The sequence below is a fragment of the Trueperella bernardiae genome (assembly GCF_030246965.1).
GTDB lineage: Bacteria > Actinomycetota > Actinomycetes > Actinomycetales > Actinomycetaceae > Trueperella > Trueperella bernardiae.
The window spans coordinates 1,085,819-1,141,925 of the sequence record NZ_CP127099.1; the positions used below are offsets into that span (position 1 = coordinate 1,085,819).

Here is a 56,107-nt window from a genome sequence, read left to right on the forward strand (position 1 = left end):
ACCGTGGCGGTGGCGACGTAGGGGATCTCGTGCGCCATCGCAATGCGCGGCAAGTCCTTGCCCTGGCCCCAGGTATTGCCCGGCTCCGGGCCGACGGGCTGGGTGGTGGACGTGCGGGCCGTGGGCGGGGTGGCGCCCGATCGCTGCACGCCCGTGTTCATGTAGGCCTCGTTGTCGTAGCAAATGTAGAGCACGTCGTCGTTACGCTCGAACATGCCCGACAGGGGGCCGAAGCCGATGTCCACCGTGCCGCCGTCGCCGCCCTGGGCCACCACCCGCACGTCCGACTTGCCCATCGCCTTCAGGCCGGCGGCCGCACCGGTGGCAACGGCAGCCGTGTTGCCGAACAGCGAGTGCATCCACGGCAGGTTCCACGAGGTTTCGGGATACGGGGTGGAGAAGACCTCAAGACAGCCCGTGGCGTTGATGGCTACCACGTGGTTGTCGGTGGCCGCCATCGCCGCATCGAGGGCGTAGCGGGCGCCGAGCGCTTCGCCACAGCCCTGGCAGGCGCGGTGGCCCGAGGTCAGGGAGTTGAAGCGGTTCGGTCCGGATTGGACCGACTGGTACTGCCCGTCCACCAACCGGTTGCCCACCGCGAAGGATCCGACCTGGTAGAACTTGACCTCTTCGCGGGAGGGGATCGCCGTCTGGCGGTACTCCGGGCTTGGCAAATCAACGGATGTCATCGTGACCTTCTTCCTGTGCCCGCTCCGCGTAGTGGCGGATCATGTTTTCCGGAATCGCGCCGGATCTGCGCATCTTCGCCTCGCGCTCCAGTTCGTGCTCCACGAGCTCCGTGTCGAGGTCGAGGAACGTCAGGTGCTCCACCTCGTCACGCACCGCCTTGTCCAGGTAGGCGTTGAGCGAAGCGATCGTGATGTCGCGCCCGCCCAGGCCCGCGATCAGTTCGTGGCAGGTGAAGTGCAGCCCGCGCATGGCCGCCCGGCAGTGGGAGGAGACGATGCCGCCGATGCCCACCGAGAACGCCTTCTCCAGCACCACGAAGCGCTTGGCGTTCTTCAACACCTCGCGCACCGCCGCCGACGGGAACGGACGGAAGGACACGAGCGAGAGCACGCCGATCTTCTCCCCCGCCTCGCGCCGCATGTCGACGACGTCGCGCAGCGTGCCCGTGACCGAACCGAGGCAGACGACGATCATTTCCGCGTCCTCGCACTTGTACTCGTGCAGCAACCCGCCCGAATCGCGGCCGAAGATCTCCTTGAACTCGGCCTGGATGCGCGGCATGAGCTCGAGCGCGTCAAGCTGCTTGTGGTGGGCGAGGTAGCGCACCTCGGTGAAGGCCTCCGGGCCCACCATCGCGCCGATCGAGATCGGATCGGCCGGGTCGAGCACCTGGCGCGGCTCGTAGGGCGGCAGGAAGCGATCCACCTGTTCCAGCTCGGGGATGTCCACCTGCTCCACGGCGTGGGTCAGAATGAAGCCGTCCATACACACCATCACCGGCAGCGAGAGCTCCTCGGCGATCCGGAAGGCCTGTACGTGCAGGTCCGCCGCTTCCTGGTTGTCCTTCGCGTACAGCTGCAGCCAGCCAGAATCGCGCTGGGACATCGCGTCCGAGTGGTCGTTCCAGATGTTGATCGGCGAGCCGATTGCGCGGTTGGCCACTGTCATAACGATCGGCAGGCCCAGTCCGGAGGCATTGTAGACCGCCTCGACCATGTAGAGCAGGCCCTGGGAGGCGGTGGCGGTGTAGGCACGGGCGCCCACGGCCGAAGCTCCGATGGAGGCCGACATGGCCGAGAACTCCGACTCGACGTTGATGTACTCACAGTTCTCAAGCTCGCCCTTCTTCACCATCGCCGACAGGCCCTCCACGATGTGGGTCTGGGGTGAGATGGGGTAGGCGGCGACGACGTTGGGCCGGCACGCGGCCACGGTCTGGGCGATCGCCTGCGATCCCTCAATTTGCTTCAGCATTGAGCGCCTCCTTCTTAGCTAGCACCAGGTCATATGCCTCCTGGGCGGCGGCCACGTTCATCTCTCCTACCCGCCCGGGGAAGCGCTCAGAGATCGCCTTGGCCACCGACTCCATCTTGTACAGGCCGGTCAGCGCCGCGGCCGCGCCGAGGAGCACGGCGTTAGGGACGGTGCGCCCGGTGTGTTTGCGCGCGATGTCCGCGGCCGGGATCGTCATGAAGTGGCCCTGCGGCATCTCGGCCTGACGCTCGGTGAGCCCAAGCTCCGCGCTGCGCTTGGAGGAATTGATGAGCACGTAGCCACGCGGGTTCAGCCCCGAAAACACATCGACAATGCCAAGCAGCGTGGGATCTTGCACGATGAGCAGATCCGGATGAAGCACGGGTTCGCGGGTGCGGATCTCTTCCTCACGGACCCGGCAGTAGGCGACGACGGGCGCGCCGGTGCGCTCGGATCCAAACGAAGGGAATGCCTGGGCGTGACGACCCTCGGCGAACGCGGCCATTGCAACGAGGTCAGAGGCGGTCACCACGCCTTGGCCGCCTCGCCCATGGATGCGAATTTCTACCATGACACCGATCATAGTTCTGGCGCGGTAAGGACGAGCCCGGCATTAGGTAAGACTTGAATTAGCTAATTTTTACAGACACTGAAATAGGGACGGCGCACCCGGCCGCAGGGACCTTCGTCCCTTAAAGCGTTCTTTCTCAGCGGGCCTCGGCCGCACGCTGCGCCAGTGCGCTGGCGTACAGGCACAGCGAGCTCGCCACGCCCGCGTTCAGCGATTCCGCCGCGCCCCACATGGGAATTCGCACCCTATGGTCAGCCAGCTCCAGTTGGGCGGGCGTGAACCCGTGGGCCTCGTTACCCACCAGCCACATCGTGGGGGACGCAAGATCTAGGACCTGCGACCCGGCGCCGTCCACCCGTGAAAAATCGCCCGGGCACACCATGGCCTGTGCCAAATCGCGCTCCCCACTCCCGTCCGCGCACAGCACCTGGATGCCGGCCGCGCGCGCCGCTCCGACCGCCTCCTGCACGGCCACCGAGAGGATCGGCAGGTGGAAAACCGACCCTGCTGAGGAGCGGATCACCTTGGGGTTGAACAGCTCCACTGAGCCCGGGCCGAGCAGCACGGCGTCAGCGCCCGCGGCGTCGGCGGTGCGGATGACCGTGCCGAGGTTGCCCGGGTCGGCCGACTCCGCCAGGCACACCAGCAACCGCGGCGCACGCCCAAGCACGTCGGCCAACGACGGCTGGCCGGGCACGTCCGCCACCGCGAGCCAGCCCTGGGCCGACGTCGACAGGCGCGCGAAGTCCGCCTCGGACAGCACGTGCGTGTACGGATCGACCCGTTGGGCGAGCGAGTCGAGGTCAGGGTGACGAGCGAGGCCCTCCTCCGTGACGTACAGGTCGCGAAGCTCCGGGCGCGCAAGCACCTCGCGCACCGCCTGCGGGCCCTCCACGAGGATCTGGCCGTAGCGCTCCCGGTTCCTGCGCGACTGCAGGCCGGCAACCTTCTTCGCCTGGCCCGTTAGGCCCTCGAAGCGGCGCGGCACCTACGCTCCCCTCACCGCGGAATACCGCGGGGCGTTCAAGTCCTTTTCCGAGATCATCGCCCGGTTATCGACGTCGACCGGGATCGGCCACTCGATGCCCAGCTCCGGATCAAGCGGGGCCAGCGCCGAGCCCGGCATCCCCGCCGTCCACTCCCGGTCGAAGAAGTAGAGGTACTCCGACTCCTCCAGCGCCTGGAAGCCGTTGCATACGCCCTGCGGGACCAGCACCATCGTGCCCGGGGTGATCTCCACGGTCACCACCTGGCCCCGCGTGGCCGAGCCCTCGCGGATGTCCACGTAGGCGCCGAAGACCCGCCCGAAGACCACCGTGACCAGCTTCGTCATCGCCTCCGCGTGAAGGCCGCGCACGGCCCCCTTGTGCGTGAGCGTGTTGTTCGCCTGGGCAAACGAGCTCACCAGCCCGCGCTCCTCCAGCCAGGACCTGCGCACTAGCTCACGGATCGTGCCGCGTTCGTCCGTGACCTGCTTCGGCGTGATGACGTAAAGGCCCTCAATGGCCGTGGCCTGCATGGCCGGTTCAATAATTTCCACGGTTCCTCCGTTTTTCCTTCATGGTACCAGCGCAAAATCAGTGAAGCGGGCCCCGAAAACCTCGGGGCCCGCCACAATGAGTGCGTTACTTGTTCGCCGGAGCGTTCACGTCCGCCGGAAGGGCGGCCTTGGCGGCGTCGACAAGCGCCTTGAAGGCGGCCGGGTCATTCACCGCGAGCTCGGCGAGCATGCGGCGATCAACCTCAATGCCGGCCAGCGACAGGCCCTGCATGAAGCGCGAGTAGACCATGCCCTCGGCGCGGCACGCAGCGTTGATGCGCTGGATCCACAGCTTGCGGAACTCATTCTTGCGCACCTTGCGGTCGCGGTAGTTGTAGACGAATGAGTGGGTAACCTGCTCCTTGGCCTTGCGGTACAGGCGCGAGCGCTGGCCGCGGTAGCCCTTGGCGCGCTCAAGCGTGGTACGGCGGGACTTCTTGGAGTTCAGTGCATTCTTTACGCGAGCCATCTCTACTCCTTACATGCCAAGAAGGCGCTTGGTGGGCTTGACGTCGGCCTGGGCCACCGGCTGGTCCGAGGACAGGCGGCGGGTACGACGCGAGGACTTGTGCTCGAGGAGGTGGCGCTTGCCCGCCTGCTCGCGCATGAGCTTGCCGCTACCGGTGACGCGGAAGCGCTTCTTAGCACCCGAGTGGGTCTTCATCTTAGGCATTATTCGTATTCTTTCTTGACTAGTTCGCTGCCGTCTCAGCCTGCTCATCGGAGGCGGCATCCTGCCGGGCGCGGCGCGAATCGGCGCGGTGAGCTGCGCGCTCTGCCTCACGCCTGCGGCGCTGGTCGGACTTGGCCTGCGACTTGCGACGAATAGGAGCAAGCACCATCACCATGTTGCGACCATCGACGCGAGGGGCAGACTCCACGGTGGAGTTTTCCTCAGTGTCGTTCGCAATACGCTCCATGAGGCGCACACCCATCTCCGGACGCAGCTGCTCGCGGCCCTTGAAGCGAAGCTGGATCTTGACCTTGTCTCCCCCATCAAGGAATTTCTTGATGGCCGAGACCTTCGTGTCGTAATCGTGCTTGTCAATCTTCAGGCTCAGGCGAATCTCCTTGAGTTGGGTATTGGCCTGATTGCGGCGAGCTTCGCGCTTCTTCTGCGCGGCTTCGTACTTGAACTTGCCGTAGTCCATCAGCTTGGCCACTGGCGGATTGGCGTTGGGTGCCACCTCAACAAGATCGAGATTAGCTTCCTGGGCGAGGCGCAGGGCATCCTTAACGCGAACGACGCCGACCTGTTCACCGCCCGGCCCGACTAGACGTACCTCGGAAACGGTAATTCGATCGTTGATTCTTGGCTCGTTGATAACGGTTCCTCTTCTTACTTCGACGTGCAATGCGCACGGAGTATCCCGAGGAAAAGGGGCATACGCCCACCTTCACCAAAAACCCGGCCCCCTGTGGGAACTCGAGGTGGGATTTCTCCGCTTGCATCCCGGCATTCGCCGGTGGTGGTCGCCTAGTAGTGTATCAGGGGCCGCCACGCTCCGCTATATCCGCTCACGCTACGCGCCCCGTGAGCTTGCCCACCTAAGCTCCCGCAAAGAACGGCCGGATCTCCACCACGTCCAGGCGCGACTTGACGTACGGGTCGCTTCCCATCGCCGCGGCCACGGTGTGGGCGATGTTGACGACCTTATCCCGGTCCACGGGCGGGATAAGGTAGAGCACGACGACGGCCGAGCCGTTCTGCCCCGGCTGGACCCCGATCTTCTCCAGGCCCGGCAGATAGCCGTCAATCCCAAGCGTGATCCTGCGGGGGATCTCCGGGTCGTCCCAGGGCGCCACCCACGGGGTATTGCTGGCGAGCGCGGCGGTGGCGCTGCGCCCCAGCCAGGTCTGGTCCTTGCCCGGGTCGAGCACAAGCACGCCGTCGGCTCGTTCCAGAGCCGCCGAGGCGACCTTCGCCACTTCAACCGGCACGGGACGGGCCTCATCGTTCCACGCACGCAAGGCTGAGGCCGAAGAGAAGATCGGCAGGGCCTGCCGCCCACCCGGAAACTCCACGCGCACCAGGTCCTCGTCCGGGCACTCGAGCGGATCGGTGGGGGCCGGCGCGTGGGCGGCGATCCCGGCGCCGTCGCGGCCCGGGTGCGCGTGCGGGAGGACGGGCACGATCACCCGGCCGAGCGCGGCCACGATCGCCGCTACGCGGGCGTGCTCGGGTTCGGCGTAGGCCGCGGCGAGCTCGGGGGTGATGGAGCCGTCGTCGTCGGCAAAGGGGTTGGGCGAAAGGATGCGGCGTAGGTCGGCCATCTACCGCTCGCCCGCAATCTCCAGCGCCTGCGGCAGGGTGAACGCCCCGGCGTAGAGCGCCTTGCCCACGATCGCGCCCTCCACGCCGAGCTCCACCAGCTCGCGCAACGCCGCGATGTCATCCAGGTTCGACACGCCGCCGGAGGCGACCACCGGGCGATCCGTGGCCTCACACACCTTGCGCAGCAGCTCGAGGTTCGGGCCCTCGAGCATCCCGTCGCGCGTGACGTCGGTGACGACGTAGCGGGCGCACCCGTCGTCGTTGAGGCGGGCGAGCACCTCCCACAGGTTGCCCCCGTCGCGCGTCCAGCCGCGGGCCGAGAGCACGTCCCCGCGTACGTCCAACCCCACAGCCACGCGCTCACCGTACTCGGCGATCGCGCGCTTGGTCCACTCCGGGTCCTCCAGCGCGGCCGTGCCCAGGTTGACGCGGGTGGCGCCGGCCTCGATGGCACGGGCGAGCGAGGCGTCGTCGCGAATGCCGCCCGACAGCTCAATCTTCACGTCCTTCTGCTCACCCACGATCCGGGACAGCAGCTCGTGGTTGGAGCCGCGCCCGAAGGCCGCGTCGAGGTCCACCAGGTGGATCCACTCCGCGCCCTGATCGACGAAGAGGGCCACGGCGTCGGCCGGATCGCCGTACTCCTGCTCGGTGCCAGCCTTGCCCTGGTTGAGGCGCACGGCCTTGCCGTTGACGACGTCGACGGCGGGGAGAAGTTCGAGTTTAGACATGGCTACCTTTCATATCGAGCCAGTTGCGCAGGAGGCGCAACCCGGCGTCGGCGGACTTTTCGGGATGGAACTGGGTGGCGGTCAGCGGGCCGTTCTCGACCGCGGCGACGAAGCGCGCGCCGTGCTCGGCGAAGGTGACCAGCGGCGGGGCGAAGTGCCCGCCGGCCAGCTCGGCCGCCGGGTCGGGCATGACGGCGTAGGAGTGGACGAAGTAAAAGCGCTCGTTCTCAATCCCGTCAAACAGTGCCGAACCCTCGGGCACCTCCACCTTGGACCAGCCCATGTGCGGCACGATCGGAGCCGGTAGCAAGTCCACGCTCCCCGGCCACTGGGCGAGACCGCGCGCTCCCCCGTGCTCGGCGGAGTGATCGAACATGATCTGAAGGCCCACGCAGATGCCGAGCACGGGCCGCCCACCGGCGAGCCTGCGCTCGATGATCCGGTCAGCTCCCGCCGCGCGAACCTTATCCATGACGGCGGCCATCGCGCCCACGCCCGGCACCACCAGGCCGTCGGCGTCCTCAAGGATGGCCGGCTCGGTGGTGAGCTCCACGCGCGCGCCCACCTTCTCCAGGGCGCGCACCACCGAGCGCACGTTGCCGCCCGTGTCGAGGACCGCGATCATCGCACGCCCTCGCCGTCGGAGTCGTCGGCGGCATCGATCTTAGGCGCCCCACCGAGGATGCGCTCGACGTCGGCCAGGCTCAGGTCCATCGAGGAGATGCCCTCACCCGCCGCGCCGTTGATGACCAGGCTCTCCACCTTCGGGTCGAGCGTGTTGAGCAAGATTCCGGCCTGGACCTCCTCACCGCGTAGGCCGCCCAGGTAGCGCACGCCGGTTACCATGCCGGACAGACCGGCCTCGGAGCCGACGTCGTCGCCCAGCTCGGCCGTCAGCAGCACCACGCCGAACTCGGATAGCGCCGAGAGCGGGCCGGCGAGGTTATCCGGGTCGTCAGCGACGTTGGCGGGCTCGCCCTGCGCGGGCTCGGGCTCCCCGCCGAGGAGCTCGGCGATGTCCCAGTCGGTGAAGGCGGGCACGGCCACGTCATGTACCACGCACACGCCTGAGTTCGTGGCGATCACCCGGGCATCCAGCCCGCGCAGGCGCAGGATGCCGGCCACGATGTCGGGCTGGCCGAAGGGGGTGAGGACGACGAATCGGCGCGAGCTCACAGGGCCCCCTTGGTGGAGGGCACGCCGCTCACGCGCGGATCGGGCTCCACGGCGGCGCGCAGCGCCCGGGCCAGCGCCTTGAACTGGGCCTCGACGATGTGGTGCGGGTCGCGCCCGTAGAGCAGCTCCACGTGCAGGCAGATGCCGGCGTTCATCGCGAAGGACTCGAACACGTGGCGCGTCATCGCGCCCGTGAAGTGCCCTCCAATGAGGTGGTACTCCTGGCCCGCGGGCTCGCCACGGTGCACGACGTACGGCCGGCCCGACACGTCCACCACGGCCCGAGCGAGCGACTCGTCAAGCGGCACCACGGCGTCGCCGAAACGGCCGATCCCGCTCTTATCCCCCAGCGCCTGGCGCAGCGCCTGGCCGAGACAGATCGCGGTGTCCTCCACGGTGTGGTGCACGTCGACCTCCACGTCCCCGCGCGCCTCGACGTCGATGTCGATGAGCGAGTGCTTGGACAGGGCGGTGAGCATGTGGTCGTAGAACGGGACGCCCGTGTCGATGTGGGACGTGCCCGTCCCGTCCAGGTCAATTTTCACCCGGATCGAGGATTCGGACGTGGTACGCTCCACCATTCCTTGGCGAGTCATCGTGCCTCCTTCAGTGCCTCAACAAAAGCAGCGTTCTCCTTCGGCTGCCCCACCGTCACGCGAAGCCAGCCGGCCGGTCCGACCTCGCGGATCAAGACGCCCCGGTCCACAAGGCGCTGCCACACGGCGTGCCGGTCTTCAAAGGTACCAAACATGACGAAGTTTGCATCCGAGTCCGCCACCTGCAAACCCATCTGGCGAAGCTCGGCGGCCAGCGCGTCGCGGTCGGCGCGGATCTGGCCCACCTGCTCCATGAGCAAGGCGCGGTGGGCGAGCGCGGCGCGGGCGGCAGCCTGGCTCACAGCTGACAGGTGGTAGGGCAGGCGCACGATCCGCACCATGTCCACGATCTCGCGGCTGGCGGCCATGTATCCGAGGCGCAGGCCGGCCGCCCCGAAAGCCTTCGACATCGTGCGCGTCACCACCAGGTTCGGGTAGCGCCCCAGCAGCTCGAGGGCGCTCGGCACGCCGTCGCGCCGAAATTCCCCGTAGGCTTCATCCACGACGACGACGCTCGCCGCGCCCTCCGGCCCCGATTGCGCGCTCGCCTCGAGGATGGCACGGAGGTCGGCAGGGTCGAGCGCGGTGCCCGTAGGGTTGTTGGGCGAGGCCAGCAACACGACGGCCGGGCGGTAGACCTGCAGTTGCGCGGGCACGGCGGCCACGTCGATCGCGAAGTCCGCTCCCCGCTCCACAGCGACGAAGCGGCCGTAGACGTTACGGGTGTACTCGGGGTACATGGAATACGACGGGGTGAAGGTCAGCACCGTGCGGCTCGGGCCGGCAAACGCGGTGAGCAACTGAGCCATAACCTCGTTCGAGCCGTTCGCCGCCCACACCTGTTCCGGCGCGAGCCTCACGCCCGATTCGGCAGCCAAGTAGCCGGCGAGATCGGCTCGCAGGGCGAAGGCCTCGCGGTCCGGGTAGCGGTTGAGAGACGCGGTGGCCTCGGCCACGCGCACGGCGATCTCCGCCACCACCTCGGGCGCCGGCGGGTAAGGGTTTTCGTTCGTGTTGAGCACCACCGGCAACTCCATCTGGGGAGCGCCGTAGGGCACCTCGCCCACGAACTCGGGGCGCAGCGGCAGCTTCATGAGAGCCTCACCTTCAGAGCGTCGGCGTGGGCGGGCAGGTCCTCGTCCAGCGCGAGCGCCGTGAGCGGCCCGGCCATGGAGGCCATCGCATCCCGCTCGTACTCGATCTCCTGGACGGGCTTGATGTAGGCGAACACGTTGAGCCCCGCCGCGAAGCGGGCGGTGCCGCCCGTGGGCAGCACGTGGTTGGAGCCGGCCATGTAGTCCCCAAGCGGCACCGGCGAGTACGGGCCCACGAAGATCGCCCCGGCGTTGCGGATGCGGCCGGCCACCTCCCGGGCGTTCGCCGTCTGGATCTCGAGGTGCTCGGCCCCGTAGGCGTCGGCCACCCGCACGGCGGCCGCCATGTCATCCACCAACACGATCCCGGACTGGGGGCCGCGCAGCGCGGTGTCCACCCGCTCGGCGTGCTTCGTCGCAGCCGCCTGGGCCGCGAGCTCGGCCTCGCAGGCGTCGGCGAAGTCCTCGGAGTCCGTGATGAGCACGGAGGCGGCGGCCGGGTCGTGCTCGGCCTGGGACAGGAGGTCTGCGGCCACGTAGCGCGGGTTGGCACCGGCGTCAGCAATGATCGCGATCTCGGTGGTGCCGGCCTCGGCGTCGATGCCCACCACCCCATGGACGGCACGCTTGGCGGCGGCCACGAAGATGTTGCCAGGCCCCGTCACAACGTCGACCGCCTCGCACAGCACCGGCCCGTCGGCCTCCTCGGATCCGGCGGCGCCGTAGGCGAACATGGCGATCGCCTGGGCCCCGCCCACGGCGTAGACCTCGGTGATGCCGAGCAGCTTGCACGCGGCGAGGATCGTAGGGTGGGGCAGGCCACCGTACTCCTTCTGCGGCGGCGAGGCCAGCGCGATCTGCGACACGCCCGCCACTTGCGCGGCCACCGCGTTGTGGATGACAGAGGAGGGGTAGACAGCCAGCCCGCCGGGCACGTACAGGCCCACGCGCTCCACCGGGATCCAGCGCTGGCGGACCACGCCACCCGGCACAATCACCGTCTGCGCCGGGGTGGGTAGCTGAGCGCGGTGGCCGGCCCGGTTATGCTCGATCGACAGCTCGAGAGCGTGGCGCAGTTCGGGCATGAGCCGGGCTTCGGCGTCGTCGATCGTCTCCTGCGGCACGCGCAGGCTCTCGGGGCGCACGCCGTCGAAACGCTCGGCCAGGTCGCGTAACGCGGCCGCGCCCTCGCGCCTCACCCGTTCGATGATCGGGCGCACCGCCTCAAGCGCGGCGTCGATGTCCACGCTCGCCCGCGGAAGGCTCGCGGCCAGCTCCGCCCGCGTGAGGTTGCGCCCACGAAAATCAAGTCGTTGTAGCATGCGGCCAGTGTACGCCGTGAGCACCGCAAACGCCTGGCCCGCCCACCTATCGGGAGCCCGGCCCCGGGGGCGTCACTCCCCCGCCACCGCGTCGACCGCGCCGCCGAAACGCCGCTCGCGCCCGGCGAATCGATCGAGGCAGGCGCGCAACGAATGCTGGTCAAAGTCCGGCCACGGCTCGTCCACGAACATCATCTCCGCGTACGGGGACTCCCAGAGGAGGAAGTTCGACGTGCGTTGCTCACCGCCGGTGCGAATGAAGAGGTCAACGTCGGGAAGGTCGGGCTGGTACATGTAGCGCCCGAGCAGCTCCGGGGTGACCTGGTGGGGCTCGACCACCCCGCGCCGCACGTCGTAGGCCAGCTCCATCGCGGCGTCCGCGATCTCGTTGCGCCCGCCGTAGTTACAGCAGAAGTTGAGGATCATCGTGTCGCAGTCGGCCGTGTAGCGCTCGGCCGACTGAAGTTCGTTGATGACCGAGCGCCACAGCCGTGGCTGGCGCCCCGACCACACCACCTTCACGCCCCACGAGCGCAACTCCTCGCGGCGGCGGCGAATGACGTCGCGCGAATAGTTCATGAGGAAGGCGATCTCGCGAGGGGAGCGCCGCCAATTCTCCGTGGAAAAGGCGTAGACGGACAGCACCTCGACCCCGGCCTCAATCGCGCCGGAGATCACGTCCATGAGCGCGTCCTCGCCCGCCCGGTGGCCCTCCGTGCGCGGCAGACCCCGGGCGTTCGCCCATCGCCCGTTGCCGTCCATGACAATGGCCACGTGCCTCGCCTCAGCCATGGCCTCCCCCTTCCGCGCCCACCAGCGCAAGCGACTTCATCTTCGATTCCAGCTGCCACTGTACGAACGCGCCGATGAGGGCTGCCGCTTGACGACGCGCGGCGCTCCCCGAGGCGTCCGCGATCGACCAGTCCCCCACGCTCAGCGCACCGATGAGCTGCCAGGCCTCCACCGACGGGATCGTGGCGCCCGGCGGCCGGCAGTCGTCGCACACCGCCCCGCCGCTGTGGACGTGGAAGGCCTCGTGCGGGCCGGGCGCGCCGCACTTGGCGCACTCGAAGACCGCCAGCTCCCAGCCCGACAGCGACATCGCGCGCAGCATGTAGGAGTGCAGCACGAGCGTCAGCGCGTGGGCGCCGGTCGCTAGCGCGTGGAGCGCCCCGTGGAGGAGGGAGAACTGTGCGGGTTCGGGGTGGTCGTCGGTCAGGCGGTCGGCAAGTTCAAGCATGGCGGAGGCACACGTGTACGCGTCGTATTCTGCGACGAGGGTGCGCCCGTACTGGTTGCGGGATTCGACCTGGGTGATCGTATCGAGGGTGCGGCCGCGGTAGAGCTGGACGTCGATCATGGAGAAGGGCTCCACGCGCGCCCCGAAGCGGGACTTGGTACGCCGCACGCCCTTGGCCACCGCCCGGATCTTGCCGTTGTGGCGGGAGAGCATCGTGATGATGCGATCGGCTTCGCCCAGGTCATGGCAGCGAAGCACGATCGCATCGTCACGGTAGGTCTTCATGCGCCCCATTATAGGGGCCCGGGCCGCCGCTCTAGCGCAGGGCGCGGTTGACGGCAGACACGATGGCCTTGAAGGCGGCGGTGACGGTGGACGGGTCGAGGCCCACGCCCCACATCACCTGGCCGCCGATCTCGCACTCGACGTACGAGGCGGCCGTGGCGTCCCCGCCCGACGACAGGGCGTGCTCGGCGTAGTCAAGCACCCCGACGTCGATGCCGAGCTTGGCGAGCGCGGCCGTGAAGGCGTCGATCGGGCCGTTACCGGTGGCAGCCACCGTGGACTCGCTCACCTCATCGCCGTCGCGTTCGGACAGCGTGACAGTGAGGACGGTCTGGTGGCCCTCGTCCGCCGTCGTGACCGTAGTGCCGCGCAGGGAGTAGCGGCCCCAGGGGCGCAGGCCCTCGGCCGCGGTGTAGGGCAGGTACTCGTCCACGAAGATCTTCCACAGCTCGTCGGCCGTGACCTCCCCGCCGATCACGTCCGTGCGGTGCTGGACAAGGTTGGACACCTCCACCTGGAGGCGGCGCGGCAGGTCCAGGTCTCGCGTAGAGGACAGGAGGTAAGCCACCCCGCCCTTGCCGGACTGGGAGTTGACGCGGACCACGGCCTCGTAGGACCGGCCCACGTCCTTCGGATCTATCGGCAGGTAGGGTATCTCCCACAGCACCGCGTTCTCGTCCCCGCCGGCGGCGATAACCTTGCGGGCGCGGGAGGCGAAGCCCTTCTTGATGGCGTCCTGGTGGGAGCCGGAGAAGCTGGTGTAAACGAGGTCGCCGCCGTAAGGGGTGCGGGGCGGGACCTCCATCTGGGTGCAGTGTTCAACAGTGCGGCGGATCTCGTCCAGGTTCGACAGGTCGAGCTGGGGGTCGATCCCGTTGGAGAAGAGGTTGAGGGCCACGGTCACCAGGTCCACGTTGCCGGTGCGCTCGCCCTGGCCGAACAGGCATCCCTCCACCCTGTCGACGCCGGCGAGCAGGGCCAACTCGGTGGCGGCCACCCCCGTGCCGCGGTCGTTGTGATTGTGGGCCGACAGGGCGATGTGCTCGCGCCGGGAGAGGTTGCGACTCATCCACTCGATCTGATCGGCGTACACGTTCGGGGTGGAGCGCTCCACGGTGGTAGGCAGGTTGAGGATGATCTCCCGGTCCGGGCCGGGCTGCCACCCGTCCATGACCGCCTCGCACACCTCGAGCGCGAAGTCGAGCTCGGTGTCCACGAAGATCTCTGGCGAATACTCCAAGCCCACAATCGTGTGGTCGTCGAAGCTCTTTTCCATGTAGGACACGAGGTCCTGAGAGCCGGCGACGGCGAGCTGCTTGATCTGCTCGCGGTTCATGTTGAACACGACATCGCGGAACACCGGGGCGGTGGCGTTGTAGAGGTGCACGGTAGCGCGCGCCAGGCCCTGCAGGGCGTCCACCGTGCGGTGGATAATCTCCGGCCGGCTCTGGGTTAGCACTGAGATCGTCACGTCCTCGGGCACCGCGTCATCCTCCACGAGCGAGCGCACGAAATCGAAGTCCGCCTTCGACGCCGCCGGGAAGCCCACCTCGATCTCTTTCAGCCCGATCGCCACCAGCAGGTCAAACATCTTGCGCTTCTTCGCCGGGTCCATCGGGTCGATAAGCGCCTGGTTGCCGTCGCGAAGGTCGGTGGACAGCCAACGCGGGGCCTTCGTGATTCGGTTGTTCGGCCACGTGCGATCCGGAAGGCTCACCGGGTTGGAGTCAAGGAAATGACGGTACTTCGCGATCGGCATCGGGGTGGGTTGCTGCTGCGTTCCAAAGCCTGCTGTTTTCATGGTCTCTCCCAAAGTTGTGTAAACGGTTAGCCAACACGAAAACCCGCGGAGAGGTGTCAGCCAGTGACCTCGCCGCGGCACCTAAGCAGGAGCGTGAACATGGCACTACCCTACCGGCGCCCTACCCGCGCGCAAGCGATATTCCACGTTGTGGGCGGCTAGGCCTCTCCGCGCACCTGCGCGAGCACGATGGTGACGTTGTCGTGCCCGCCCGCGGCCAGCGCCTCATCACGCAACAGGTGGACGGCCTCATCCATGTTGACCGCCTTGGCCAAGATCATCGCGATCTCATAGTCGGTTAGCTCATCGTGTAACCCGTCGGTGCAGCACAGCACGAAGTCGCCGTCGTGCAACGCCACGCGGCGAAACTCCACGTCCGGCGGCCCGTAGGTGCCCACAGCCCGGGTGATGATGTTCTTCTGGGGGTGCACGTGCGCCTCGTCGTCGGTGATCTGACCGGCGTCTACCATCTCCTGGACCATCGAATGGTCGTGCGTGAGACGTTCCAGGTCGCCGGCGCGGTATCGGTACACCCGCGAGTCGCCCACGTGGAACACGAGCGGCACCTCGCCCAGGTACACGCCCGCCACCGTGGTGCCGGCGGTGGGGCCAAGGTTAAGCAGCGAGGTCTGGGTGTCGAAAAACTCGCCCTCCACGTGCACCGTGATCGCCTCCGCAGCCCGGGCCAGCGCCTCCGAGATGACAGCCGCCGCCTCACTTTCGAGGTCTCCCTCCACCTCGGCCAGCATGTCCACGGCGTACTGCGCCGCGACGTCGCCCAGTGCGTGCCCGCCCATGCCGTCGGCCACCGCGAACAGCCGGGGGCGAGCCAGATAACGGTCCTCGTTGCGCGCACGGACGGCGCCGGTGTCGCTCACGCACACCATTCTTGCGGTCAATCTCATGCTCACGCCTGCCCTCCTGCCCTCCTGCCCTCATCCTACGCCGAGCGCGGGCACTCTAGAAGAACGGCGAGGGGTAGATGCCCCAGTAGGCCAGGGCAAACAGGAGGAGGATCTGCCCGGTGAAGATCACGCGCAAGTCCGCCCCCGCCCGCCGGGTCTGCATCGGGTGGGCGTGCCACGTGGCAAGCGCGCGCACGAGGAAGTACACCGCGGCAAGGCCCAAGAGTTCCACCGTGAGGATCCCGCCCTGGACCACCCACCGGTTCGTCTCGTAGCTCAGCGCCAAGGTCGCGATCGCCACGAGATAGGCGAGAAAGGCCACCCACGTGAGCGTCACCAGCACGGCGCTGATGAGGATCGGGCGTCCCACGCGCTGATAGTTCTGCCGCGCCCCGATCCCAAAGTGGCCCGACAGCAGGAGTAGCGATCCGATCACGGTGAGCATGAGGCCCGAGGCGAGGATCGCGAACATCGCGGTCCCCGAACCGAACCAGCGCGGGGTGTCAAGCGTCTGCGCCGTGAAGGCCTGGTGCGGCTGGGCACCCGCCACCTTCGGGCTGAGCCGGGCCGAAGACGGCAGGCCGTTGATGAAGTCCGCGATGTCCTGGAAGGGGCGGGCCTGCAGCTCGCCATCGATCCGCAGCCCGTGGTCGGCACCCTCGTAGTAACGCACCAACAGATCGTTGTTGCCCGCCTCCTGCAGGCTCTCCCCCACCTCGATCGGGCCCTGCACGATCGGCATCGACAGGTCGTGGGTGCCGTAGGCCATCATCACCGGCACCGTGATTTGCTTGTGGTAGGGGCGCGGGTCAAACGTGGCGTACTGGAAGTCGCCCGCTGCGATCGCGCCCGTAATGAGGCGCGGGATGCCCTGGTAGATGACCGGTGGTACGCCCACGTTGCGCAGGTAGGCGTCCGCGGCGAGCGCCCCCTGGTCGCGGATCGGCATGGCCGGGTCGGAGATGAGGATGAGGAAGGCCGCCTCGGCGTCGTCGGCAACCGCCACGGGCGCAACGAGCGCGCCCTCGGACTCTCCGTAGTAGCCCACGTCGCGAGCGTAGACCGAGTCCTGATCGCGCAGCCACTCGGCCACCGTCTCATACCCGCGGGCGAGTCCCAGGTAGTCGCGTTCGAAGGTGGTGTAGTGCTCGAGCAGCTTGTCCGGGACTGCCGTCACGATCCCGGCGGAGGCCAGCCACTGGGCGTGCTCCTCGAAGGCCTCGTGCGAGGATGTGCCCGTGCCGTGCAGGAACACGACGCCAGGGCTCTGTCCCTTCACCCCCACCGGCTCGCGCAGTGTCAACTCGATCGTGGTGCCGTCCTCCATGGCGACATCGTGCACCGACGTCGCCACCTCGTACGTGTCAAGCGGCGCGGTACGCGAGGAGGAGACGATGGCCGTGTCCGCGGTTTCGGGCGCGATGAGGTTCGTCATCGGCTGCGGGTTCCAGTTCGGCCCCGCCCACGCACCCCACGTGCCAAGAACCAGAACGGCGAGCACCCACAGCAGGACGAGTGGGGGCTTGCGCGCACGTAAACTGATCAAAAGCCGAGCCGCCCCAAAAGCTTCGGGTCGCGCTGCCAATCCTTGGCCACCTTGACGAAAAGGTTCAGGTAGACCTGGCGGCCGAGCATCGCCTCAATCGACTCGCGCGAGGAGCGCCCCACCCGCTTCAGGCGCGCCCCGCCCCGGCCGATGATGATGCCCTTCTGAGACTCACGCTCTACGTACAGGCTCGCGTGGATCGCCAGCACGGGCTCCCCCTCGCGCCGCGGCCGCTCCTCCATCTCGTCGACGACGACCGCGATCGAGTGCGGCAGCTCCTCACGCACGCCCACCAGCGCGGCCTCGCGGATGAGCTCGGCGATGCGATCCTCCTCTGTTTCATCCGTCACAGAATCGCGCGGGTACAGGGGTGGGCTGAGCGGCATGCGCTCGAGCAGAAGGCTGGCCAGCAGGCCCACCTGCTCGCCGGCCACGGCAGACACGGGCACGATCTCAGCGAACTCGTGCATCTGGGAGATCTCGATGATGCGCTCGGCCAGCGCGTCCTTCGTCACTTTGTCCATCTTCGTGATGACGGCCAGGATCGGCGCGCCAGTCTTTTTCACCAGGTCAAGCAGGAAGCGGTCGCCCGGGCCGGTCGGCTCGTCGGCCGGCATGCACAGGGCCACGGCGTCCACATCGGATAGCGCCTCCCCCACCATGTCGTTGAGCCTCTCGCCCAGGAGCGTGCGGGGGCGGTGCAGCCCGGGGGTGTCCACCACGATGAGCTGGCCCGCCTCCAGCTGGACGATGCCCCGGATCACCCGGCGTGTGGTCTCGGGCTGATCGGCGGTGATGGCGATCTTCGTGCCCACCATCGCGTTCAGCAACGTCGACTTACCCGCGTTCGGGCGGCCGACCACCGAGACGAATCCGGCCCGGAAATCCTCAAACTCACTCATCTTCATCCTGCGCTCTTTTCACAATGACACTCACCAGCCGCTTGCGGCGACCCTCGAACCGGTCCGCCGCTAGCACCAAGCCGGCGATCGTCGCCTCCGATCCTGAGATGGGTATCTTACCCAAACCCTTCGCAAGAAGACCGCCGATCGACTCCACGTCGTCGTCGTCAACATCGATGCCAAAGAGCTCGGCCACCTCGTCGATCGGCATGCGGGCCGGGACGCGGAAGACGCCGTCGTCGATCTGCTCCACCTCGGGCAGAGCCCGGTCGTGTTCGTCGACCATCTCGCCCACCAGCTCCTCGAGCAGGTCCTCGATCGTGACGAGGCCGGCGATGCCGCCCCACTCGTCCACCGCGAAGGCGATGTGGTTCTGGGTGGCCTGCATGTGGGCCAGCAGGTCGTCGGCCAGCACGAACTCGGGCACGAACTGGGCCTCGCGCATGACGTCGCTCACCAGGAGGCCCTCGGTGTCGGTGCGGCGGTGGATGCGGCGCACCACGTCCTTAAGGTAGGCAACCCCCAGCAGGTCGTCGGAGGACTCGCCAATTACGGGCACGCGGGAAAAGCCCGAGCGGGTGAAGAGCGAGATGGCGTGGTCCAGATCCTCCGTCGCGTCGATCGAGATCATGTCGGTGCGCGGCACCATCACCTCGCGCACGATCGTGTGCGACAGCTCGAAAACCGAGTGCAGCATCGAGCGCTCGTCGTCCTCCAGCACCTCGGACTCCGAAACGCGCTCCACCATCACCTGCAGCTCGTCCTCGTACCTCGTCTCCCGGTCCTCCTCCGCCGTCTCGCGCCGGGTGACGAACACCGAGCCGAGTCGGGCGAGCGGCCACAGCACGGCGTCGCCCACCCGCAGCGCCTGGACGGGGTATTTGGCGCCGAGGTGCGCGGGCAGGAGTAGGCCCGTGCCCATGAGCGCGAGCACGGCGACAACGAGCGTCACGATCCACACGAGCCAAGCGGCATGTACGAAATCCGTGATGAGGGTGAACACGCCCAGCCCGAGCAGCATGAGGAATACGTTGTGGACGGCCGTGACCGCCGCCAATGTGGCCGGGCGCCGCTCGTAGATCCGGGCCAGGTGCTCCCCCGCGTTGCCCTCCTCGATCGCCTGGCGCACGCGCGGGTGCGTGATTGTGTGCAGAGCCTGGAGCGTGATGTTGGTGAGGATCGTGCCGAGCAGGGCAACAATCGCCACCACACTGGCCAGGGTGAGCGAGACTTCGGACTCAATCATCGTCGACCGTCGGAGCGATGTCGTCGATGTTCCCCGAGCCGTAATCGTGCGGCTTGCGCGCCAGGAAGGTGAGCAGCAGGCGGCGCTGGAGGTCGAACATCTCCTCCTTCTCCTCCGGCTCGGCGTGATCGTAGCCGAGCAGGTGCAAGATACCGTGGGTGACTAGGAGCAAGATCTCCTCCATCGTGGCATGCCCCGATTTCAGGGCCTGCCGCTTCGCCACCGCCGGGCACACCACAATGTCGCCCAGCATCCCGGGCTTGGGCTCGGTGCCGAGCGGGGCAGGGCGGATCTCGTCCATCGGGAAGGACAGCACGTCGGTGGGGCCGGGCAGGTCCATCCACTCCAGATGTAGCTGCTCCATCGCTGCCTCGTCTACGAAGATCACCGACAGGTCAGCGCGCGGGTGCACCCGCATCTGCTCGAGCACGTAGGAGGCCAGCTCGCTGACCTCCGTCACGCCCACCGCCGGTTCGAAACCCGATTCGTCGTTTACCTCAATCATTTTCCTCACTCGGCGTCATATCGTGCGTAGGCGTCGATGATGTCGGCCACCAGCCGGTGGCGCACCACGTCGGCCGATCCCAACTCAATGAACTTGATCTTGTCCACGTCGCGCAGGATCCGGCGCACGAGCGCCAAGCCCGAGGTCTTCTTCGACGGCAGGTCCACCTGGGTCAGGTCGCCCGTTACCACCATCTTCGAGTGGAAGCCGAGGCGCGTGAGGAACATCTTCATCTGCTCCGGCGTGGTGTTTTGCGCCTCATCGAGGATGACGAACGCGTTCGACAGGGTGCGCCCGCGCATGTAGGCCAGCGGCGCCACCTCGATCGTGCCGGCCGCCAGCAGCTTGAGGATCGCGTCCGGGTCAATCATGTCGTACAGCGCATCATAGAGCGGGCGCATGTACGGATCGACCTTGTCGTTCAGCGAGCCGGGCAGGAAGCCCAGCGACTCGCCGGCCTCCACCACCGGGCGGGTGAGGATGATGCGCGAGACCTCCTTGCGTTGGAGGGCCACCACGGCCTTCGCCATCGCCAGGTAGGTCTTGCCCGTTCCGGCCGGGCCAATACCGAACGTGATCGTGGCCTCGTCGATCGCGTCCACGTAGGCCTTCTGCCCGAGGGTCTTGGGCCGGATCGTCTTGCCCCGGTTGGTGAGGATGTCGGTGCTCAGCAGGTCAGTGGGCTTGGCCAGCCCCGATCGCATGATAGCGAGCGCGCGTTCCACCGCGTCCACGGTCATGTGTTCGCCGGTGGCGGCCACGGAGATGAGTTCGCTCATGAGCTCGGCCGCGAGCTCGACGTCGGCCTGCTCGCCGTTGATCGTGATGCCCTGCCCGAGGACGTGGAGGGTGGCCGGTGCCAGCCCCTTTTCGAGTGCGCGCAACACCTCGTCCCTGTGGCCGAGGATGTTGATCATCGGCACGCGGTCGGGGACGGTGACAGTTTTGGTAACTTCCATCGTTTTCATTCTAGCGGTATGCCGTGACGACGGCGGCCGCCCACGCCCCCGCCGTCGCCGAGCGCATGACGTGGTTGCCGAGCAGGACGGGGGTGGCACCGGCGCCGGCGAACATCTCGAGTTCGGCGGGCGTGATGCCGCCTTCGGGCCCGACGACGATCATGACGTCGCGCTCGATCGGCAGCAGGTCGGCCAGCGGCGCGGTTGCTTCCTCATGGCAGACAACCGTGAGCCCGTCGAATTCGCGGATCGCGGCGGCGAGCTGGCCGGAGGTGTGGAGGGGGTGAATCTGCGGGAGGAAGGCACGCCGGGATTGCTTCGTGGCCGCCCAGACGGCATCGGCAAGCCGCGCCCGGCCCTTCTCGGCCCTGTCCCCGCTCCAGCGCACGATCGAACGCTCGGCCATCCACGGGATGAAGGCGTCCACGCCGTACTCGGTGCAGGTTTCGAGCGCTTGCTCGTCGTGTCCGCGCTTAGCGAGCGCCTGGACGAGAGTGATGCGCGGGCGCGCCAGCTCCTCTTGAACGGAGGCGAGCCGGCGGCCGCAGACCTCAGCCTTGCCGACGACGTCGACTTCGATCGTCACCCGCAGCCCGTCCCCGTTCACGACGTCGATCCGATCGCCCACGCTCGTGCGCCGTACGACGGCGGCGTGGTGGGCCTCGGGCCCGGTGAGGATGACCTGCTCGGTATCGGCGAGGTCAGGATCGATGTAGACCGGTAAAGTCATCGGCCCGAGAGCCGATCCCAGATGCGCCCGAACACCGACTGGCTGGAGTCGACCAGCTCGCCGGTCTCCTCCCCGCGCTCGTGGGCGAACTGTTCGAGGAGCTCGCGCTGGCGGGCGTCGAGCTTGGTGGGGGTGACCACCTGGACCTGGACCTTGAGGTCGCCGCGCCCGCCACGGTGGAGGCGGCCCACGCCCAGGCCGCGCAGGGTTTCGACGTGGCCGGCCTGCGTGCCCGGGTCGAGGGAGATGGTCTGCTCCCCATCGAAGGTGTCGATCTCGAGCGTGGTGCCGAGCGCGGCCGCCGTCATCGGCACCTGCAACGTACATAGCAGGTCATCCCCGGAACGGGTGAAGACCGGGTCGGGCTCGATCTGGACCTGGGCGAACAAGTCACCCGCCGGGCCGCCCGCCAGGCCGGCGTCGCCGCGGCCCTGGAGGCGGATGCGCATCCCATCGTCTACGCCCGCGGGAACCTTGATGGTGACGGGCTGGCTGGCGCGGATGCGGCCCTCGCCCGAGCACTCCCCGCACGGGGTGACGATGATCGTGCCATATCCCTGGCAGCGCCCGCACACCGTCTGTGACATGACCTGGCCGAACAGCGACTGGGTGACCTGCTGGACGGAGCCGGTGCCGTCGCAGTTCGTGCACGGTACGGGCTCAGTGCCCGGCTCGGCCATCTGCCCGTGACAGTGCGGGCACTCGACCACGGCCTCATGGTTGATGGTCTTCTCCGCGCCGAACACCACCTCGTCGAGGCTGAGGTGGACGGCCACGAGCGTGTCCTGGCCGCGCCGGGCGCGCGAGGCCGGGCCGCGGCGTGTGTTGCCCCCGCCGAAGAAGGTATTGAAGATGTCCTGGAAGCCCTCGAAGCCCGGGCTGTAGGTGGCCCCGCCGCGCAGCGCGTCCTCCCCGCCCATGTCGTACATCTTGCGTTTGTCCGGGTTGGAGAGCACCTCGTAGGCGTTGTTGACCTCCTGATACTTCTCCGTGGACCCGCCGTTGGGGTTGTCGGGGTGCAGTTCGCGGGACTTCTTCCGGTAGGCCTTCTTGATCTCGGCCTGGGTCGCGTTCCGGCCCACCCCGAGGACGTCGTAATAATCTGCCACAGTTTCCCTTTGTTAATTCGCTGCCAAGATGTCGGATAGATACTTCGCCACCGCATAGACCGAGGACATATTCGCCGTGTAGTCCATGCGCGTCGGTCCAATGATGCCAAGCCGGGCCAGTGTTTGCTGGTCCGCGCCCACATAGTTGGTGGACACCACAGAGGTTTCGCTCAGGGCATCACTCGAGTTCTCCCGGCCGATCCCCACGTGCAGCCCGTCCTCCTGGTGGGCGAGGATGCGCAGCAGTACCACCTGCTCCTCGATCGCGTCGAGGATGGGGAAGACCGAGTTGTCGAAGTCAATCGTGTAGCGGGTGAGGTTGGCGGTGCCGGCGACGACGACCCGTTCCTCGGCTTCGTTGCGTAGCGTTTCTTCCACCACCTGCACGACGAGGCGGGCGGCCGGCTTGAGTTCCTCTGGCAGGCCGTCTTCCACCCGGCCGAGCGCGTCGGGCAGGCCGGCCAGCTGGAGCTCCTCGAGTTCGGTGTTGAGCACCCGCCGCAGCGCCACCAGGTCCTCCTCCGTGAGCGCCGAGGGGAAGGAGACCATGCGCTGCTCCACGCGGCCAGCGTTGGTGATGATGACGACCAGCGCGCGGGTGTCGGTGAGCGGCACCAGCTCGATGTGGCGCAGGGCCGTGCGGCGAAGCGAGGGGTATTGCACCATCGCCACCTGGTTCGTGAGGGAGGACAGGAGGGCCGCGGCGCGTGTGATGACCTCGTCTAGGTCCACCGCCTCGAACAGCATGCGCTTGATCGCGGTGCGCTCGGCGCGCGAGAGCGGCTTGAGCGAGGCGATCTGGTCCACGAACTGGCGGTAGCCGGCGTCAGTGGGCACGCGCCCTGCGGAGGTGTGGGGTTGGTGGATGAGGCCAGCCTCCTCAAGCGACACCATGTCGCTACGGACGGTTGCCGGCGAGACGCCGAGGTGGTGGCGCTCGACCACGGCGCGCGAGCCCACTGGCTCGCCCGTACGCACGTAATCTTGCACGATGGCGTTGAGCACCTTGGCCTGCCGATCCGTTGCCATCACGCCTCCCCACATAGCACTCGCATAACTCGAGTGCCAATTCTACGCCCTGGCCTCCAAATATCCCAGTTGCCTCCCACGCGCTACCCTAGCCCCATGAGCTATATCGACCGCTACGGCCCTGACGCCCTCAACGCCCCCGCCTCCACCATCCGCGACGTCACTGTGGAGGTGGGCATGGTCCTCGAGGACGTCACCTCCGGGTACGTGGGCGAAGTGATGAAGGTGGGCAAGGTGGCCGGCCAGTGGCAGATGGAACTGGAGGATGCCCAGATGCGCCGGCGCGGCTTCCCGATCGGGCGCGGGTTCTGGCTCGAGGGCGAGGCGGTGAACCTCATCCCGCCCCTGCCGAAGAAACTGGTAGCCAGCCGAGGCCCGAAGATCACTGCCTCGGGCTCCTTCCACGTGGAGCACGAGGCGCGCGTGGCCAAGGCCTCCCGCATCTGGGTGGAGGGCAAGCACGACGCCGAGCTCATCTCCAAGATCTGGGGCTCCGACTTGGCCTATGAGGGCATCATGATCGAAGAGCTCTTCGGCGCCGACCACCTGGCCGATGTCCTCGCCGTCTTCGGCCCGTCCGATTCCCGGCGCGCCGGCATCATGCTCGACCACCTCGTGGCCGGCTCCAAGGAGGCCCGTATCGCCGCCGAGGTGGCGACCATGGAGGGCGTGCTCGTGCTCGGCCATCCCTACGTCGACATCTGGCAGGCGATCAAGCCCGGCGTCGTTGGTCTGAAAGAATGGCCGCACGTGCCGCGCGGGGAGGACATCAAGAAGGGCACGCTCGCCCGCATGGGCTGGCCGCACGCCACGGCCGAGGATATCGGCCTGGGCTGGGCCAGGATTCTGAGGGCCGTGCGCGACTACCGGGACCTCGAGCCGGCGTTCCTTGGCCGAATGGAGGAGCTCATCGACTTCGTCACGGCCGCTAGCCCCACACCTCACCGGGCAGGGTAGGGATGATCCCCTCCGCATAGGAGGCGATCTCCTTCAGCCGCTCGACCTTCTCCCCGCCCTCGTTGACCATGAAGGTCACTTTGTTGGCCGTCAAGTGCGCCGCTCGCAGGCCGGGCCAGGAGGTGAGGAAGGCGGCGACATCGTCGTTCACCCAACCCGACTCGCCCTCCCAGGACAACCCGCCGTCCAGGCGCGCGAGGGTCTCGGGGATCTCGGGCTCGGTGCCGTCGCTGCGCAGTGGGACCTCAAGCGTGAACAGCAGGTAGCCGCCAACCGACGGCGCCACGAAGCTGCCCGCCCGCCAGGTGGTCCCGCGCCGGCCGGAGCTGACGGCCTCCACGCCCGGCGCCCCCACCGCGAGCGGCCAATGGCTCGGCAGCACCGTGGTATCGAGCAAGAAGAGGGCGAGGTTGTCCACGGTGTCCTTCACCCGCCACCCCTGGGCGCGCATGGCGCCCTTGAGACGCGAGGCCTCGTCCCACGTGCCACCCGACTTCTTGGAGAACAGGGTGATCCCCGTGTAGATCAGCGGGATGCCGATCACGAGGGCAAGGATGGTGTAGACGACATAGTCGCGGTTCATGATGCCTCCTCGGCGTCCCACAGGGTTCGGGTCACGACGTCGGCCAACAGGCGCCCCTTGCGGGTCAGCCGCAAGCGGCCGGCGAACGCGGCGGCTGGGTCGATCAGTTCGTCGGCGATAAGCGAGGCGACGACGCCAGGCGGGGTAGCACCCACGTCGATGCCCTCGCTCAGACGGATGCCCAGCATGATATCCTCCTCGCGCCGCTCGGCGGGGGTGAGGACCTCGCCACCCGCGATCGGCAGCTCCCCGGCCTCAAGTTTGCCAGCGTACGCGATCGGGTGCTTGATGTTCCAAAAGCGACGCCCGTCCAGGTGGGAGTGGGCGCCGGGGCCGAATCCCCACCAGTTCGCGTTCGTCCAGTAGGCCCGGTTGTGTTCCGAGCGCTTGCCGGGCTTGGCCCAGTTCGACACCTCGTACCACTCGTAGCCGGCGGCAGACAGCGCCTCGTCTGCCATCTCGTACTTGGCGGCCAGCACGTCCGGGTCCGGCTCGGGGATCTCCCCGCGCCGCAACTGGGCCCCCATCTTCGTGCCCTCCTCGATCGTCAGGCCGTAAGCGGAGATGTGGCCGGGCTCGAGCGCGATCGCGGCGTCGAGGGAGGCACGCCAGTCATCGAGGGACTCCCCCGGCGCGCCGTAAATCAGGTCAAGGGAAAACTCCAGGCCGAGCTCCCGCGCCCAGCGGGCCACCTGGGCCACTTGGCCGGGCGTGTGCTGGCGGTCGAGGGTGGCCAGCACGTGCTCGACCGCCGACTGCATGCCGAAAGAGAAGCGGGTAAAGCCCGCATCTGCCAGGGTCTCGAGTGCCTCCAAGGTCACCGTCTCCGGGTTCGCCTCGGTGGTCACCTCGCCCTCAGGGGAGCCGAAGGCCTCCGTCAGCGCGGCCAGCACCGCCGCCAGGTCGGACGCCGGCAGCATCGTGGGAGTGCCGCCCCCAAAGAAAACCGTGCGCAGGGGCCCTGCCGGGGCGACGGCGTCGTGAGCAAGGGCGATCTCAGAGATGAGGGTGTCCGCGAAACGCGAGGCGCTCGCGCCCTTGCCGAAATCGAGGTTCGTGTAGGTGTTGAAGTCGCAATACCCGCAGCGCACCGAGCAAAACGGCACGTGGACGTAGGCGGACAGACCCTCCACCCGCGCGGTGTCGATGCCGAGTTCAGTCACGCTCGCGGATCGCCTCGACGTCGAAAATCTTGCGCCCGGCCTCAATCCCGCGCGACTCGAAACGGGTCATTACGCGGCCCGGCCAGCGCTTGGCGAAGCCGCCCCGGTACTGGCCCTGGTCGGCCGCATCGGGGTTCTTCTCCGAGTAAGGATTGGAAAAGTGCGGGCTGTTGGCCACCACATCGCGCATATGCCAGGCGTAGTCGGCCCAGTCGGTGGCCATACGCCACACGCCGCCCTGCTCGAGCACGAGCGCCACGCTCTTCGCGAAGTTGTCGCTCACCAGGCGGCGCTTGTGGTGACGCTTCTTGCGCCACGGGTCCGGGAAGAACGTCCACACCTCCCGCGCCCGCGGGTTTTCCACCTCGCCACGCCGGAAAAGGATGGGCAGGGCCTGGGCGGCGTCAACCTCCATGATCCGCACGTTCTGCACGCCCTCGCGCACGGCCGCATTCACGCAGCGCGCCACGCCGGGCGACCACGCCTCGATCGCCAAGAAGTTCCACTCGGGGCGGGCGAGGGCCGCGGACATCGTCTGCTCCCCGCTGCCCGGGCCGATCTCGACCACGAGCGGGGCCGAACGCCCAAATGCCGCGCGCAGGTCCACGAACGCATCCTTAGCCAGGGTGGTCTGGGCCGGCCCCTGCGGGTAGTCGATGACGTATGCCGGGCCGTATTCCTCCATCACCTTTTCGTACTTGTCCCCCAGGCGCGAACCGCGCCGGGTGAAGGACATAATCCGGCCGTAGTTGGGGTTCTGCTCGGGCAGGGTGCCGTGCTCGGACATTACTTCTTCTTTGACTCGGGCATCTCGGAGGACAGGGCTGCGACGAAGGCCTCCTGCGGCACGTCCACGCGCCCAATCGACTTCATGCGCTTCTTACCTTCCTTCTGCTTCTCCAGCAGTTTGCGTTTACGGGAGATATCGCCACCGTAACACTTGGCCAGCATATCCTTGCGCAGGGCCCGGATCGTTTCGCGGGCAATAATGCGCGAACCGATCGCGGCCTGGACGGGGATCTCGAACTGCTGGCGCGGAATGAGGCCCTTGAGCTTGCCGGTCATCTCCACACCGTAGTGGTAGGCGTTGTCGCGGTGGACGATCGCGGAGAAGGCATCCACCTTCTCGCCGTTGAGCAGGATGTCAACCTTGACCAGGTCCGCCTGCTGCTCGCCCTCCTCCTTGTAATCGAGGGAGGCGTAGCCCTTCGTGCGGGACTTGAGCTGGTCGAAGAAGTCGGTGACGATCTCGGCCAGCGGCAACTTGTAGCGCAACTCCACCCGGTCCTCGGACAGGTAGTCCATCCCCTCCAGGTTCCCGCGGCGCTGCTGGCACAGCTCCATCGTGGTGCCCACGAAGTCGGAAGGGGTGAGGATCGTGGCGTTGACCAGCGGCTCGTAAATCGCCCGAATCTTCCCGTCCGGGAACTCGGACGGGTTTTGCACCACATGCTCGGCCCCGCCTTCGGCAACCACCCGGTAGATAACCGAGGGGGCGGTGGCGATGAGGTCCAAGTCAAACTCGCGCTCGAGGCGCTCCGTGACGATCTCAAGGTGGAGCAGGCCGAGGAACCCGCACCTAAAGCCGAAGCCGAGTGCCACAGAGTTTTCGGGCTCGTAGACAAGGGCGGCGTCGTTGAGCTTGAGCTTGTCCAGCGCATCACGCAGGGCCGGGTAATCCGAGCCGTCGATCGGGTAGATGCCCGAATAGACCATGGGCTTGGGGTCGCGGTAGCCCGAGAGAGGCGCGGCGGCCGGCTTGCGGGCGTCCGTGACCGTGTCGCCCACGCGCGACTGGCGCACCTCCTTCACACCCGTGATGAGGTAGCCCACCTCCCCCACGCCCAGTCCGGCGGCCGGCTTCGGTTCGGGCGAGATGACGCCGATCTCGAGTAGCTCATGGTTGGTGTGGGTGGACATCATCTGTACACGCTGGCGCGGGGTGAGGTTGCCATCCACCACACGCACGTACGTCACCACGCCGCGGTAGGAATCGTAGACCGAGTCAAAGATCATGGCGCGGGCCTCGGCGTCGGCGTCGCCCGTGGGGGCCGGGATCTCGGCCACGATCCGGTCAAGCAACTCGTCCACGCCCTGGCCCGTCTTGCCCGACACCCGCACCACGTCGTCGGGATCGCACCCGATGAGGGAGGCGAGCTCGGCGGCGTACTTGTCCGGGTTCGCGGCCGGCAGGTCGATCTTGTTGAGGACGGGGATGATCGTCAGGTCATTCTCGATCGCCATGTACAGGTTCGCCAGCGTCTGCGCCTCGATGCCCTGCGCCGAATCGACCAGGAGGATCGCGCCCTCGCACGCGGCGAGCGAACGGGAGACCTCGTAAGCGAAGTCCACGTGGCCGGGGGTGTCGATCATGTTGAGCGCGTAGGCCTGCCCGTCCACCGACCACGGCATGCGCACCGCCTGGGACTTAATCGTGATCCCGCGCTCGCGCTCGATATCCATGCGGTCAAGGTACTGGGCGCGCATCTCACGCTCCGTGACGATGTCCGTCAATTGCAGCATCCGATCGGCAAGCGTGGACTTGCCGTGATCGATGTGGGCGATGATGCAGAAATTCCGAATCTGCGCGGCCGGAGTGGACGCGGGCTGGATCTTGGCCAGCTCGGCAGAGGTAGAAACGGGCACGAGTCTCCTTCGAATAACAGTCTTTGACAACGATACCAGCGCGCCCGCACGGAACCGGGAATGTGCCGTGTGAAATTAGGCGGCCTGTGCCAGACTTGAGGCGTGTACACCTCCATTTTGTGGGACATGGGCGGCACGCTCATCGACACCTACCCGGCCGTCGACCACCTGCTCGCGCGGATTGGATATCGCACGGACGCGCCCAGCAACGCCCAGCTGTCCGAGGTGGCCCGCCTGCGCTCGATCTCCATCGACCACGCAATGAACAAGCTCCACCAGCTCTACGACGCCGACCTCGAGGCCCTGCATGCCGGCTACTCCGAACTCAAGGAATCGTGGAAGACCCGCCCGGCCCCGCTCATGAGTGGCGCGCGCCGCGTGCTCGAGGCTGTTCGCGACGCCGGTGGGCTCAACCTCATCGCCACCCACCGTGACCGCTGCTCGGCCGAGGACCTGCTGGCCGCCCACGGCATCGAGGTGGACGACATGGTGTGTGCTCCCGACGGCTACGAGCGCAAGCCCTCCCCTGACATGTACCTGGTGCTGATCGAACGCCACCGCCTCCACCCGGCCCGCGTGCTCGCCGTGGGCGACCGCCCGATCGACGTGGAGGCCGCCACCGCCGCCGGGGTGGACGGCTACCTGCTCGACCACCGGGGCAAGCAACCGGGCACCCTTGCCTCCCTCAGCGAACTTATTGGGATGATCGGGCCGCGGCAGTGAGACAATACCTACCATGAGCCTTGGTCCTGGATCCCTCAACGTCTTTCTGCCCCTCATCGAGCGCCTGACCCGCCTGCCGGGGCGCGCGCTCGTAACCTTCGCCGCCGCAAGCAACGCGCTTCTCGCCTTCGTCGGCTGGCAAGCCGGCACGCACGGAGGTGGCGCAGGCGCGTGGATCCCGTTTGGCGCATGCGTAGTCTTCAGCATCGTGCTGGTGTTCTTCGCGATCCGGCGCTCCCGGCTCGAGCGCCTGCTGAACGAGTACACCGAGAAGGCGCGGGCGCGCTACGCCAAGCAGACTCAACGATCCGAGAGCGCGGGCCAAATCTCGCAAAGCTCCGGGGACGGGATCATCATCGACGAATATGGCAACGTCCTCACCCGCGAGGCGGGCATGGAGGCCGAGGTCGAGCGCCTGCGGGCCCGGGAACGCCAGGCCGACGCCGAACGGGAGGCCGCCCAGCGGCGTAAGACCTTCCTCTCCCGGCTCGAGGCCGCCCAGCGCGCCGCCATCGCCCAGGCGGGCGGGGTGGGCAACGTCCCCCACCTCCAAGACGACCTGCGCTGGACCGTGCTCGCGGCCGGCATCACCCTCGCCTCCCTGCCGTTCATCGCCCTCCTTGCCATCATCAGCCTCTTCATCTGGCTCTAATGCCGGGTGGCCGGCACCCGGAGTGCCGGGGCGGCCGCTCAGGCGAGCCGCTCCAGCGGGCGCGAGGTGGGCGACGGCGTCGTGAACGGCCAGCCTTGTGGCAAAATGGGGGCATGGGTTTTAACAAGAAGCTCCTAGCCGCCGACGAGCACGTTATTCGCCACATGCGCGAGCACGTGAAGGCGATTTTTGGCAATATCCTCGCGCTGGTGGTCGTGGTGGTGGCATTGGTCCTCGCACTCTACTTCCTGCCCGACTCAGTGCGCCCGTGGGCGCACTGGGCCGCCGGCGCCACGGCTGGGCTACTGGCGATCTTCCTGTTCGTCATCCCGTGGCTGCAGTGGATGACCAGCACGTACACGGTCACCGACCGGCGGATCATCACCCGCACGGGCATCTTCAACAAGACCGGGCACGACATCCCGCTCTCCCGGATTTCGAGCGCCTCCTACGAGCGCGACATCATTGACCGCATGTTCGGCTGCGGCACCCTCATCCTTGAAACCTCGGCCGGCAACCCGGTCACGCTCCACGACGTGCCCGAGGTCGAGCGCTTGCACGTGACCCTGATCGAGCTGCTTGACGAGAGCGAGGACGAGTAGCCGTGTCTTTCATGGAGTCCCTCCGGCGCGCGGCCAAGTCGGCCGGCCGGAGTCTTGGCCGGGACCTGGCCCGCAAGGCGGGTGACGAGATCTCCCGCGCGATCACCGGCAGCCGTGGCACGTCGGGACGCGGCGGGCGTTCAGCATCGCGCGGAACGGCGCAAGGCGGGGGTAGTGCGCGAGGTGCGAGGACGGCGTCGTCGAAGAAGAACGCGACTCAACCGGCGCCAGGACCCAAGTTGCGGCCCAGGGGCGCCACCTTGCCCGGGCCTGACGAGCCCGCCATCGAGTGGCCGGTTGCGCGCATCGGCCTTCCCACCTTCGACTACTCCCCGCTCCCCGACGCCTCCCCCGACCCGGGCGAGGTGGTGTGGGCGTGGGTACCGTTCGACGAGAACGACGGGCGCGGCAAGGACCGGCCCGTGCTCGTGCTCGCCGGATACGAGGAGCACGTGGTGTTCGTGCAGATGTCGAGCAAGGATCACGACGACTACACCCGCTACGAGGCCAGCCAAGGCCGCACGTGGCTGGACATCGGGACGGGCGCGTGGGACTCGCGCGGGCGCTCGTCGGAGGTGCGGCTCGACAGGCTGCTGGTCGCGCACGTGGCCCAAGTCCGCCGCGAAGGCGCCACGCTCGATCGGGCCAGGTACGACGCCGTAGTCAAGGCGCTCATGGAACTCCACGGCTAATGCCAGACTTTTCCAAGGTTCGCCCGCTAATATGGAAAGAGTAAGGAAGCTAGACGCTTCGGACCCACGTTAAAGGAGCAATCATGAGCTTTGATGACATCAAGAACAAGGCCAAGGACCTGGGCGGCAAGGCCAAGGAAACCGCCGGCAAGGCCAGTGACAACGAGGACCTCGAGTTCGAGGGCAAGAAGGACCAGCTGGTTGCCGACGTGAAGAAGGCCGCCACCGAAGCCGGCGAGAAGGCCAAGGGCTTCGTCAACGACACGATCGACAAGATCAAGGGCGACAAGGACGAGCAGTAGTCAACGCCCCGGGGCTCACGCCCCTGTAGCCACCACGGCGCCGCAAACGTGAGCAGATGCACCACAAACCGCATCTGGCCTCGCTTTTGCGGCGCCGGTCGCTTTGCTAAAGTAGTCAATTGGACTTTGAACCTGGTCGGGTGAAAGGTCCGGCCAATCTTCTTTCCACGGGCACCCCACGCCTCAGTCCGAAGATGGCATGCCCTCACCGACCCGCGGCCCTCGGGGCCATCATTCACAACGAAAGAGTTCATCAGTGGCAAACATCAAGTCCCAGATCAAGCGAAACAAGACCAACGAGAAGCGCCGCCTTCGCAACAAGGCCGTCAAGACCGAGGTTCGTACCCTCGTACGTAAGACGCGCGAGGCCGCTGCAGCCGGCAACGCCGAGGAGGCGCAGGAAGCGCTCCGCGTTGCTTCCCGCAAGCTCGATAAGGCTGTTTCCAAGGGTGTTATCCATCGCAACCAGGCGGCCAACCGCAAGTCGAAGCTCGCCAAGCTCGTTGCGAAGATCAACGGCTAAGTAGCTCGAAGAAAGGGCGGCGGACTGGGGTCCGCCGCCCTTTTGCGTGCCCGCCGGGCCTGAACTACGGGCGCGGCCCCGCCGGGCCACGCCCGCCAGCTGGAATTAAAGAGCTTTGGACGATTTCGGGGCGATCTTCGTATATGAGGAGATCGCCCCGGAATCGTCCAGGAATTTCAAACGGGTCCCGGGTAACAGCTTGCCCAGTGACCGGAGGCAGTCACGCCGGCGGAGAGGGATGAAGCCTCACCGCCCGAAACGACGGCGTGACTGCCGGAGGCTTAACAACCGCTTTCGCTAGGCGTTCACCTTGAGCGCGGCGTTGATCTGGTCCACCGAGTCCTTCGCGTCGCCCAGCAGCATCTGGGTATTCTCGTTGAAGAACAGCGGGTTTTGCACGCCGGCATACCCTGCGTTCCCCATGGAGCGTTTAAAGACAATGACGTTCTTCGCCTCCCAGACCTTGATGACGGGCATACCCGCGATCGGCGAGCCGGGCTCTTCGGCTGACGGGTTGACCGTGTCGTTTGCGCCGATGACGAGCACCACGTCAGCCTCGGAGAGCGTGTCGTTGACTTCGTCCATTTCGTAGACGATGTCGTAGGGCACGTTAGCCTCGGCAAGCAGGACGTTCATGTGCCCAGGCAGTCGGCCCGCCACGGGGTGGATCGCGAACGACACGTCCACGCCCGCCTCGCGCAGGCGCCGGGTGAGGTCCGCCACCGGGTATTGAGCCTGGGCCACTGCCATACCGTAGCCGGGGGTGATGACCACCTTGGAGGCCGAAGCCAGCATGTCGGCCACCTCGGGGGCGGTGATTTCGTGGTGCGTGCCGTAGTCGCGTTCTTCGGCCACCGCGCCGTCGGAGCCGAAGCCGCCGAGGATCACGGAGATGAAGGAGCGGTTCATCGCCTGGCACATGATGTAGGACAGGTAGGCGCCCGAGGAGCCTACGAGTGCGCCCACGATGATGAGCAGGTCATTGCCGAGGGTGAAGCCGGCCATCGCGGCGGCCCAGCCCGAGTAGGAATTGAGCATCGACACGACCACCGGCATATCGCCGCCGCCGATTGCGGCCACGAGGTGCAGGCCGAGCAGGAGCGCGATCACCGTGAGCAATGCCAGCGGGATCATGCCCATCCCCACGGTGCGCGTGTGGGCGAACCAGATGATGAGCGCCAGCGAGGCGACGATCGCCCCCAGATTGAGCCAGTTACGCCCCGGCAGGGTGAGCGGCTTGCCAGACATTCGGCCCGAGAGCTTGAGGAAGGCGATGATCGAGCCGGTGAACGTGACCGCGCCGATGAACACCGCCAGGCCCACCTCGCCCATGTGGAAGGCGTTGTCGGGCGAGTCCGAACCGGGGGTCAGGATGAAGGAGTTGTAGCCGACGAGCACGGCTGCCAGGCCCACGAAGGAATGGAGCATAGCGATCAGCTCGGGCATGCCGGTCATTTCCACCTTGCGCGCGAGCGGGATACCCACGGCCGCGCCGATGCCGAGCGCGACCACGATGAGGGCGGCCACCACGGCCTGCTTCTGCGCGAACGAGATGAGGAGGATGACGGTGGCAAGAAGCACGAGGCCCATGCCTACCATCCCGAGCCGGTTACCGCGCTGGGCCGTGGCCTGCTTCGACAGCCCCGCGAGCGCGAGGATAAACAGCAGAGCGGCGGCGATGTACGCCAGTGACTCGAAGCTGAGCTGCCATGACGTGTAGTAAGCAACGATGTCGTTCATGATCAACTCCTATGGAACATCTTGAGCATGCGCTCGGTGACGAGGAATCCACCAAAGATGTTGATGGATGCCACGGCGATGGCGATGAAGGACAGGATCTGGACGGCGACGTTGTCGGATCCGACCTGGAGGAGCGCTCCGACCACGATGATGCCCGAGATCGCGTTCGTGACGGACATGAGTGGTGTGTGGAGGGCGTGGGTGACCGCGGTGATGACGTAGAAGCCGATCACGACGGCGAGAGCGAACACCATGAAGTGGGTGGTTGAGCCCGGCGGCGCGGAAAGGATGAGCCAGATGAACAGGGCGCCGGCGGCAAGTTTCCACCAGTGCTTGGCGATCCAGGATTTCTCCTTCGGCGCCTCGGGGGCGACCTCCGCCTGCGCGGGCGCGGGTGCCGGCGCCGGGGCGGCCGAGACCTTCACGGGCGGCGGCGGGAACATGACCTGGTCATCGAGCGTGACGAGCATCTGGCGCACGATCTCATCATCGAGGTCCAGGTGGAGCAGGCCGTCCTTGTCCGGGGTGGTGAGCTTGAAGAAGTTGAAGATGTTCTGCCCGTACAGCTGTGAGGACTGGCCCGGCAGGCGGGCGGCGAGCTCTGCGTAGCCGATGATGATCACGCCGTTGGCGGTCACGACCACCTCGTCCGGCCGCGATCCGACCACGTTGCCGCCATTGGCGGCGCCCATGTCGACGACGACGGAGCCCGGCTTCATCCCCGCCACGGTTTCCTCCGTGAGCAGCACGGGTGAGCGGCGTCCAGGGATGGCGGCGGTGGTGATGACGATGTCGGCGACTGCGGCCTGTTCGGCGTACAGCTTTTCGGCAGCGGCCGCCTGCTCCTGGCCCATCTCCTTCGCATACCCGTCGGTGGATTCCTGGGAGGCGACCGGGATGGCCACGAAGTCGGCGCCCATGGATTCGACCTGCTCGGCCGTCTCGGGCCGCACGTCGGTGGCCCTGACGATCGCGCCCATCGAGTTCGCCGTGCCGATCGCGGCCAGGCCCGCAACGCCCGCACCGATCACGTAGACGTTGGCGGGGGCGACCTTGCCGGCCGCCGTCACCTGGCCGGAGAACAGCCGGCCGAAGTGGTGGGCGGCCTCGATCACGGCCCGGTATCCGGCCACGTTGGCCAGGGAGGACAGCACGTCCATGGACTGGGCGCGCGAGATGCGCGGGACCATGTCCATCGCCAACCCGGTGATCCCACGGCTGGAGAGGGCCTCCAGGATGTCGGGGTTGCGGCCGGGGGCCATGCGCGCGATCAAGGTCGCGCCGTGCTTCATGAGGTCGAGTCGGTCAAGGCCGGGGGCGTCGAGCGCCGTGACGATGTCCGCTGCCCACGCCTCCTCCGTGCTGACAATCCGCGCCCCCGCACTCTCGTACAGCGAGTCGGGGAAGCTGGCCCGGGCACCGGCGTCGTGTTCAACGACAACCTCGTAGCCCAGCTTGATCAGCTTTCCCGCTGTGTCCGGAGTAGCGGCGACCAGAGTCTGATCGCCAGACTCCCGTGGTACACCAATGCGCAACTTCACTCCTTTTGTCGTTACGTGCTAAAGACTCTTTCAGCATATCCCGCGCTCGGCGGGCGTGCGTCGCTTTCTTGCCGATGGGCTCGCGCACTATTGCCGTAGCGCGCAGATGGTGACGATGGCCCGCTCGAGCGCGTACTCCGGGTCCCGCGAGAGGCCCTTGACCTCCGCGTCCGCTGTGGCGATCGCCTGGATCGCCTCCGCCAGGCTCGCCCCCGACCACCCGCGCAGGTCCTGCTTGGCGCGGCTGGCCTGCCAGTTGTTGAGCTTCGGAGTGGGCCGGCCCTTGGCCGAGCGCACACCCAACACCTGCGCCATCGTGCGTAGCTTCATAGCGATCGCGCCCACGATCGCGACGGGCGAGTTGCCGGTGGCGACCGCGTGCCGGGCGAGCTCCACGGCCTTTCCGGCGCGACCTGCCACGACGGCATCGGCGACATTGAATGCGGTGGCCTCCACGCGGCCGGCGAAGTAGGTGCGCACGTCCTCCTCGGTGATCGTACCCTTCACGTCACTCAGGAGCTGGCTGACGGCCGAGAGCAGTTCGCGCAAGTCGGAGCCGAGTGCGGCAACGATCGCGTCCACCGCGTCCGACGTCATTTTCCGGCCCGCATCGCGCACGTCCTGCACCACGATCTTCGCCTTGTCGTTGGGGTACTTGACCTTCTCAAAGGCGTAGGTGGGCACCTTGCCCTTGAGCGCGTCGAGCACCTTTTTCCCGCGTTGGCCCCCGTTGTGGCGCAGCACGAGCACCGAGTCCTGCTCCGGGGCCTGGATGTAGGCAAGCAGGTCATCTTGGAAGGGCGCGTTGACTTGCTCGAGGTTGGGCACGACGATCGCGCGCGGCTCCCCGAACAGCGACGGCGTGAGCAGGGCCTCGAGCTGGCCGCTCACGTACTGCGAGGAGTCAATCTCCACGATGTTCGTGTTCGGATCCGCCGCGCGCAGCTGGCGGCGCAGGGAGGCCACCGCCCGATCCCCCAACACGGGTTCGCCGGAGGTGATGAGCACGATGGGTGCGAGTGTGACTGCCATGCGTGCCATTATTCCACGTCCATCCGACAACCCGAGACCATCTCGGCTGCCCCGAGCACGGCGGGCCCGCACAGGTCCGTGCGCACCTGGATTGGCGCGTGCCAGATCTCCAGCGCCTCGCGCGTGGGGTGGCCGTACGTGTTGTCCTTACCCACGGAGAAGATCGTCACCCTCGCCTCGAGCCTCTCGGCAAGCTCCCGGCTCTGGTCGCGCGCCCCGTGATGGCCGACGACGACGACGTCAATCTCCCCCACGTCCCCGAGCAGGGATCGCTGACGGTCTTCGGGTGCATCACCGAGGATGAGGATCCGGTGCGAGGCGGTGACCATCTGCACCACCAGCGAGTCGGCGTTCGTGGAGTCGTCGGTGCCGATCACCGAGCGCGGGCCGATGATCTCGATCCCGCCCGTGCGCTGGCCAAACTCCACCGGTCGGTGCTCGACGCCGCGCCGGTCCATGAGCTCAAGGGCCCAGGAAGAGTTGTAGACGTGGTTGAGGTTGGGCGAGTACCACACTTCGCCGACGTCGGCCACATCCAGCACGTCCTCCAGTCCGCGCACGTGGTCGGCGTCGAAGTGGCTGATGATGACGAGGTCAATGCGGGCAACGCCAGCGAGCTCCAGGCAGGCCGCCATGTTGCCGCCCTCGGGCCCGACGTCGACGAGGACAATGCCTTCTTCGGTCCGTCCGAGGAAGGCCGAGCCCTGCCCCACGTCACACTGGATCGCCTCCCAGTCCCCCGCCCCGCGCTGCGGGATGAAGGCGGAGACGAGCGCGGCGCAGACGAGCGTGCCCACCGCGCCGAGGATGACGCGCACGCCCCCAAACGCCAGGGCGGCGAGCAGCACGCCGAGGAAGGCGACATTGGCGATGAGCACGGCGATCGTGGGCAAGCCCGAGCCGGGCAGACCGATGAGCAGGGTGGTCACCTTCGCCATCCACCACGTGCATGCTTCGCACGCGCGCAGGATCGGGGTGGCCAGCCAGGGCGCCACGGGTAGCAGGAGCGTGCCGGCCATGCCCCCAATTGTCAGTGGTGCCACGACGGGCGCAACCAGCGCGTTGGCCAGGATCCCCCATAGGGAGGCCCGTTCCTGGATGGCGAGGAGCGGCGGGCCGGTGGCGATGGCGGCGATGAGGGAGATGGAGACGACGTCGGCGATCGCCCCGGGCACATGCTCGGCCAGCCGACGCTGGAGCGGGTAGGAAAAGACGATGATGGCAGCCGTGGCGAGCGCCGAGAGCTGGAAGCCGAGGCTGCGGGCGAGCTCGAGGTCGAGCAGGCTGACCCCGATGATCGTGGCAGCGAGGAGCGGCAACGCGTTCGTCCGCCGGCGCAGGGCGATCGCCAGGCACATGAGCACGCCCATGTAGCCGGCCCGAAGCACGGAGGCCTCGGGGCCGACCAGCGCCACGAGCCCGCCCAAGCTCGCCAGCGCGAATGCACCGGCAACGAGCGGTCGGCGTCGGCCCACCGCGCCGAGCACCACCGCGATCACGAGGGAAACGTGGGCGCCAGAGACCGCCGTGAGGTGGGACAGGCTGAGCATGCGCATCTGTTCGGTGGCAAGCTCGGACAGGCCCGTGTCGTCGCCCACCACCACGCCGGGGATGAGTTGGGCGTGCCAGGGGCGGTCGGCAACGTACTCGCGCAGGGCCGAGCGCAGGCGCCCTGTCAGGGGCGCGGAGAGGGGCTCGATAGTGGAAGCGTTGAGGCGGAGCATGGCATCGCCGGCCGACAGCCTGCCGCGTGCCACGAATCGCGTGCCTCGCTCGAGGCGTTCGCCTTCCCAACGCATGTAGGCGCTCGCGCGCGAGCTCATCGCCGGCCCAGAGTTAGCCGCAGCGCTCACCCGTGCGACCGCCTCGATCCGCACCATCGCGCCGAACTGCCCGCCCGTCGTCTTCGGGTGGCGTTCGATTGCGCCGGTGACCTCCACCTCGCGGCCGACCTCGTGATAGATGGCATCCGACTCCCCCACCAGGGCATCCGTCCCGCCCGCGATCGTCCCGGAGAGCAACGCCACCCCGACGATCGTGGCGAACCAGTTGCTTCTCAGCGCCCCGAGCAGGGTGACAAGGAGCGCCACGAGCCCGAGCGCGAGGTAGTCGGGGGCGAGGAGCGCCACCGCCCACACCACCCCCGCAGGCACGAGCAACCGGAAGTCCTGCATCAGATGCGCACGTGGTCGCGCAGCTGCTCGAGCGTCTTGGGACCGATCCCTCGCACGTCGATGAGCTGGTCGATCGAAGTAAAGGTACCGTTGGCGTTGCGCCAATCGATGATGGCTTTGGCTGTCACCGGCCCGACCCCCGGAATCGCCTCCAGCCCCGCCTGGTCCGCCGTGTTGAGGTTGACCTTCCCGTCCGCAGCGCCGGTATCTCCCGCCCCGCCGCTCGCTGCTCCTTCCCCGCCGACGACGCCCGAGCCGGTCGCGTCCCCTCCCTCTCCGACAGCGGGGACGTGGATGTGAACGCCGTCACTGATGGGCCCGGCCAGATTGATGCGGGCGAGGTCGGCCTCCCCGGTTGGCCCGCCGGCCGCCTGCACGGCGTCCGCAACCCGCGCGGGCGCCGGCAACGTGACGACACCCGGCACCGCCACCTGCCCCGACACGTGCACGACGATCGTCTCCGCCCTCGCGCTCGCCTCCTCCGAGCCCGCAGAATCTGGCGCTGCCTTGCCACTGGCGGTACCGTCCACTGCGTGCCCACCCTCGGTACTCTCGCCGGAGCCTGCTCCCCCGTCCCCCGCGCCGGCCTTAGACTGCGCTGACTCTTCTCCCTGCGGGATCGCGGCCACCTCGGTGGAGCGCCCGGACAGCGCTCCGATCACCCCCGACAGCGCAAGGACGAGCAGGAGGACCGCGGCGATGCGCAATGAGTTACCGTCAAGCACGAAGCGGCGCTTCATAGCGGGCGTGGTGAGCGCCCCGACGTCGTCGCCGGCACCGAGGCGCATGGCCGTGCGGGTGAAGCCCTCGACCTTCTCCCAGTCGGCGGTCGACTGGCGGGAGGCGGGGCGGCGGGTAGGCATTGTGGTCATGAAGCCATTATGTGCGCTCGTCCCCACGTGCCTTCGCGCCCGAGCCCCAAAAATGGGGTTGCCCTCCCGCGAGCGAGATTGTGGAAAATGACTCGCACCTCGGCCCCGGCCTGCCCGTAGACTGGTCCCATGAACGATGAGATCCTCCGTTTGCAAGCTGAAGCGCTCGAGGCCGAAGCTCAGGCCGCCGCGGCAAAGGCGGCCGCCGCCAAGGCCCGCCTCGAAGCCGCCCTCGCGGCCCAGGAGTCTGGCTCCCCGGAGCCGCAGCCCAACGAGGACACATCTCCCGAACCCGCGCCAGCAGCAGCGCCAGCGAAGTCGGCCGTGCCCGCAACAGAGCAGCACGCCGAACCGGCCGCCTCCCCCGCACCAGACCCCGCACCCGTGCCCTCACCCGCAGCCTCGGACTACGAGCAAACCGTCCGCGCCGGCTACACCTTTGACGGCCCGACACTCACGGTCGGCACCTACATGGAAGACGGCGTTCCCCGCCCGGCCACACAGGTGCGCCTGCCGCTTGGCATGCTCAACCGCCACGGGCTCATCGCGGGCGCCACCGGCACCGGCAAGACCCGCACGCTCCAGCTTTTCGCCGAGGGCCTGTCGGCCAGCGGCGTGCCGTGTTTCGTCACGGACATCAAGGGCGACCTCACGGGCTTGCTCGAGCCCGGCCCGGCATCGGACAAACTCGCCGCTCGCGCGGCTGAGCAGGGGCAGGATTGGGCGGCGTCGTCGTTTCCCACGGAACTGTATGCGCTGGGAGGCGAGGGCAACGGCACCCCGATTCGCACCACGATCTCCGACTTCGGCCCGATCCTGCTCGCCAAGGTGCTCGGCCTCAACGAGACGCAGGAATCGGCGCTGTCCCTCATCTTCCATTGGGCCGACACGAATCAGCTGGCCCTCATCGACATCACCGACCTACGGGCCGTCTTCTCCTACCTCACATCCGATTCGGGCAAGGACGAGCTGAAGGCGATCGGCGGGGTCGCGCCGGCCACCGCGGGCGTCATCTTGCGCAACGTCGCCGAGCTCGAGGCCCAGGGCGGCGCGCTGTTCTTCGGCGAGCCCGCGTTCAGCGTGGCTGAGTTCATCCGGACCGACGACGGCCGAGGCGTCATTTCCGCCCTCGAGCTCCCGGACATCCAGTCCCGGCCCGCGCTGTTTTCCACCTTCCTCATGTGGCTGCTGGCCGAGCTCTTCCAAGAACTGCCCGAGGTAGGCGATCCGGACAAGCCCAAGCTCGTGTTCTTCTTCGACGAGGCCCACCTCCTGTTCGACGGCGCCTCGAAGGAGTTCCTGCGCCAGGTGGTGCAGACCGTGCGGCTCATTCGCTCGAAGGGCGTGGGCATCGTCTTCATTACCCAGACCCCGACGGACATCCCGGCCGACGTGCTCGCCCAGCTCGGCTCCAAGGTCCAGCACGCCCTTCGCGCCCACACCCCCGCCGAGGCGAAGAAGCTCCGCGAGACGGTGGCGACCTTCCCCACCTCACCCCTCGACCTCGAGCAGATCCTGCCCAGCCTGGGCACGGGCGAGGCGATCGTGACGATCCTCGACAAGAAGGGCCGCCCCAGCCCCGTGGCCCCAGTGCGGATCTGGGCGCCGGCCGCCGTCATGGGCCCGGCCAGCGCGCAGGCGATCGACGCCGCCCTGCGCAACTCCCCCACCCTCGCCCGGTACAAGGACCCCATCGACCCCGAGTCAGCCTTCGAGCTGCTCGAGCAGCGGATGGCCGCGGAGGCGGCGGCCCGCGAGGAGGCCCAGCGCCTGGCCGAGGCAGCCAAGGAGGCCGCCAAACTCGAGGCGGAGCGCAAGAAGGAACTCGACCGCCAGGCCCGCGAGCTGGAGAAACAGATCGAGCGCGAGCGCCGCGAGGCGGAGAAGGAAGCCGAGCGTCGGCGTCGTGCCGCCGAGGCCGAGGCGGAGCGCCAACGCAAACGCCGCGAGGCCACGGTCGATCAGATGGTGCGCACGGCTGGCCGCACGCTCACGCGCGAGATCACGCGAGCAATCTTCGGAACCCGCCGCCGCTAGGCCGGGCCACGCGAAACGGGTGGGACCTGATGAGAGTCGAGGGTGCCAGAGCAAGCCAAAGTCAATGGCCATTGACTTGTTATAGTCTACCGGTCTAGACTAATGTGACGAAGCGAAGAATCCTCATCAAAACGCTAGAAAGGATCGCACGCGAAAGAGGCGAAATACTCATTCTGACTGAAGGTGGTAATCACACGAAAGCCACCATTGGCCAATGGAGCGAGCCGATCCCCAGACACCGAGAAGTCAGCAAACGCCTCGCCAAAGCAATCATTAGGAGGGCAAGTCAATGATCGATATCCTCATCTCCGCCGTCCGCGACGGTAAGTGGTGGGTGGCAGAATTCGAGGTTGAAGGTCACCCGTACGGGACACAGGCGCGCCGCCTCGATCAGCTCGAGGGCATGGTCAGGGACGCCGCGAGCCTCATGACCGGCAAGCCGGCCGCCGAGTTCTACGTCGACATCAACGCTCAGGGCATTCCCGGAGAGGTCGTTGAAAACTACCGCAAGGCCGCCCAGGAAGCGAGTGCCGCCGAAGCCCGCCTGTCTGCGGCATCGCGCCAGGCTGTTAGCACACTGACGGGCGCTGGCCTGTCCATGCGCGATGTCGGCGCGCTGATGGGCCTGTCCACGCAGCGCGTCTCACAGCTGGCCAAGGCCTAGAAACCCGGTCCCTACCCTTCGCCAACAGTAAGTGCCATAGCGCAACCCGGGCGCGACGCCGGCTCTAGCGGCGGAAGGTCAGCGTGGCTGTCATCTGGCGCGACTGGCCGGGCTCCACGCGAACCGAGCCGACGGCGTCGGGACGATTGAACGAGTCGGCAACGGCGGACATGGGCGCGAGTGCGATGGCTGTGCGGGGGTCGCGCTCGAGGCGGTCGCCGGTGTCGATGTGGACGACCGCGGCCTCGCCGGGCTCCTGCGTGAGAACTACGGAGGCGTTGGTGGACGGGGTGACGACGCGTGTGGCGACCACCCCGTAGTTGTCGGGCACGAGCCCGCGGTAGTAGTCGTTGAGGGACGCCGACCCCAAATAGTCGATGACCACGGGCGTGTTGACACCGCCGTAGGCGGACTCCCCCGGCAACGGGACGCCACGGCGGTCGGTGAGGATCTTCGTGCGCGCAGGGATGGACAGGCCGAGGTTCGACACGGTCTCCATGCCCGGCAGCATGAAGTAGGGGTGCCAGCCCACGGCGATCGGCGCGGGCTCATCAGAGAGATTTTTCGCCTCGAGGGTGATGGAGAGGTGCTCCTCGCCGTCGGCGCCCGAATCGAGGGAGAAGTGCACGGACACCTGGCACGTCCACGGGTAGGAATCGCAGGGCTTGATCACGGTCTCCATCGACAGGGTGGTGCCGGCGGAGACCACGTGGAAATCCTGTAGGTAGGCGAGTGAGTAGGCGCGCACGGCGTCGTCCACCTGGATGTCACGCCCGTCGAAGGTGTAGGTGGCGTCCGCGATCGTGCCGGACCACGGGGCAAGGATCATCGAGCGCGCACCCGCGCCGGCCTCGAGTTCCTCTTTCGATTGATGGCCTGCCAACACCTCCACGCCGGGCTCCGGCTGCCAGGACAGCAGGGTGGCGCCGCGTTCGGACACGATGGCACGCGCGCCCGTCGGCGAGGCGATCTCCCAGGCGGCATGCCCAAACTTGTCGACCTTTGAGATGTCAGTAGATGCCATCACACACCCTTTCCTTCGTCGTTCACTGTATCGGTTCTTGAGCTGGCGCGCCGAGCCGATATCACTGGCTGGAATTGTTACGAAAAACTACGGAACAATGTTGACCAGGTTCGGCTCGCGCACGATCACCTTGCGCGGCTCACCCTCCAGGAACTTGGCCACCTTCTCCGAGGCCAGCGCCATCGCCTGCAGGTCAGCCGCCGAGATGTCGGCCGGGACCTCCAGGCGGTCGCGGACCTTCCCGCGCACCTGCACAACCGCCGTGACCGTGTCCTCGGCCAGCAGCGATTCGTCCGCCACCTGCGGGAACGGCGCGAAGGCAAGCGACTGATCGTGCCCCAGCCGGCTCCACAGCTCCTCGGCCACGTGCGGCGCCACGGGCGCGACCATGAGCACGATCGCCTCCGCCACCGAGCGCGGCACCTCACGGCCGGTCAGGTGGTTGTTGAGCATGATGAGCTTGGCGATCGCGGTGTTGATCCGCATACCCTCGTAGTCCTCGCGCACGCCCACGATCGTCCGCGCCAGCAGCTTCGCCGTCTCCAGGTCCGCTTCCCCATCGACGACGACGAGCTCGCCCGTCTCCTCGTCCACAATGTTGCGCCACAGGCGCTGGAGGAATCGCTGGGAGCCGACAACCGCGCGGGTCTCCCACGGGCGGTCCACGTCGAGCGGGCCCATCGACATCTCGTACAGGCGGAACGTGTCCGCGCCGTACTGCTCAGCCATCTCGTCAGGGGTGACGATGTTCTTGAGCGACTTGCCCATCTTGCCGTACTCGCGGTTGACCTTCTCGCCCTGGTAGACATAGGTCACCTCGCCCGAGGCGTCGGCGGCGGCCACTTCCTCCACCTCGTCGGCCGGCACGTACTGCCCGCGCGAGTCGGTGTAGGCGTAGGCCTGCACGTAGCCCTGGTTGAACAGCTTGTAGAATGGCTCAAAGGAGGACAGGTGTCCGAGGTCGAACAGGACCTTGTGCCAGAAGCGGGCGTAGAGCAGGTGGAGTACCGCGTGCTCCACGCCGCCCACGTACAGGTCCGCGCCGCCCGCGACCTTGCCCTCGCGTGGGCCCATCCAGTACTCCTCCACCGCCGGGGCCACGAAACGTTCGGCGTTGTGCGGGTCAAGGTAGCGTAGCTCGTACCAGCACGAACCTGCCCAGTTCGGCATCGTGTTCGTGTCGCGCGTGTACATCTGCGGGCCATCCCCCAGGTCGAGCTCCACGTTCACCCAGTCCTGCAGGCGCCCGAGCGGCGGCTCAGGGTTAGACGAGGCGTCGTCGGGATCGAAGGAGCGCGGCGAGTAGTCCGGGGTGTCCGGCAGGTCCACCGGCAGCATCGACTCAGGCAGGGCGTGAGCGTTGCCATCGGCGTCGTAGACCACCGGGAAGGGCTCGCCCCAGTAGCGCTGGCGGGAGAAAAGCCAGTCGCGCAGGCGATAGGTCACCGTGGCCTTGCCCAGGCCCTTGGCGGCCAGCCAGTCGCTCATCGCGGCCACCGCTTCGGCCTTGTACATGCCGTTGAGCGAGATCTCTTCATTCGCCGAGTCAATGATCTCGCCGTCTTCCTCCCACGCGCTCTCCCACTCGAAGCCGTCGGCGGGCTTCATCGTGGGTACGATGTCGAGGTCGTAGGCCTTCGCGAAGTCGAAGTCGCGCTGGTCGTGGGCCGGCACGGCCATGATCGCGCCGGTGCCGTACCCCATCATGACGTAGTCCGCAGTGAACACCGGGATTTGCTTGCCGTTGACCGGGTTCGTCGCGTAAATGCCGGTGAAGACGCCGGTCTTTTCCCGCGCGTCGTCGGCCCGGTCCATGTCGGACTTCATCGACGCCTGGCGCTGGTAGTCCATGACCGCGCCCATCGGCGTGCCAGCCCCGCCGGTCCACGCCTCCTTCGTGCCCTCCGGCCATTCGGTGGGCACGCCCGAGCCGCCCAGCATCGGGTGCTCCGGGGAGACCACCATGAACGTGGCGCCGAACAGCGTGTCGGGGCGCGTGGTGAAGACTTCGAGCGTGACGTCGCCCTCGGCCGTATGCGCCGCGAACGTCACCTTCGCGCCGTGCGACTTGCCGATCCAGTTGCGCTGCATGAGGCGCACCTTCTCCGGCCAGTCCACGTAGTCGAGGTCCTGGGCGAGGCGGTCGGCGTAGTCGGTGATGCGCATCATCCACTGGCGCAGCTCGCGCTTGAACACGGGGAAGTTGCCGCGCTCGGAGCGGCCCTCGGCCGTGACCTCCTCATTCGCCAGCACGGTGCCCAAGCCCGGGCACCAGTTGACGGGCGCGTAGTCGATGTAGGCAAGGCGCCGGGCATCCACTGCACGACGCCGTTCGGCCGCGTCCAGCTCGGCCCACGGGCGTCCGTCCGGGGTTGCGACCTTGCCCCGCTCGTATTCTTCGACGAGCTCTGAGATAGGGCGGGCGCGGCCCACCGTGCCCGCGACGCGGCCGGGGGCTTCGGTGTCGTACCAGGAGTTGTAAATCTGGAGGAAGATCCACTGGGTCCAGCCCACGAAATCCGTGTCGGTGGTAGCGACCGAGCGGCGCGCCTCGTGCGACATGCCAAGGCGGCGCAGCTGGCGGCGCATGTTGGCGATGTTTTGCTCGGTGGTCACGCGCGGGTGCTGGCCGGTCTGCACGGCGTACTGTTCGGCGGGCAGGCCGAAGGCGTCATATCCCATCGTGTACAGCACGTTCTTGCCCTGCATGCGGGCGAAGCGCGCGAGCGTGTCGGTGGCGATGTAGCCCAGCGGGTGGCCCACGTGCAGGCCCTTGCCCGACGGGTAGGGGAACATGTCGAGCAGGTAGAAGGGCTCCTTGAGCTCCGCGCGACCGTCCGCGAGCGCGCCAGCCGGGTTGGGGGCGTTGAACGTCTCCTCGCGCTCCCAGCGATCCTGCCACTTCTTCTCGATCTCGCCGGCAAGCTCGGCGGTGTACCGATACGGGGTGCTCATGAGTCTCCTTTACTTAAGATCGCGGCTATTCTAGCTCAGGTGCCTGGCCCGGCCCGCCGGCGGCCACTGTGAGAGACATGACGCACGCCGTAGAATATAGCCATGAGCACCATCTTTTCCAAGATCATCGCCGGGGAGATCCCCGGCCAGTTCGTCTGGGCCGACGACGTGTGCGTCGTCATGGCCACCATTGAGCCGGTTCGCCCCGGCCACGTCATGGTCGTCCCCCGCGCCGAGGTGGCGAAGTTTAATGAGGTGGACGCCGGCGACTTCGGCCACATGATGCGCGTGGCGCAGATCGTGGCGAGCGCCCAGGAGAAGGCGTTTGGCGTGCCGCGGGCCGTGGTGGCGATCCTCGGTTTCGAGGTGCCGCACACGCACGTGCACGTGATCCCCGCCGAGTCGGAGGAGGCGGCGCGCTTTTCCGACGCCGTGGCCGCACCTGCCGAGGAGATCGCCGCAGCAATGGACAAGCTGCGCGCCGCGCTGATCGAGACCGGGTACGCCGATCAGGTGGCAGCCGCCCGGTAGTGCCTGTGCCGCCGTCACTTTGGGGTTGTTAAGGGAATAGACTCTCCTTGCACTCACACCCTAGGAGAGTATTATGCGATCACTATTTTCGCGTCTTGCGACCGTCGCATTGACGGCGGTTCTCATGGTGGTTGCCGTGGCACCCACCGAGGCGAGCACGATCCGTTCCGGCTACCGGGACACGCTTCTTGCCCGCCATACGAACAATGATCTTTATGCCTACGGGGGGGAGCGCTAGCTATCTCTCTCCGGGCATGAAGATTGGCCACGGCTGGGGCGGTTTTGATTACGGCATCCAAATTGCCTCGCTCGACGGCGCCGATTATGGCGACGTCATCGTCCGCTCCCCCGACGGCCTGCTGCGCATCTACCACTCGGATGGCACCTCGCTGACCGGCGGGTACCAGATCGGGTACGGGTGGCACGTCATGGCCGATATCGTCCCGGCCGATGACTGGGACGGGGACGGCCACCCGGATCTCCTCGCCCGCCACAGGGACGGCCGCCTGCTCCTCTACCCCACGCTGAGCGCGGGCGAGTGGGACCGGGTTCGCGAGATCGGATGGGGCTGGGACGACATCGACATGATGGTGGTGCCCGGCGACATCGATGGTGACGGGGTGGCCGACCTCGTCGCCCGCCACAAGCCCACGGGCCGCCTGCTCCTCTACCCGGGCGACGGCAGCGGTGAATTTGGCGCGATGCGCCAAATCGGCCACGGCTGGGAGTCCTTTACCAACATCACCTCGATTGGCGACATCGATGGCGACGGCCGCCCCGACATCATCGGCCAGCGCGCGGACGGCAAGCTCTTCCGCTACACGAGCCTGGGCAACGGCTGGTGGTCCAAGGCCGTGCAGATCGGCCACGGCTGGCAGGACATGACCCTGCCGGGCAAGTGGAAAGCCACCACGGTTGCGGGCCCACCGGCGCCGAAGCCGCAGCTGCTGCGCCAGCCCTTCGTCTACGGCACGCTCCGCACGGGCGACATCGGCTACCACATGGTTCAGGGCCGCGTGATCTCGGAGCGCAAGGATACCGTGCCGCGTTACGCCCTGTGGGTCACCCACAAGGGCACGTGGCCGTGGGCGATCCCCAGCGCCACGAGCCGCCCGATCGTTGGCCAGATCATGGAGTTCCCGGCCTCGACACTGGCCGCGAACCTCACGCGCCTGGACGTCTACGAGGGCTACTACCCGAACCGTAACATCAACACCTTGCGCTACTTCCGCAACGCGGCCACGACGACGTCGGGCAAGCCGGTCTGGATCTACGAGACCTCCCCGCGCCAGGCGCAGTGGGTGGTGCGAAATGGCTACCGGGTGTCGAATGGTGACTGGTTCAACCAGATCCGCGCGACCTCGCTACGTAGTGCGTCGGGCGGACTGTGGGTCTCGCCTGATGCCGAGGCGTACGTGCAGGTTGACAAGGCCACCGAGATCACGACCTGCACCTCCGAGCTCGGGAGCCTGGATGGCCAGTTCCTCCACCTCGATCTGACGGCTACCGCCCCGGCCTCGACCGAGCAGGGCTACATCTCCGTCCCGGCGGAGTCCTTCGTAGCCGTGGATTCGGACGGCAACCCGTTTGCACCGTTCGACGAGTCGGCGCGGTACTGCTCCGCCATGAATGACCAGCTCATCGCGTTCGTCGACGACGGCGTCACGGCTTCCGGCACGCTCACTCTTTCCGGTGACATTGCCGAGCTGTACTGGGTCAACGACGACGGCGAGGCGGTCCTCATCTGGTCGAAGAACCCGGCGCAGCTCAGCCAGCCAAGCACGGAGCCGACAAAGGATCCTACCGCTGAGGTGACCGAGCCGGCCGAGGGGGCGGACCAGTCCGCGACAGAACCGGCCGCCGAGCAGACCGGTGAGCAGACCGGAGCGGCGGAGTCGGACAACAACGACTAGTCGGAACGCCGCCTGCCTAACAGTGAGGGCCTCCGGGGATTCCCGGAGGCCCTCACCATTGGCGGAGGTTGATTAGAAGACGAGCGCCCAGGAGTCCCAGAACCAGATGACGGTGAACAGGACGAGGACGAGGTAGACCACTGCCACGGTGATCCAGCGGTTGCGCACTAGGGCCGAGCCGAAGCCCTCGGCACCCTCCCCAAGGTGTCCGGCTTGGGCCACGCGGGCCAGCAGCACGATGAAGAGCGGGATGGTCACGATCCACACGACCAGGCAGAACGGGCACAGTGACCTGTTGACCACGTAGGATTCGTAGGCGAACCAGACCACCCACACGATGCCCATGCCGGCGCCGGCGAGCGCGGCGTTCCACAGCCAACGGTGGAGGGTGCCGCCGAAGGCGAGCACGAGCCCGAGGGCCACGATTCCGGCGAAGAACATCATGCCGAACAGGGCGTTGGGCACACCGAACAGGAGGTGACCCTGCCAGGCGGTGAAGTACTTCGAGCAGCCGATCAGCGGGTTGACGTCACAGATGAGGCTGGCGTTCGGGTTTTTGTAGTAGGTGAACTCGGACAGGACGAGCATGAGTGAGGCGAACAGGCCGATCGCCCCAGTGATGATCATGGTCAGCGAGGTTTCGAGCGAGGCGCCGCCGGCGCGCTCGTGCTCGCTGGCCTTGGCCTCAAACTTGGCGATTCGACGATCCATTTCCTCGATGTCGAGTTCACTCATGATGTTCCTTCGCGTTTGCGACGTACGATTCAACAAAGTGGGCCGTGTCGGACCAGTCGGAAACGGCGTGGGTGTCGATCCCGAGTCGGGTGACGGGGTAGTCGTTGCCGCCCTCGTCGAGGCGGTCGCCCACAAACAGCATGTTCGCGATCGGTATGCCCGTGACCTTCTCCAGTTCGGCGATTCCGTAGGCCTTGTCCACGCCCTTGCGGGTGATGTCCACCGACGTCGATCCGCCCGATCGCACTTCGAGGTGCGGTAGGCGCGGGGCGACGGCGGCGCGCAGGGCCTCCTTCTTCTTCCCCGTGGGGTCCCAGGCCTTCTTCGCCTCGAGGGGCGCCTGCTGGCCGAGCGCGGAGAACGTGATTTGCGATCCGCGGTCTTCGAGGATATCTCCCCACACCTCGGTCTCCCACAGCCCGAGACGCTTGGCCTCTTCCTCCACGACTGCCATCGCCTCGGTCCTCTCCTCGGCGCTCAGGTCACGCACGTAGACGGGCCGCCAGTCGGCGTCGTCGTAACGCATGTAGCGCGTGCCGCACGTGGGCATGAGGTGGAGGCGGGCGAGCTGGGCGTCGGTGGCGTCGAGGTTGGCAAGCAGCTGGCCGCGGAACTGGTCAAACGTGCCGCCGGAGATGACACACACGTCGTGAAGATCGAGCAGGTCGCGAAGCGCGGCGGCCATCCGAGGTGACAGGGGTGATTTCGACGGTGCGAGCGTGTCATCGAGATCGAAGGCGAGCAGTGCGTACAAGGTTCCTCCTGAGCAGTTCGGCGTCCATTCTCTCACGCCACACGGAATAAAACACATTTCAACTATTTCACGTTGGAAGAAATGCAGCCTCACCCGATAATGTGGCACCTATGGAAGATTTTCAGCCACAACACGCACCGGACTTCGAACCTGACGAGGTGACGGTCAAGGCACACGAATACCGCTCCCCCGTCCCATCCGCCCTTGAAACCGCCGCCGGATGGGCGTGGCGCATCATCGTTCTCGCCATCCTGCTGATCGGCGTGGGCTGGGTCACCTTCAAGCTCTCCCTCCTCTTCATCGCGCTCATGGTGGCGCTCCTCATCGCCGTCGTGCTCGAACCTGCCAGCGCTTACCTACGCAAGCGCTGGAACTGGCCGCCGGCCGCCGCGGCCGCAGCCGGAGTGCTCGGGTTGGTCGTCATCATCCTCGGTCTGCTTGTGGGGGCGGGCACCGGAATCGTGGCGGGCATGTCCGACCTGGCCGACCAGGTTATCGCCGGCGTGTCCACGATCGTCGACCTTCTGACTGACAAGTTCCCCACCCTCCAGCAAACACTGAACGAGAGCTGGTCGAAGGCGCAAAGCGCCCTACAGAACAACGCCGCCACCCTGCTGGGCGGCGTGGCCTCCATCGGATCGAGCGTCACGGGCTTCCTCACCGGCATGATCCTGTCCCTGTTCTCCCTATTCTTCTTCCTCAAGGACGGCCGGCGCCTGTGGCACTGGATCGTGCGCGCCACACCGCGCTCGCAGCACGACCGGGTCAACGAGGCCGGCATCCGCGCCTGGGTGACGATCGGGAACTACACCCGCACGCAGGCGATCGTCGCCGCTGTCGACGCCGTCGGCATCGGTATCGTCGCGATGCTCCTGAAGACCCCGATCTCGCTCGCCTTCCCCATCGCGGTGGTCGTCTTCCTCTTCTCCTTCATCCCGATCGTCGGCGCCTTCCTCTCCGGCTTCCTTGCCGTGGTGATCGTGCTGGTCAACACCCAGTCGGTGGGCTTCGCGCTGCTCATGCTGGCCGGTGTCATCCTCGTCCAGCAGATTGAAGGCAACGTCCTCCAGCCCGTCCTCCAGGGCAACGCGCTCAACATGCACGCCCTGGCTGTGGTGCTCATCGTGGCAGGCGGATCGGCGCTCGCGGGCATCATCGGAGCTCTGTTCGCCGTGCCGCTTGCCGCCGCGATCAACACCGCGATCCTCTACCTGCGCGGGCATGACACCTACCCCTACCTCAACCGGATGCAGGACCGCCCGGGCGGCCCGCCGCGCGCGTTCGAGGAGGTCTCGGCCGAGCACTGGGAGCGCTTTGACGAGAAGGTGGCCCAGCACCTCACGCCGAAGGAGCGCAAGGCGAACGCCAAGCAGGCCCGCGCGGAGCGGCGAGCCGCCCGGCGCTCGCGTTAGACTAGATCAGTAAACTTTCCGCCTTACGTTAAGGAAGAACATGGCAACGCCACACATCAACGCAGAAAAGGGAGACATCGCTCCCGCCGTCCTCATGCCGGGTGACCCGAAGCGCGCCGAGCGCATGGCCCAGATGCTCATGCCGGACGCCAAGGTCGTGTCGGACGTGCGCGGCATTAAGGCCTTCACGGGCACGGTGGATGGCAAGCCACTGTCGATCATGGCATCGGGCATGGGCCAGCCGTCGCTGGGCATTTACGCCTCGGAGCTTTTCTCCATTTTTGACGTGCAGCGCATCATCCGCGTGGGCACGGCCGGCGGCCTGTCGAAGGACGTGAAGGTGGGTGACGTAGTGATTGCCAGCGGCGCGCACTACGAAGGCGTGATCAACACCTACCTCATTCCGCAGACCCACTTCTCGGCTATCGCCTCCTTCAACCTGGTCAGGGCCGCGGCGGACGCGGCTGGGGATGACCCGGACGTCGTCGTGGCACCCGTGATCTCGCGTGACCGTTTCTACAACGTGCCCGAAGAGGTCAACGAGGCCGCCGCGAAGGTGGGCACCGCCGGAGCCGAGATGGAGGCAGGCGCACTCTACGGCCTGGCGTCCCTGTACGGCAAGGAGGCCCTTGCCGTGCTGACCATCTCGGATCACATGACCGTACCGAGCGAGGACATGACGCCGGAGGAGCGCGAGACTAAGTTCGTCAAGGCGCTCGAGCTCGCGGTGGCGGCAGCCCTTTCCTAATGAACACGCTCTCCCCCTCGACCGAGGATTACCTCAAGACGATCTGGTCCATCTGCGAATGGTCCGGCGATGAGGTAGTCCCGATCGAGCTTGCGCGCCGCATGGGGCTGAGCCCCTCCACTGTGACCGAAGCCGTGAAGAAGCTCAGCTCCCAAAACCTGGTCAGCCATCGGCGCTACGGCCCGATCCGCCTCACCGAGGAGGGCTTGCGCGAGGCACTGCGGGTAGTGCGCAAGCACCGGCTCATCGAAACCTACTTGCACACCCACCTGGGTTATGCCTGGCAGGAGCTGCATGACGAGGCCGAGGCGCTCGAGCACGCCGTGTCCGCGCGTTTCATCGACGCGATTGACGACCTGCTCGGCCACCCGCTGCGCGACCCGCACGGCGACCCGATCCCCCAGCCCGACGGCTCGATGCCAGCCATGGACGTCGTCCACTTGCACGAGGCAGCAGAGGGCGCGCCCGTGGTGATCGAGCAGGTGGACGACGACGACGCCGACGTGCTCATTTACCTGGGCGACCTGGGGGTGCGGCCCGGCAAGAACGCCACGGTGACCTCACAGAGCGCGGTGCTGGGCCTGACCACGATCGAGATCGACGGCCAGTCCATTGCACTGCCCAACCCCGCCGCCCGGCGGGTGCGCGTGACAATCCCAGAGCGCTAACTCATCGGGCGGGCGCGCACTGCGCGCCCGCCACGTGAGCGCCGCCCACGCAGGGTACACATCCACGTCAAAGGGCATATCCTGCCCGCGGGTGAGGATCCATGTGAGCCGCAGCCGGCCCGTGTATTGGCGTTCTTCCATCTCCATATCTCCACTCTCCCATGCCCCTCCGACAATTCTTTCCCGCCGATGCCCTATGCTGGTACAGCTGGACACTTTCGAAGGGATGAGCAGTGGCAAAACTGTATTTTCGTTACGGCACGATGAACTCGGGTAAGACCGCCGGCCTGCTCATGGCGGCCCACAACTTCGAAGAATCCCACCAGCAGATCCTCATCCTTAAGCCCGCCCTGGATTCGAAGGCCGGCGCCGCGCTCTACACGCGCATGGGGATCGAGCGGCTCGTGGATCACCTCGTGGCCGAGGACGACGACCTGTTCGAGCTTGCGAGTAACTGGCTCGCCTCCATCGAAGGCAAGACGGTGGGCGGGATCCTCGTGGACGAGGCGCAGTTCCTCACCACCGCACAGGTGGACCAGCTGCTCATGGCGGCCCTCACCCTCAACATCCCGGTGCTGTGCTACGGGTTACGTACCGACTTCCTCACCAAGGTCTTCCCCGGCTCGGCCCGCCTGCTGGAGACTGCCCACACCCTCGAGGAACTGAAGACGATGTGTGGGGCGGGGTGCCGGCGCAAGGCGAACTTTAACGCCCGCAAGGTCAACGGCCAGTTCGTGCTCCACGGCGAACAGATCGAGATCGATAACCGCTCCGAGGTGGAGTACATGGCCCTGTGCGGGCAGTGCTTCCTCAAGCTGGTGGGCCCGATCGACGGCCACCGCGAGTAGCCCTGCAAGCAAGTACCGCAAGTAATCACCGACTTCCACCCTCAGATGCATCCGAGCGCAGACGCATCTGGATTCTGCGCCCGAAGACTCCGCTTTTAGCAACAAGACAGCCCAGGGTTCTGTTCGATCCACACGTGCGCATTACGCCACACCCCACCACCTTCATATCGATATCGATTCCCGTTACACTTGTAGGTGATAAAGATTCTCAATTGAAAGTAGGTGATCCTTCTTGTCGCGTCTGAGTTGGGCGAAGCGGCTCGCCGCCCTCACTACCTTCGCACTCGCCGTCTCCTTCTTGGCACCGGCGGCGGCCGCGCCCACGGAGGGCAAGGCAATTTTCGATCAGGGCCACACCGATTCCCCGAAGGTGTTCTGGGAGAATGACGCCCTGACGATCAAGGCTTCCGGCCAGCAGGTCACGCCGCTGGAGAAGGGCCTGCACTGGCTGCACCAGGGCTACGATTCCAGCGGCAAGCAGTACTTCTATTACACCGCTGGCGAGCATCCCCAGTATCGCTTCCTGGGAGAGGCGGGCGACCTGTTCTACTGGGGCTCCCCCATCAATGCCACGGGCGGCGCTAAGAACCTGTGGATCGGCTACGGTTCGGACGCCGGCATCCCGGTGGAGAAGTTCCGCGACCAGATGTTCCAGCTGGAGCTCGTGGACTTCACCGGCCCGGGCCAGATGGAGATGTTCCGCTACACGAATGATGATTATCCGCAGGAGCGCTTCCTCTCCAGCCACCAGAACGACTACCGTTTCCTCCAGCTCGGCGCCGGTGCTCACACGCACCTCAACACCACGTTCTCCAAGCCGGGCACGTACCACCTCACCTACCGCACCACGTACCGCGATGCCACGACCGGCCAGTTCGTGACCTCCGCTCCGCAGGATATGGAGTGGCAGGTTGGCGGTAGCAATCCGCGTCAGGCCAAGCTGGGCGACGTGATCGACGCTTACAACGCCTCCCAGGAGACGGGCTCATCGCAGTCCTTCAAGCCCACGCTCACGCTTGCGCCTTCGGGCACCGAGCCGATGACGTCGATCACCTTCGACACGGGCGATCCGGCCGCCACGGGCCGCGTGGCCTTCTACATCGACGGTTACTACCTGGCCGAGCAGCCTCTGACCGGCGGTTCCGCTACGTGGAGCGAGATGATCGGCTCCCAGACCTCAAGCTTCCAGGCCGTTTACGTTCCCGACGCCGGCTCGCCCGCCCCGCGCTGGATGACCGCCCCGGTCTCTTACAAGCTCGGCGATAAGGCGACGACGACGTCGGAGCCCGGCCAGTTCCCGGCCCCCACGAACACCAACATCCCGGCGAAGAACCTGAGCCCGGCGGCGATCACCTCCACCAAGGTGACGATGTCGAGCAAGCTCGAGGGCGATAACTACGTCATCACCGCCATGCCCGAGGATCCGAACGTGGAATTCGGCGTGGTTGGCGGCTTCGGCGAGGACGTGTCGAGCACCGCCGAAGAGTGCCCGATCAACTTCACCTCCACCCGCTCCTCGCGCTCGATGACGATTTCGAAGAGCTTTGTGGACGACTGGTGTGACACCACCCAGGCCCACTGGGATCTCACCCCGGCCACGCAGTACCCGGCGGCCCGCACCACGCTGGACGCCGAGGGCGCGGAGTTCACCGCGACTGCGAACTTCGCCGCTGCACCCGATAGCGATGCGCCCGCACCCTCGGAGCCGGAGACTCCGGCGCCGGAGAACCCGGACAACCCCACCGACCAGCCGACCGGCGATGCCGGTGGAAACGGTGAAGCTGGCGATAACGGCAAGCCTGGCGAGGCCGAGGACAACGCCAGCGCCGAGACCGAAGGCGCCATCAAGACCGAGGCCGTGACGATCACGGAGGGCCACATCGACTACGGCCCCACGCTCACGCCGGACGGCTCGCTGCGAATCATCGTCGGCGACGATTCACGCACTATCGAACCGCGTAGCGTGGTTCGCGATCCCGACGCCGTCACTCTCAAGGCCAAGGTGCGAAAGCAGGTGCGCTCCAAGCGCGTCTTTGGCGATGAGTCCTACAACTTCTTGGGCGATTACGGCACGCCGCTGTACGTGCTGCCGCAGTCGCAGGTGAGGGGC

Annotated in this window: 57 protein-coding genes (2 of these 57 cut by a window edge); 17 read left to right on the top strand and 40 right to left on the bottom strand. The window is 66.9% G+C overall.

All coding sequences use genetic code 11. The features are described from left to right. From QPC17_RS05035 to hrcA, 27 genes are all read right to left on the bottom strand, one after another. Positions 1–689, bottom strand: partial view of a thiamine pyrophosphate-dependent enzyme gene (locus tag QPC17_RS05035; RefSeq protein WP_068538989.1) — the 5' portion only. The gene continues 394 nt to the left of window position 1, outside the view; only the first 689 of its 1,083 coding nucleotides appear in the window; the start codon lies at positions 687–689; its stop codon lies off the left edge, out of view. Further along, positions 676–1,944: a transketolase C-terminal domain-containing protein gene (locus QPC17_RS05040; protein ID WP_068538988.1), complete on the bottom strand. Its 1,269-nt coding sequence runs from the start codon at positions 1,942–1,944 to the stop codon at positions 676–678. Before QPC17_RS05040 ends, QPC17_RS05035 begins: the two co-directional genes overlap by 14 nt. Continuing rightward, on the bottom strand, positions 1,928–2,515 hold the full coding sequence (locus QPC17_RS05045) for a 2-oxoacid:acceptor oxidoreductase family protein (protein ID WP_062613824.1): 588 nt from the start codon (positions 2,513–2,515) through the stop codon (positions 1,928–1,930). The genes QPC17_RS05040 and QPC17_RS05045 overlap by 17 nt, the downstream gene beginning before the upstream one ends. Positions 2,516–2,651: 136 nt before the next feature. Then, positions 2,652–3,503: a TrmH family RNA methyltransferase gene (locus QPC17_RS05050; protein WP_068538987.1), complete on the bottom strand. Its 852-nt coding sequence runs from the start codon at positions 3,501–3,503 to the stop codon at positions 2,652–2,654. Further along, positions 3,504–4,055 (bottom strand): dTDP-4-dehydrorhamnose 3,5-epimerase family protein, encoded by a 552-nt coding sequence (locus QPC17_RS05055; protein WP_201783165.1) that lies wholly within the window; start codon positions 4,053–4,055, stop codon positions 3,504–3,506. It abuts the gene before it with no gap. Between the two features lie 85 nt (positions 4,056–4,140). Then, positions 4,141–4,524, bottom strand: coding sequence for a 50S ribosomal protein L20 (rplT, locus tag QPC17_RS05060; RefSeq protein ID WP_062613822.1), 384 nt, complete (start codon positions 4,522–4,524; stop codon positions 4,141–4,143). A gap of 9 nt (positions 4,525–4,533) precedes the next feature. Continuing rightward, positions 4,534–4,728, bottom strand: a complete 195-nt coding sequence (gene rpmI / locus QPC17_RS05065) for a 50S ribosomal protein L35 (RefSeq protein WP_062613821.1) — start codon at positions 4,726–4,728, stop codon at positions 4,534–4,536. Between the two features lie 19 nt (positions 4,729–4,747). Next, entirely contained in the window at positions 4,748–5,410 is a 663-nt protein-coding gene (gene infC, locus QPC17_RS05070) for a translation initiation factor IF-3 (protein ID WP_201783164.1), read from the bottom strand. Between the two features lie 193 nt (positions 5,411–5,603). Further along, positions 5,604–6,329, bottom strand: coding sequence for an SseB family protein (locus tag QPC17_RS05075; protein WP_285347058.1), 726 nt, complete (start codon positions 6,327–6,329; stop codon positions 5,604–5,606). Further along, complete coding sequence (gene priA / locus QPC17_RS05080; RefSeq protein ID WP_062613819.1) at positions 6,330–7,061, bottom strand: bifunctional 1-(5-phosphoribosyl)-5-((5-phosphoribosylamino)methylideneamino)imidazole-4-carboxamide isomerase/phosphoribosylanthranilate isomerase PriA; 732 nt, start codon at positions 7,059–7,061, stop codon at positions 6,330–6,332. Further along, a complete protein-coding gene (hisH, locus tag QPC17_RS05085; RefSeq protein ID WP_285347059.1) occupies positions 7,054–7,686 on the bottom strand; it encodes an imidazole glycerol phosphate synthase subunit HisH in 633 nt (210 codons plus the stop codon). The genes priA and hisH overlap by 8 nt, the downstream gene beginning before the upstream one ends. Further along, complete coding sequence (locus QPC17_RS05090; RefSeq protein ID WP_062613817.1) at positions 7,683–8,237, bottom strand: hypothetical protein; 555 nt, start codon at positions 8,235–8,237, stop codon at positions 7,683–7,685. Before QPC17_RS05090 ends, hisH begins: the two co-directional genes overlap by 4 nt. Next, positions 8,234–8,833 (bottom strand): imidazoleglycerol-phosphate dehydratase HisB, encoded by a 600-nt coding sequence (hisB, locus tag QPC17_RS05095; RefSeq protein ID WP_062613816.1) that lies wholly within the window; start codon positions 8,831–8,833, stop codon positions 8,234–8,236. The genes QPC17_RS05090 and hisB overlap by 4 nt, the downstream gene beginning before the upstream one ends. Then, positions 8,830–9,927 (bottom strand): histidinol-phosphate transaminase, encoded by a 1,098-nt coding sequence (locus QPC17_RS05100; RefSeq protein WP_062613815.1) that lies wholly within the window; start codon positions 9,925–9,927, stop codon positions 8,830–8,832. Before QPC17_RS05100 ends, hisB begins: the two co-directional genes overlap by 4 nt. Next, positions 9,924–11,249 (bottom strand): histidinol dehydrogenase, encoded by a 1,326-nt coding sequence (gene hisD / locus QPC17_RS05105; protein WP_062613858.1) that lies wholly within the window; start codon positions 11,247–11,249, stop codon positions 9,924–9,926. The genes QPC17_RS05100 and hisD overlap by 4 nt, the downstream gene beginning before the upstream one ends. A gap of 72 nt (positions 11,250–11,321) precedes the next feature. Beyond that, positions 11,322–12,041, bottom strand: coding sequence for a polyprenyl diphosphate synthase (uppS, locus tag QPC17_RS05110; protein ID WP_276787316.1), 720 nt, complete (start codon positions 12,039–12,041; stop codon positions 11,322–11,324). Next, positions 12,034–12,774 carry a DNA repair protein RecO gene (gene recO, locus QPC17_RS05115; RefSeq protein ID WP_285347060.1) on the bottom strand — a complete coding sequence of 247 codons (741 nt, stop codon included), beginning with the start codon at positions 12,772–12,774 and terminating at the stop codon, positions 12,034–12,036. Before recO ends, uppS begins: the two co-directional genes overlap by 8 nt. A 31-nt stretch (positions 12,775–12,805) precedes the next feature. Continuing rightward, positions 12,806–14,575 (bottom strand): 2-isopropylmalate synthase, encoded by a 1,770-nt coding sequence (gene leuA, locus QPC17_RS05120; protein ID WP_285347061.1) that lies wholly within the window; start codon positions 14,573–14,575, stop codon positions 12,806–12,808. Positions 14,576–14,733: 158 nt separating this feature from the next. Further along, positions 14,734–15,453, bottom strand: a complete 720-nt coding sequence (locus QPC17_RS05125; RefSeq protein WP_062613811.1) for a PP2C family protein-serine/threonine phosphatase — start codon at positions 15,451–15,453, stop codon at positions 14,734–14,736. Between the two features lie 82 nt (positions 15,454–15,535). Beyond that, the gene (locus QPC17_RS05130) at positions 15,536–17,026 is read right to left on the bottom strand and encodes an alpha/beta hydrolase family protein (protein ID WP_143602094.1); all 1,491 of its coding nucleotides are present in this window, start codon (positions 17,024–17,026) and stop codon (positions 15,536–15,538) included. Beyond that, the gene (gene era / locus QPC17_RS05135) at positions 17,023–17,934 is read right to left on the bottom strand and encodes a GTPase Era (protein WP_236698681.1); all 912 of its coding nucleotides are present in this window, start codon (positions 17,932–17,934) and stop codon (positions 17,023–17,025) included. Before era ends, QPC17_RS05130 begins: the two co-directional genes overlap by 4 nt. Continuing rightward, complete coding sequence (locus QPC17_RS05140) at positions 17,921–19,174, bottom strand: hemolysin family protein (protein WP_068538983.1); 1,254 nt, start codon at positions 19,172–19,174, stop codon at positions 17,921–17,923. The genes era and QPC17_RS05140 overlap by 14 nt, the downstream gene beginning before the upstream one ends. Continuing rightward, complete coding sequence (gene ybeY, locus QPC17_RS05145) at positions 19,167–19,679, bottom strand: rRNA maturation RNase YbeY (protein ID WP_062613808.1); 513 nt, start codon at positions 19,677–19,679, stop codon at positions 19,167–19,169. Before ybeY ends, QPC17_RS05140 begins: the two co-directional genes overlap by 8 nt. Before the next feature lie 5 nt (positions 19,680–19,684). After that, complete coding sequence (locus QPC17_RS05150; RefSeq protein ID WP_082661194.1) at positions 19,685–20,638, bottom strand: PhoH family protein; 954 nt, start codon at positions 20,636–20,638, stop codon at positions 19,685–19,687. A gap of 10 nt (positions 20,639–20,648) precedes the next feature. Then, positions 20,649–21,368, bottom strand: a complete 720-nt coding sequence (locus tag QPC17_RS05155) for a 16S rRNA (uracil(1498)-N(3))-methyltransferase (RefSeq protein WP_062613806.1) — start codon at positions 21,366–21,368, stop codon at positions 20,649–20,651. After that, positions 21,365–22,477 (bottom strand): molecular chaperone DnaJ, encoded by a 1,113-nt coding sequence (gene dnaJ / locus QPC17_RS05160; RefSeq protein WP_062613805.1) that lies wholly within the window; start codon positions 22,475–22,477, stop codon positions 21,365–21,367. Before dnaJ ends, QPC17_RS05155 begins: the two co-directional genes overlap by 4 nt. 12 nt (positions 22,478–22,489) lie before the next feature. Next, positions 22,490–23,506, bottom strand: a complete 1,017-nt coding sequence (gene hrcA / locus QPC17_RS05165; RefSeq protein WP_201783163.1) for a heat-inducible transcriptional repressor HrcA — start codon at positions 23,504–23,506, stop codon at positions 22,490–22,492. 96 nt (positions 23,507–23,602) lie between these two features. On the opposite strand from hrcA, the gene QPC17_RS05170 reads away from it, so the two are divergent. Next, on the top strand, positions 23,603–24,463 hold the full coding sequence (locus QPC17_RS05170) for a DUF3097 family protein (RefSeq protein ID WP_251769541.1): 861 nt from the start codon (positions 23,603–23,605) through the stop codon (positions 24,461–24,463). Here the strand turns inward: QPC17_RS05170 and QPC17_RS05175 are convergent. The 4 genes from QPC17_RS05175 to lepA are packed head-to-tail and all read right to left on the bottom strand — an operon-like array spanning position 24,435 to position 28,855. Further along, complete coding sequence (locus QPC17_RS05175; protein WP_062613802.1) at positions 24,435–25,046, bottom strand: hypothetical protein; 612 nt, start codon at positions 25,044–25,046, stop codon at positions 24,435–24,437. The genes QPC17_RS05170 and QPC17_RS05175 overlap by 29 nt on opposite strands. Next, positions 25,043–26,209 (bottom strand): radical SAM family heme chaperone HemW, encoded by a 1,167-nt coding sequence (hemW, locus tag QPC17_RS05180; RefSeq protein ID WP_070448378.1) that lies wholly within the window; start codon positions 26,207–26,209, stop codon positions 25,043–25,045. Before hemW ends, QPC17_RS05175 begins: the two co-directional genes overlap by 4 nt. Next, positions 26,202–26,996, bottom strand: coding sequence for a tRNA (guanosine(46)-N7)-methyltransferase TrmB (trmB, locus tag QPC17_RS05185; protein WP_068538979.1), 795 nt, complete (start codon positions 26,994–26,996; stop codon positions 26,202–26,204). The genes hemW and trmB overlap by 8 nt, the downstream gene beginning before the upstream one ends. After that, on the bottom strand, positions 26,996–28,855 hold the full coding sequence (gene lepA / locus QPC17_RS05190) for a translation elongation factor 4 (protein WP_068538978.1): 1,860 nt from the start codon (positions 28,853–28,855) through the stop codon (positions 26,996–26,998). The genes trmB and lepA overlap by 1 nt, the downstream gene beginning before the upstream one ends. Before the next feature lie 102 nt (positions 28,856–28,957). Here lepA and QPC17_RS05195 point away from each other — a divergent pair, with 102 nt between their 5' ends. The 6 genes from QPC17_RS05195 (at position 28,958) to rpsT (ending at position 32,349) form a co-directional block, all read left to right on the top strand. Next, on the top strand, positions 28,958–29,578 hold the full coding sequence (locus tag QPC17_RS05195) for an HAD-IA family hydrolase (protein ID WP_236698680.1): 621 nt from the start codon (positions 28,958–28,960) through the stop codon (positions 29,576–29,578). A gap of 13 nt (positions 29,579–29,591) precedes the next feature. Then, on the top strand, positions 29,592–30,230 hold the full coding sequence (locus QPC17_RS05200; RefSeq protein WP_068538977.1) for a hypothetical protein: 639 nt from the start codon (positions 29,592–29,594) through the stop codon (positions 30,228–30,230). 113 nt (positions 30,231–30,343) lie between these two features. Further along, on the top strand, positions 30,344–30,832 hold the full coding sequence (locus tag QPC17_RS05205) for a PH domain-containing protein (protein ID WP_068538976.1): 489 nt from the start codon (positions 30,344–30,346) through the stop codon (positions 30,830–30,832). An 11-nt stretch (positions 30,833–30,843) separates the two neighbouring features. Beyond that, a complete protein-coding gene (locus tag QPC17_RS05210; RefSeq protein WP_068539013.1) occupies positions 30,844–31,524 on the top strand; it encodes a type II toxin-antitoxin system PemK/MazF family toxin in 681 nt (226 codons plus the stop codon). An 83-nt stretch (positions 31,525–31,607) separates the two neighbouring features. Further along, the gene (locus QPC17_RS05215) at positions 31,608–31,826 is read left to right on the top strand and encodes a CsbD family protein (protein ID WP_101923850.1); all 219 of its coding nucleotides are present in this window, start codon (positions 31,608–31,610) and stop codon (positions 31,824–31,826) included. Positions 31,827–32,082: 256 nt separating this feature from the next. Then, complete coding sequence (rpsT, locus tag QPC17_RS05220; protein WP_062613794.1) at positions 32,083–32,349, top strand: 30S ribosomal protein S20; 267 nt, start codon at positions 32,083–32,085, stop codon at positions 32,347–32,349. Between the two features lie 297 nt (positions 32,350–32,646). Here the strand turns inward: rpsT and pntB are convergent, their stop codons facing one another. From pntB to QPC17_RS05245, 5 genes are all read right to left on the bottom strand, one after another. After that, complete coding sequence (pntB, locus tag QPC17_RS05225) at positions 32,647–34,089, bottom strand: Re/Si-specific NAD(P)(+) transhydrogenase subunit beta (protein ID WP_070445592.1); 1,443 nt, start codon at positions 34,087–34,089, stop codon at positions 32,647–32,649. A gap of 2 nt (positions 34,090–34,091) precedes the next feature. Next, on the bottom strand, positions 34,092–35,624 hold the full coding sequence (locus QPC17_RS05230) for a Re/Si-specific NAD(P)(+) transhydrogenase subunit alpha (protein WP_062613792.1): 1,533 nt from the start codon (positions 35,622–35,624) through the stop codon (positions 34,092–34,094). A gap of 93 nt (positions 35,625–35,717) precedes the next feature. After that, positions 35,718–36,662, bottom strand: coding sequence for a DNA polymerase III subunit delta (gene holA, locus QPC17_RS05235; RefSeq protein WP_236698679.1), 945 nt, complete (start codon positions 36,660–36,662; stop codon positions 35,718–35,720). A gap of 8 nt (positions 36,663–36,670) precedes the next feature. Beyond that, on the bottom strand, positions 36,671–38,836 hold the full coding sequence (locus QPC17_RS05240) for a ComEC/Rec2 family competence protein (protein WP_285347062.1): 2,166 nt from the start codon (positions 38,834–38,836) through the stop codon (positions 36,671–36,673). Beyond that, entirely contained in the window at positions 38,836–39,708 is an 873-nt protein-coding gene (locus QPC17_RS05245; RefSeq protein ID WP_201783162.1) for a helix-hairpin-helix domain-containing protein, read from the bottom strand. The genes QPC17_RS05240 and QPC17_RS05245 overlap by 1 nt, the downstream gene beginning before the upstream one ends. 129 nt (positions 39,709–39,837) lie before the next feature. Between QPC17_RS05245 and QPC17_RS05250 the strand changes: the two genes are divergently transcribed. After that, a complete protein-coding gene (locus tag QPC17_RS05250) occupies positions 39,838–41,745 on the top strand; it encodes a helicase HerA-like domain-containing protein (protein ID WP_068538973.1) in 1,908 nt (635 codons plus the stop codon). A gap of 289 nt (positions 41,746–42,034) precedes the next feature. Continuing rightward, positions 42,035–42,409: a hypothetical protein gene (locus QPC17_RS05255; protein ID WP_068538972.1), complete on the top strand. Its 375-nt coding sequence runs from the start codon at positions 42,035–42,037 to the stop codon at positions 42,407–42,409. Positions 42,410–42,473: 64 nt separating this feature from the next. Here the strand turns inward: QPC17_RS05255 and QPC17_RS05260 are convergent, their stop codons facing one another. Together QPC17_RS05260 and leuS are read right to left on the bottom strand one after the other, a co-directional pair. After that, positions 42,474–43,433 (bottom strand): aldose 1-epimerase, encoded by a 960-nt coding sequence (locus QPC17_RS05260; RefSeq protein ID WP_285347063.1) that lies wholly within the window; start codon positions 43,431–43,433, stop codon positions 42,474–42,476. Between the two features lie 87 nt (positions 43,434–43,520). Then, positions 43,521–46,388 (bottom strand): leucine--tRNA ligase, encoded by a 2,868-nt coding sequence (gene leuS / locus QPC17_RS05265; RefSeq protein ID WP_068538970.1) that lies wholly within the window; start codon positions 46,386–46,388, stop codon positions 43,521–43,523. 102 nt (positions 46,389–46,490) lie between these two features. Between leuS and QPC17_RS05270 the strand changes: the two genes are divergently transcribed. The 3 genes from QPC17_RS05270 to QPC17_RS05280 all read left to right on the top strand — a co-directional run bounded on the left by QPC17_RS05270 (position 46,491) and on the right by QPC17_RS05280 (position 48,832). Beyond that, positions 46,491–46,919: an HIT family protein gene (locus tag QPC17_RS05270; RefSeq protein WP_062613785.1), complete on the top strand. Its 429-nt coding sequence runs from the start codon at positions 46,491–46,493 to the stop codon at positions 46,917–46,919. A 73-nt stretch (positions 46,920–46,992) separates the two neighbouring features. After that, a complete protein-coding gene (locus QPC17_RS05275) occupies positions 46,993–47,157 on the top strand; it encodes a hypothetical protein (protein ID WP_285347064.1) in 165 nt (54 codons plus the stop codon). Between the two features lie 16 nt (positions 47,158–47,173). Beyond that, a complete protein-coding gene (locus tag QPC17_RS05280; RefSeq protein ID WP_068538969.1) occupies positions 47,174–48,832 on the top strand; it encodes an FG-GAP-like repeat-containing protein in 1,659 nt (552 codons plus the stop codon). A gap of 72 nt (positions 48,833–48,904) precedes the next feature. Here QPC17_RS05280 and QPC17_RS05285 read toward each other — a convergent pair whose 3' ends face one another. Together QPC17_RS05285 and QPC17_RS05290 are read right to left on the bottom strand one after the other, a co-directional pair. After that, positions 48,905–49,567 (bottom strand): vitamin K epoxide reductase family protein, encoded by a 663-nt coding sequence (locus QPC17_RS05285; protein ID WP_062613783.1) that lies wholly within the window; start codon positions 49,565–49,567, stop codon positions 48,905–48,907. After that, entirely contained in the window at positions 49,560–50,378 is an 819-nt protein-coding gene (locus QPC17_RS05290) for an HAD-IIB family hydrolase (protein ID WP_285347065.1), read from the bottom strand. The genes QPC17_RS05285 and QPC17_RS05290 overlap by 8 nt, the downstream gene beginning before the upstream one ends. 53 nt (positions 50,379–50,431) lie before the next feature. Here QPC17_RS05290 and QPC17_RS05295 point away from each other — a divergent pair, with 53 nt between their 5' ends. From QPC17_RS05295 to QPC17_RS05315, 5 genes are all read left to right on the top strand, one after another. Continuing rightward, the gene (locus tag QPC17_RS05295) at positions 50,432–51,733 is read left to right on the top strand and encodes an AI-2E family transporter (RefSeq protein ID WP_068538967.1); all 1,302 of its coding nucleotides are present in this window, start codon (positions 50,432–50,434) and stop codon (positions 51,731–51,733) included. A 40-nt stretch (positions 51,734–51,773) separates the two neighbouring features. Further along, positions 51,774–52,481 carry a purine-nucleoside phosphorylase gene (locus tag QPC17_RS05300; RefSeq protein WP_285347066.1) on the top strand — a complete coding sequence of 236 codons (708 nt, stop codon included), beginning with the start codon at positions 51,774–51,776 and terminating at the stop codon, positions 52,479–52,481. After that, a complete protein-coding gene (locus QPC17_RS05305) occupies positions 52,481–53,149 on the top strand; it encodes a metal-dependent transcriptional regulator (protein ID WP_285347067.1) in 669 nt (222 codons plus the stop codon). Before QPC17_RS05300 ends, QPC17_RS05305 begins: the two co-directional genes overlap by 1 nt. Before the next feature lie 233 nt (positions 53,150–53,382). Then, positions 53,383–53,997: a thymidine kinase gene (locus QPC17_RS05310; protein ID WP_062613778.1), complete on the top strand. Its 615-nt coding sequence runs from the start codon at positions 53,383–53,385 to the stop codon at positions 53,995–53,997. 232 nt (positions 53,998–54,229) lie between these two features. Continuing rightward, on the top strand, positions 54,230–56,107 hold the 5' portion of the coding sequence (locus QPC17_RS05315) for a choice-of-anchor M domain-containing protein (protein WP_285347068.1). It continues 1,569 nt past the right edge of the window; 1,878 of the gene's 3,447 nt are visible here — the first part of the coding sequence; its start codon is at positions 54,230–54,232; its stop codon lies beyond the right edge, outside the window.

What these genes read in the sequence shown, in the direction of transcription:
- hisD (WP_062613858.1), bottom strand. Translation starts at nt 11,249, where the DNA reads ATGCTACAACGACTTGATTTTCGTGGGCGCAACCTCACGCGGGCGGAG.
- QPC17_RS05205 (WP_068538976.1), top strand. Translation starts at nt 30,344, where the DNA reads ATGGGTTTTAACAAGAAGCTCCTAGCCGCCGACGAGCACGTTATTCGC.
- trmB (WP_068538979.1), bottom strand. Translation starts at nt 26,996, where the DNA reads ATGTCCGAGCACGGCACCCTGCCCGAGCAGAACCCCAACTACGGCCGG.
- rplT (WP_062613822.1), bottom strand. Translation starts at nt 4,524, where the DNA reads ATGGCTCGCGTAAAGAATGCACTGAACTCCAAGAAGTCCCGCCGTACC.
- QPC17_RS05260 (WP_285347063.1), bottom strand. Translation starts at nt 43,433, where the DNA reads ATGGCATCTACTGACATCTCAAAGGTCGACAAGTTTGGGCATGCCGCC.
- QPC17_RS05295 (WP_068538967.1), top strand. Translation starts at nt 50,432, where the DNA reads ATGGAAGATTTTCAGCCACAACACGCACCGGACTTCGAACCTGACGAG.
- QPC17_RS05280 (WP_068538969.1), top strand. Translation starts at nt 47,174, where the DNA reads ATGAAGATTGGCCACGGCTGGGGCGGTTTTGATTACGGCATCCAAATT.
- era (WP_236698681.1), bottom strand. Translation starts at nt 17,934, where the DNA reads ATGAAGATGAGTGAGTTTGAGGATTTCCGGGCCGGATTCGTCTCGGTG.
- hisB (WP_062613816.1), bottom strand. Translation starts at nt 8,833, where the DNA reads ATGACTCGCCAAGGAATGGTGGAGCGTACCACGTCCGAATCCTCGATC.
- QPC17_RS05300 (WP_285347066.1), top strand. Translation starts at nt 51,774, where the DNA reads ATGGCAACGCCACACATCAACGCAGAAAAGGGAGACATCGCTCCCGCC.
- QPC17_RS05175 (WP_062613802.1), bottom strand. Translation starts at nt 25,046, where the DNA reads ATGAACCGCGACTATGTCGTCTACACCATCCTTGCCCTCGTGATCGGC.
- QPC17_RS05290 (WP_285347065.1), bottom strand. Translation starts at nt 50,378, where the DNA reads ATGTGTTTTATTCCGTGTGGCGTGAGAGAATGGACGCCGAACTGCTCA.
- rpmI (WP_062613821.1), bottom strand. Translation starts at nt 4,728, where the DNA reads ATGCCTAAGATGAAGACCCACTCGGGTGCTAAGAAGCGCTTCCGCGTC.
- pntB (WP_070445592.1), bottom strand. Translation starts at nt 34,089, where the DNA reads ATGAACGACATCGTTGCTTACTACACGTCATGGCAGCTCAGCTTCGAG.
- hrcA (WP_201783163.1), bottom strand. Translation starts at nt 23,506, where the DNA reads ATGGCAACGGATCGGCAGGCCAAGGTGCTCAACGCCATCGTGCAAGAT.
- QPC17_RS05040 (WP_068538988.1), bottom strand. Translation starts at nt 1,944, where the DNA reads ATGCTGAAGCAAATTGAGGGATCGCAGGCGATCGCCCAGACCGTGGCC.
- QPC17_RS05305 (WP_285347067.1), top strand. Translation starts at nt 52,481, where the DNA reads ATGAACACGCTCTCCCCCTCGACCGAGGATTACCTCAAGACGATCTGG.
- QPC17_RS05075 (WP_285347058.1), bottom strand. Translation starts at nt 6,329, where the DNA reads ATGGCCGACCTACGCCGCATCCTTTCGCCCAACCCCTTTGCCGACGAC.
- QPC17_RS05250 (WP_068538973.1), top strand. Translation starts at nt 39,838, where the DNA reads ATGAACGATGAGATCCTCCGTTTGCAAGCTGAAGCGCTCGAGGCCGAA.
- QPC17_RS05245 (WP_201783162.1), bottom strand. Translation starts at nt 39,708, where the DNA reads ATGACCACAATGCCTACCCGCCGCCCCGCCTCCCGCCAGTCGACCGCC.
- leuA (WP_285347061.1), bottom strand. Translation starts at nt 14,575, where the DNA reads ATGAAAACAGCAGGCTTTGGAACGCAGCAGCAACCCACCCCGATGCCG.
- QPC17_RS05255 (WP_068538972.1), top strand. Translation starts at nt 42,035, where the DNA reads ATGATCGATATCCTCATCTCCGCCGTCCGCGACGGTAAGTGGTGGGTG.
- uppS (WP_276787316.1), bottom strand. Translation starts at nt 12,041, where the DNA reads ATGGCTGAGGCGAGGCACGTGGCCATTGTCATGGACGGCAACGGGCGA.
- leuS (WP_068538970.1), bottom strand. Translation starts at nt 46,388, where the DNA reads ATGAGCACCCCGTATCGGTACACCGCCGAGCTTGCCGGCGAGATCGAG.
- QPC17_RS05270 (WP_062613785.1), top strand. Translation starts at nt 46,491, where the DNA reads ATGAGCACCATCTTTTCCAAGATCATCGCCGGGGAGATCCCCGGCCAG.
- QPC17_RS05150 (WP_082661194.1), bottom strand. Translation starts at nt 20,638, where the DNA reads ATGGAAGTTACCAAAACTGTCACCGTCCCCGACCGCGTGCCGATGATC.
- QPC17_RS05100 (WP_062613815.1), bottom strand. Translation starts at nt 9,927, where the DNA reads ATGAAGCTGCCGCTGCGCCCCGAGTTCGTGGGCGAGGTGCCCTACGGC.
- QPC17_RS05210 (WP_068539013.1), top strand. Translation starts at nt 30,844, where the DNA reads ATGGAGTCCCTCCGGCGCGCGGCCAAGTCGGCCGGCCGGAGTCTTGGC.
- QPC17_RS05170 (WP_251769541.1), top strand. Translation starts at nt 23,603, where the DNA reads ATGAGCTATATCGACCGCTACGGCCCTGACGCCCTCAACGCCCCCGCC.
- QPC17_RS05045 (WP_062613824.1), bottom strand. Translation starts at nt 2,515, where the DNA reads ATGGTAGAAATTCGCATCCATGGGCGAGGCGGCCAAGGCGTGGTGACC.
- QPC17_RS05240 (WP_285347062.1), bottom strand. Translation starts at nt 38,836, where the DNA reads ATGCAGGACTTCCGGTTGCTCGTGCCTGCGGGGGTGGTGTGGGCGGTG.
- QPC17_RS05140 (WP_068538983.1), bottom strand. Translation starts at nt 19,174, where the DNA reads ATGATTGAGTCCGAAGTCTCGCTCACCCTGGCCAGTGTGGTGGCGATT.
- QPC17_RS05215 (WP_101923850.1), top strand. Translation starts at nt 31,608, where the DNA reads ATGAGCTTTGATGACATCAAGAACAAGGCCAAGGACCTGGGCGGCAAG.
- QPC17_RS05200 (WP_068538977.1), top strand. Translation starts at nt 29,592, where the DNA reads ATGAGCCTTGGTCCTGGATCCCTCAACGTCTTTCTGCCCCTCATCGAG.
- QPC17_RS05285 (WP_062613783.1), bottom strand. Translation starts at nt 49,567, where the DNA reads ATGAGTGAACTCGACATCGAGGAAATGGATCGTCGAATCGCCAAGTTT.
- holA (WP_236698679.1), bottom strand. Translation starts at nt 36,662, where the DNA reads ATGGCAGTCACACTCGCACCCATCGTGCTCATCACCTCCGGCGAACCC.
- QPC17_RS05275 (WP_285347064.1), top strand. Translation starts at nt 46,993, where the DNA reads ATGCGATCACTATTTTCGCGTCTTGCGACCGTCGCATTGACGGCGGTT.
- QPC17_RS05155 (WP_062613806.1), bottom strand. Translation starts at nt 21,368, where the DNA reads ATGACTTTACCGGTCTACATCGATCCTGACCTCGCCGATACCGAGCAG.
- priA (WP_062613819.1), bottom strand. Translation starts at nt 7,061, where the DNA reads ATGTCTAAACTCGAACTTCTCCCCGCCGTCGACGTCGTCAACGGCAAG.
- recO (WP_285347060.1), bottom strand. Translation starts at nt 12,774, where the DNA reads ATGAAGACCTACCGTGACGATGCGATCGTGCTTCGCTGCCATGACCTG.
- hisH (WP_285347059.1), bottom strand. Translation starts at nt 7,686, where the DNA reads ATGATCGCGGTCCTCGACACGGGCGGCAACGTGCGCTCGGTGGTGCGC.
- ybeY (WP_062613808.1), bottom strand. Translation starts at nt 19,679, where the DNA reads ATGATTGAGGTAAACGACGAATCGGGTTTCGAACCGGCGGTGGGCGTG.